This window comes from Pedobacter suwonensis, from assembly GCF_044762335.1.
Taxonomy (GTDB): domain Bacteria; phylum Bacteroidota; class Bacteroidia; order Sphingobacteriales; family Sphingobacteriaceae; genus Pedobacter.
In genome coordinates, this window is sequence record NZ_JBIWEB010000014.1 from 1 (window position 1) to 57,671 (window position 57,671).

Annotated in this window: 54 protein-coding genes (1 of these 54 running past the window's edge); 36 read left to right on the top strand and 18 right to left on the bottom strand. The window is 38.1% G+C overall.

Features of this window, described 5'->3' with window-relative positions:
* Nucleotides 1-184: 184 nt before the first annotated feature.
* The 7 genes from lpdA to ACIQXP_RS18750 all read right to left on the bottom strand — a co-directional run bounded on the left by lpdA (nucleotide 185) and on the right by ACIQXP_RS18750 (nucleotide 6,551).
* A complete protein-coding gene (gene lpdA, locus ACIQXP_RS18720) occupies nucleotides 185-1,591 on the bottom strand; it encodes a dihydrolipoyl dehydrogenase (RefSeq protein WP_387506874.1) in 1,407 nt (468 codons plus the stop codon).
* 347 nt (nucleotides 1,592-1,938) lie between these two features.
* The gene (locus ACIQXP_RS18725) at nucleotides 1,939-2,295 is read right to left on the bottom strand and encodes a bleomycin resistance protein (RefSeq protein WP_293743215.1); all 357 of its coding nucleotides are present in this window, start codon (nucleotides 2,293-2,295) and stop codon (nucleotides 1,939-1,941) included.
* A gap of 63 nt (nucleotides 2,296-2,358) precedes the next feature.
* Nucleotides 2,359-2,910: a Crp/Fnr family transcriptional regulator gene (locus ACIQXP_RS18730; protein ID WP_387506870.1), complete on the bottom strand. Its 552-nt coding sequence runs from the start codon at nucleotides 2,908-2,910 to the stop codon at nucleotides 2,359-2,361.
* Nucleotides 2,911-3,078: 168 nt separating this feature from the next.
* Nucleotides 3,079-3,555 (bottom strand): DUF2306 domain-containing protein, encoded by a 477-nt coding sequence (locus ACIQXP_RS18735; RefSeq protein WP_387506867.1) that lies wholly within the window; start codon nucleotides 3,553-3,555, stop codon nucleotides 3,079-3,081.
* A 44-nt stretch (nucleotides 3,556-3,599) separates the two neighbouring features.
* Nucleotides 3,600-4,265: an HAD family hydrolase gene (locus tag ACIQXP_RS18740; RefSeq protein WP_387506864.1), complete on the bottom strand. Its 666-nt coding sequence runs from the start codon at nucleotides 4,263-4,265 to the stop codon at nucleotides 3,600-3,602.
* A 22-nt stretch (nucleotides 4,266-4,287) separates the two neighbouring features.
* Complete coding sequence (locus ACIQXP_RS18745; protein ID WP_387506861.1) at nucleotides 4,288-5,448, bottom strand: esterase-like activity of phytase family protein; 1,161 nt, start codon at nucleotides 5,446-5,448, stop codon at nucleotides 4,288-4,290.
* A 275-nt stretch (nucleotides 5,449-5,723) separates the two neighbouring features.
* Nucleotides 5,724-6,551 (bottom strand): DUF6515 family protein, encoded by an 828-nt coding sequence (locus tag ACIQXP_RS18750; protein ID WP_387506858.1) that lies wholly within the window; start codon nucleotides 6,549-6,551, stop codon nucleotides 5,724-5,726.
* Between the two features lie 357 nt (nucleotides 6,552-6,908).
* Here ACIQXP_RS18750 and ACIQXP_RS18755 point away from each other — a divergent pair, with 357 nt between their 5' ends.
* The 7 genes from ACIQXP_RS18755 to ACIQXP_RS18785 all read left to right on the top strand — a co-directional run bounded on the left by ACIQXP_RS18755 (nucleotide 6,909) and on the right by ACIQXP_RS18785 (nucleotide 17,767).
* A complete protein-coding gene (locus ACIQXP_RS18755) occupies nucleotides 6,909-8,780 on the top strand; it encodes a CocE/NonD family hydrolase (RefSeq protein WP_387506855.1) in 1,872 nt (623 codons plus the stop codon).
* A gap of 75 nt (nucleotides 8,781-8,855) precedes the next feature.
* On the top strand, nucleotides 8,856-10,721 hold the full coding sequence (locus ACIQXP_RS18760; RefSeq protein WP_387506852.1) for a CocE/NonD family hydrolase: 1,866 nt from the start codon (nucleotides 8,856-8,858) through the stop codon (nucleotides 10,719-10,721).
* Between the two features lie 116 nt (nucleotides 10,722-10,837).
* On the top strand, nucleotides 10,838-12,493 hold the full coding sequence (locus ACIQXP_RS18765; protein WP_387506849.1) for a M1 family metallopeptidase: 1,656 nt from the start codon (nucleotides 10,838-10,840) through the stop codon (nucleotides 12,491-12,493).
* Nucleotides 12,494-12,622: 129 nt separating this feature from the next.
* A complete protein-coding gene (locus tag ACIQXP_RS18770; RefSeq protein ID WP_387506846.1) occupies nucleotides 12,623-13,354 on the top strand; it encodes a head GIN domain-containing protein in 732 nt (243 codons plus the stop codon).
* A gap of 436 nt (nucleotides 13,355-13,790) precedes the next feature.
* Nucleotides 13,791-14,564, top strand: coding sequence for a hypothetical protein (locus ACIQXP_RS18775; protein WP_387506844.1), 774 nt, complete (start codon nucleotides 13,791-13,793; stop codon nucleotides 14,562-14,564).
* A complete protein-coding gene (locus tag ACIQXP_RS18780) occupies nucleotides 14,565-15,011 on the top strand; it encodes a DinB family protein (RefSeq protein ID WP_387506841.1) in 447 nt (148 codons plus the stop codon).
* A gap of 320 nt (nucleotides 15,012-15,331) precedes the next feature.
* Entirely contained in the window at nucleotides 15,332-17,767 is a 2,436-nt protein-coding gene (locus ACIQXP_RS18785; protein WP_387506839.1) for a hypothetical protein, read from the top strand.
* Nucleotides 17,768-17,943: 176 nt separating this feature from the next.
* Here the strand turns inward: ACIQXP_RS18785 and ACIQXP_RS18790 are convergent, their stop codons facing one another.
* Together ACIQXP_RS18790 and ACIQXP_RS18795 are read right to left on the bottom strand one after the other, a co-directional pair.
* Nucleotides 17,944-18,834, bottom strand: a complete 891-nt coding sequence (locus ACIQXP_RS18790) for a hypothetical protein (protein ID WP_402758935.1) — start codon at nucleotides 18,832-18,834, stop codon at nucleotides 17,944-17,946.
* Nucleotides 18,835-18,920: 86 nt separating this feature from the next.
* Nucleotides 18,921-19,628, bottom strand: coding sequence for a DUF2490 domain-containing protein (locus tag ACIQXP_RS18795; protein ID WP_387506834.1), 708 nt, complete (start codon nucleotides 19,626-19,628; stop codon nucleotides 18,921-18,923).
* 426 nt (nucleotides 19,629-20,054) lie between these two features.
* Between ACIQXP_RS18795 and fabV the strand changes: the two genes are divergently transcribed.
* The 5 genes from fabV (at nucleotide 20,055) to ACIQXP_RS18820 (ending at nucleotide 24,218) form a co-directional block, all read left to right on the top strand.
* Entirely contained in the window at nucleotides 20,055-21,248 is a 1,194-nt protein-coding gene (fabV, locus tag ACIQXP_RS18800) for an enoyl-ACP reductase FabV (protein ID WP_387506832.1), read from the top strand.
* A 150-nt stretch (nucleotides 21,249-21,398) separates the two neighbouring features.
* Entirely contained in the window at nucleotides 21,399-21,935 is a 537-nt protein-coding gene (locus ACIQXP_RS18805) for a GNAT family N-acetyltransferase (RefSeq protein WP_293743230.1), read from the top strand.
* A 213-nt stretch (nucleotides 21,936-22,148) separates the two neighbouring features.
* Nucleotides 22,149-22,601, top strand: a complete 453-nt coding sequence (locus tag ACIQXP_RS18810) for a cold-shock protein (RefSeq protein ID WP_293743231.1) — start codon at nucleotides 22,149-22,151, stop codon at nucleotides 22,599-22,601.
* A 520-nt stretch (nucleotides 22,602-23,121) separates the two neighbouring features.
* Nucleotides 23,122-23,808, top strand: a complete 687-nt coding sequence (locus ACIQXP_RS18815; protein WP_387506827.1) for an SIMPL domain-containing protein — start codon at nucleotides 23,122-23,124, stop codon at nucleotides 23,806-23,808.
* 95 nt (nucleotides 23,809-23,903) lie between these two features.
* A complete protein-coding gene (locus ACIQXP_RS18820) occupies nucleotides 23,904-24,218 on the top strand; it encodes a hypothetical protein (protein WP_090983032.1) in 315 nt (104 codons plus the stop codon).
* A gap of 187 nt (nucleotides 24,219-24,405) precedes the next feature.
* Here ACIQXP_RS18820 and serS read toward each other — a convergent pair whose 3' ends face one another.
* The gene (gene serS, locus ACIQXP_RS18825) at nucleotides 24,406-25,677 is read right to left on the bottom strand and encodes a serine--tRNA ligase (RefSeq protein WP_387506825.1); all 1,272 of its coding nucleotides are present in this window, start codon (nucleotides 25,675-25,677) and stop codon (nucleotides 24,406-24,408) included.
* Nucleotides 25,678-25,794: 117 nt separating this feature from the next.
* Here serS and rsmI point away from each other — a divergent pair, with 117 nt between their 5' ends.
* From rsmI to ACIQXP_RS18855, 6 genes are all read left to right on the top strand, one after another.
* Nucleotides 25,795-26,508: a 16S rRNA (cytidine(1402)-2'-O)-methyltransferase gene (gene rsmI / locus ACIQXP_RS18830; protein WP_387506822.1), complete on the top strand. Its 714-nt coding sequence runs from the start codon at nucleotides 25,795-25,797 to the stop codon at nucleotides 26,506-26,508.
* A gap of 39 nt (nucleotides 26,509-26,547) precedes the next feature.
* Nucleotides 26,548-27,201, top strand: a complete 654-nt coding sequence (locus tag ACIQXP_RS18835) for a PH domain-containing protein (RefSeq protein ID WP_387506820.1) — start codon at nucleotides 26,548-26,550, stop codon at nucleotides 27,199-27,201.
* Nucleotides 27,202-27,410: 209 nt separating this feature from the next.
* Nucleotides 27,411-29,039, top strand: coding sequence for an apolipoprotein N-acyltransferase (gene lnt, locus ACIQXP_RS18840; RefSeq protein ID WP_387506818.1), 1,629 nt, complete (start codon nucleotides 27,411-27,413; stop codon nucleotides 29,037-29,039).
* Nucleotides 29,032-29,493, top strand: coding sequence for a DinB family protein (locus ACIQXP_RS18845; RefSeq protein WP_387506816.1), 462 nt, complete (start codon nucleotides 29,032-29,034; stop codon nucleotides 29,491-29,493). Before lnt ends, ACIQXP_RS18845 begins: the two co-directional genes overlap by 8 nt.
* Before the next feature lie 4 nt (nucleotides 29,494-29,497).
* On the top strand, nucleotides 29,498-30,016 hold the full coding sequence (lspA, locus tag ACIQXP_RS18850) for a signal peptidase II (protein ID WP_387506814.1): 519 nt from the start codon (nucleotides 29,498-29,500) through the stop codon (nucleotides 30,014-30,016).
* A gap of 88 nt (nucleotides 30,017-30,104) precedes the next feature.
* Complete coding sequence (locus ACIQXP_RS18855) at nucleotides 30,105-30,521, top strand: OsmC family protein (protein ID WP_387506811.1); 417 nt, start codon at nucleotides 30,105-30,107, stop codon at nucleotides 30,519-30,521.
* Between the two features lie 189 nt (nucleotides 30,522-30,710).
* Here the strand turns inward: ACIQXP_RS18855 and ACIQXP_RS18860 are convergent, their stop codons facing one another.
* Both ACIQXP_RS18860 and ACIQXP_RS18865 read right to left on the bottom strand, forming a co-directional pair.
* Nucleotides 30,711-32,351 (bottom strand): NAD+ synthase, encoded by a 1,641-nt coding sequence (locus tag ACIQXP_RS18860; protein WP_293743239.1) that lies wholly within the window; start codon nucleotides 32,349-32,351, stop codon nucleotides 30,711-30,713.
* An 84-nt stretch (nucleotides 32,352-32,435) separates the two neighbouring features.
* Nucleotides 32,436-33,110 (bottom strand): porin family protein, encoded by a 675-nt coding sequence (locus tag ACIQXP_RS18865; RefSeq protein WP_387506808.1) that lies wholly within the window; start codon nucleotides 33,108-33,110, stop codon nucleotides 32,436-32,438.
* Between the two features lie 28 nt (nucleotides 33,111-33,138).
* On the opposite strand from ACIQXP_RS18865, the gene gldB reads away from it, so the two are divergent.
* From gldB to ACIQXP_RS18885, 4 genes are all read left to right on the top strand, one after another.
* Entirely contained in the window at nucleotides 33,139-34,173 is a 1,035-nt protein-coding gene (gene gldB, locus ACIQXP_RS18870; protein ID WP_387506805.1) for a gliding motility lipoprotein GldB, read from the top strand.
* 61 nt (nucleotides 34,174-34,234) lie between these two features.
* Entirely contained in the window at nucleotides 34,235-35,005 is a 771-nt protein-coding gene (locus ACIQXP_RS18875) for a patatin-like phospholipase family protein (protein WP_293743242.1), read from the top strand.
* Nucleotides 35,006-35,019: 14 nt separating this feature from the next.
* The gene (locus tag ACIQXP_RS18880; RefSeq protein ID WP_387506803.1) at nucleotides 35,020-35,532 is read left to right on the top strand and encodes a hypothetical protein; all 513 of its coding nucleotides are present in this window, start codon (nucleotides 35,020-35,022) and stop codon (nucleotides 35,530-35,532) included.
* Between the two features lie 86 nt (nucleotides 35,533-35,618).
* A complete protein-coding gene (locus ACIQXP_RS18885) occupies nucleotides 35,619-36,317 on the top strand; it encodes a hypothetical protein (RefSeq protein ID WP_293743244.1) in 699 nt (232 codons plus the stop codon).
* On the opposite strand, the gene ACIQXP_RS18890 is transcribed toward ACIQXP_RS18885, so the two are convergent.
* The 5 genes from ACIQXP_RS18890 to ACIQXP_RS18910 form a co-directional block, all read right to left on the bottom strand.
* A complete protein-coding gene (locus ACIQXP_RS18890; RefSeq protein WP_293743245.1) occupies nucleotides 36,318-37,034 on the bottom strand; it encodes a 2-phosphosulfolactate phosphatase in 717 nt (238 codons plus the stop codon). It abuts the gene before it with no gap.
* A gap of 84 nt (nucleotides 37,035-37,118) precedes the next feature.
* A complete protein-coding gene (gene gcvT / locus ACIQXP_RS18895; RefSeq protein WP_293743246.1) occupies nucleotides 37,119-38,198 on the bottom strand; it encodes a glycine cleavage system aminomethyltransferase GcvT in 1,080 nt (359 codons plus the stop codon).
* 123 nt (nucleotides 38,199-38,321) lie between these two features.
* Nucleotides 38,322-38,603: a hypothetical protein gene (locus ACIQXP_RS18900; RefSeq protein WP_400454097.1), complete on the bottom strand. Its 282-nt coding sequence runs from the start codon at nucleotides 38,601-38,603 to the stop codon at nucleotides 38,322-38,324.
* Nucleotides 38,604-38,714: 111 nt separating this feature from the next.
* Nucleotides 38,715-39,917: a glycosyltransferase gene (locus ACIQXP_RS18905; RefSeq protein WP_387506799.1), complete on the bottom strand. Its 1,203-nt coding sequence runs from the start codon at nucleotides 39,915-39,917 to the stop codon at nucleotides 38,715-38,717.
* Nucleotides 39,918-39,939: 22 nt separating this feature from the next.
* On the bottom strand, nucleotides 39,940-40,548 hold the full coding sequence (locus ACIQXP_RS18910) for a ribonuclease HII (RefSeq protein ID WP_293743248.1): 609 nt from the start codon (nucleotides 40,546-40,548) through the stop codon (nucleotides 39,940-39,942).
* Nucleotides 40,549-40,635: 87 nt separating this feature from the next.
* Here ACIQXP_RS18910 and ACIQXP_RS18915 point away from each other — a divergent pair, with 87 nt between their 5' ends.
* From ACIQXP_RS18915 to ACIQXP_RS18935, 5 genes are all read left to right on the top strand, one after another.
* A complete protein-coding gene (locus tag ACIQXP_RS18915; protein WP_293743249.1) occupies nucleotides 40,636-41,325 on the top strand; it encodes a hypothetical protein in 690 nt (229 codons plus the stop codon).
* Nucleotides 41,326-41,333: 8 nt separating this feature from the next.
* Nucleotides 41,334-41,672: a TfoX/Sxy family protein gene (locus ACIQXP_RS18920; protein WP_293743250.1), complete on the top strand. Its 339-nt coding sequence runs from the start codon at nucleotides 41,334-41,336 to the stop codon at nucleotides 41,670-41,672.
* A gap of 87 nt (nucleotides 41,673-41,759) precedes the next feature.
* On the top strand, nucleotides 41,760-42,380 hold the full coding sequence (locus tag ACIQXP_RS18925) for a hypothetical protein (protein ID WP_387506796.1): 621 nt from the start codon (nucleotides 41,760-41,762) through the stop codon (nucleotides 42,378-42,380).
* 107 nt (nucleotides 42,381-42,487) lie between these two features.
* Nucleotides 42,488-43,018 carry a DUF4251 domain-containing protein gene (locus ACIQXP_RS18930; protein ID WP_145861793.1) on the top strand — a complete coding sequence of 177 codons (531 nt, stop codon included), beginning with the start codon at nucleotides 42,488-42,490 and terminating at the stop codon, nucleotides 43,016-43,018.
* 324 nt (nucleotides 43,019-43,342) lie between these two features.
* Nucleotides 43,343-43,552 (top strand): hypothetical protein, encoded by a 210-nt coding sequence (locus tag ACIQXP_RS18935; RefSeq protein ID WP_293743252.1) that lies wholly within the window; start codon nucleotides 43,343-43,345, stop codon nucleotides 43,550-43,552.
* Between the two features lie 84 nt (nucleotides 43,553-43,636).
* On the opposite strand, the gene ACIQXP_RS18940 is transcribed toward ACIQXP_RS18935, so the two are convergent.
* On the bottom strand, nucleotides 43,637-44,164 hold the full coding sequence (locus ACIQXP_RS18940; protein ID WP_293743253.1) for a thioredoxin family protein: 528 nt from the start codon (nucleotides 44,162-44,164) through the stop codon (nucleotides 43,637-43,639).
* Between the two features lie 205 nt (nucleotides 44,165-44,369).
* Here ACIQXP_RS18940 and ACIQXP_RS18945 point away from each other — a divergent pair, with 205 nt between their 5' ends.
* The 9 genes from ACIQXP_RS18945 to ACIQXP_RS18985 form a co-directional block, all read left to right on the top strand.
* Nucleotides 44,370-45,026 (top strand): TatD family hydrolase, encoded by a 657-nt coding sequence (locus tag ACIQXP_RS18945; protein ID WP_293743254.1) that lies wholly within the window; start codon nucleotides 44,370-44,372, stop codon nucleotides 45,024-45,026.
* A 46-nt stretch (nucleotides 45,027-45,072) separates the two neighbouring features.
* Nucleotides 45,073-45,864: a tRNA threonylcarbamoyladenosine dehydratase gene (locus tag ACIQXP_RS18950; RefSeq protein WP_293743255.1), complete on the top strand. Its 792-nt coding sequence runs from the start codon at nucleotides 45,073-45,075 to the stop codon at nucleotides 45,862-45,864.
* 78 nt (nucleotides 45,865-45,942) lie between these two features.
* Nucleotides 45,943-49,161, top strand: a complete 3,219-nt coding sequence (locus ACIQXP_RS18955; RefSeq protein ID WP_387506791.1) for a UvrD-helicase domain-containing protein — start codon at nucleotides 45,943-45,945, stop codon at nucleotides 49,159-49,161.
* Nucleotide 49,162: 1 nt separating this feature from the next.
* Complete coding sequence (locus ACIQXP_RS18960) at nucleotides 49,163-52,024, top strand: PD-(D/E)XK nuclease family protein (RefSeq protein ID WP_402759955.1); 2,862 nt, start codon at nucleotides 49,163-49,165, stop codon at nucleotides 52,022-52,024.
* A 220-nt stretch (nucleotides 52,025-52,244) separates the two neighbouring features.
* Nucleotides 52,245-52,802: a GNAT family N-acetyltransferase gene (locus ACIQXP_RS18965; RefSeq protein ID WP_293743258.1), complete on the top strand. Its 558-nt coding sequence runs from the start codon at nucleotides 52,245-52,247 to the stop codon at nucleotides 52,800-52,802.
* Nucleotides 52,803-53,145: 343 nt separating this feature from the next.
* Nucleotides 53,146-54,132, top strand: a complete 987-nt coding sequence (locus ACIQXP_RS18970; RefSeq protein WP_090982977.1) for a pyruvate dehydrogenase complex E1 component subunit beta — start codon at nucleotides 53,146-53,148, stop codon at nucleotides 54,130-54,132.
* A 194-nt stretch (nucleotides 54,133-54,326) separates the two neighbouring features.
* Nucleotides 54,327-56,561 carry an alpha-N-acetylglucosaminidase gene (locus ACIQXP_RS18975; protein WP_387506784.1) on the top strand — a complete coding sequence of 745 codons (2,235 nt, stop codon included), beginning with the start codon at nucleotides 54,327-54,329 and terminating at the stop codon, nucleotides 56,559-56,561.
* 33 nt (nucleotides 56,562-56,594) lie between these two features.
* On the top strand, nucleotides 56,595-56,963 hold the full coding sequence (locus ACIQXP_RS18980) for an iron chaperone (RefSeq protein ID WP_387506782.1): 369 nt from the start codon (nucleotides 56,595-56,597) through the stop codon (nucleotides 56,961-56,963).
* A gap of 629 nt (nucleotides 56,964-57,592) precedes the next feature.
* On the top strand, nucleotides 57,593-57,671 hold the 5' end (the start) of the coding sequence (locus ACIQXP_RS18985; RefSeq protein WP_387506780.1) for a Tex family protein. 2,216 nt of this gene lie beyond the right edge of the window; only the first 79 of its 2,295 coding nucleotides appear in the window; its start codon is at nucleotides 57,593-57,595; its stop codon lies off the right edge, out of view.

Genomic DNA, 57,671 nt, shown 5'->3' on the forward strand with positions numbered 1-57,671 from the left:
CACCCGCGACACCCTTGTCTCTGGCTAGCACTTCCTACTGCAGAGCGTGTTCGGGACTCTAACCCTATAGTCGATTGCCATGCCCGGCGCACCAAACAAAAAAATCCCGGCAAAAATACCCGGGATTACTAATCATTTTAAAAACAGATACTGAAACAAGTTCAGTATGACGACCGATAAATAATTAAATATGTATCGCTCTGTTATCAGTTGCAGCAAGTGCCGCCTCTTTTAACGCCTCTGTAAAAGTTGGATGCGCGTGGCAGGTACGGGCAATATCCTCAGCAGATGCGCGGAATTCCATCGCGATAACCGCTTCAGCAATCATATCTGCAGCACGTGGGCCAATCATGTGTACGCCTAAAACCTCATCAGTTGCCGCATCGGCTAAAACTTTGATGAAACCGTCGGTATCCATGCTGGCTTTTGCACGTCCGCTGGCTTTGAAAGGGAACGAACCTGCTTTATATTTTATACCTTTTTCCTTTAACTGCTCTTCGGTTAAACCTACAGAAGCAACTTCCGGCCAGGTATAAACTACTCCAGGAATTAAGTTATAATTAATATGTGGTTTCTGACCGGCAATAGTTTCGGCAACATAAATCCCTTCATCCTCCGCTTTGTGTGCCAACATCGCACCTGTAATTACATCTCCAATGGCATAAACACCGGGAACCGAAGTTTCTAAATGCTCATTAACCGGAATTTTTTTACCTCTTTCTTCAACGGTAATCCCAATTTTATCCAAACCTAAACCTTCGCTGTAAGCAGTACGGCCAACAGCCACGATGCAATAATCAGCATCAAAATTTACGGCTTCGCCCTTTGCATTTTCTGCAGTAACCGTTACTGTTTTACCATTATTTGTAGCACCGGTAACTTTATGATTCATAAAGAATTCCATGCCCAGGTTTTTCTTTAATACGCGTTGAAGTTCTTTACCTAAACTTGCATCCATTGTTGCAATGATGGATGGCAAAAACTCAATTACTGAAACTTTTGTACCTAAACGGGCGTAAACAGAACCTAACTCCAAACCGATCACTCCGCCACCAATTACAACCATCGACTTTGGAACTTCTTTAATATTTAAAGCCTCTGTTGAAGTGATGATCCGTTTTTTATCGATCGGTAAAAATGGTAAAGCTGTAGGTTTAGAACCCGTAGCAATGATTACATTTTTAGCAGTCAGGGTTTCCGTAGTACCATCAGCTTTTGTTACCAGGATGGTATTTTTATCTATAAAAGAGCCTACACCTTCGAAAGAATCAATTTTGTTTTTTTTGAACAGATACGTGATACCGGCCGTATTTTGCGCAACAACATCGTCTTTACGTGCGATCATTTGCGGCATATTTACTTTTAGGCTTTTCAAATCGATACCGTGAGTAGTAAATGTATGAGCAGCGTTGTGATAATGCTCCGATGAGTCTAACAAAGCCTTAGATGGAATACAACCAACGTTTAAGCAAGTTCCTCCAAAAGTTTTATATTTTTCTACTACTGCAGTTTTTAAACCTAACTGAGCACAACGGATTGCGCCTACATAACCGCCCGGCCCTGAACCGATAACAACGACATCGTATTGCATAATTTCTTGAGTATTTTAATTAGCCAAATGTATGGAAAAAAGGCGGAAAGCTGAAAGTTGAATGGGCAATAGTATTGTAATTATAACGTGCAATATCGTTCATGAGCCCTCACCAGACCCAATGCTGCGCTACCCAAGACTAAATAGCATATTCCCACAAAGTTCAATGCCTACAAGTTGCTGAGCATAAAAAGCATTTACTTTAAGACTATCAAATATTTGAAGTGCCCGACAAAAGAGCAGATCAACCGGGATAAAATCTATTCTGTTTTGCGTTATTAACAATAAAATTGACCACAAACCAATACTACTAACTATTGACCGATAAACTATTGACCAATAACCCCTTAAGCCTCCTGACCGAATGTAAGTAAATTGTTATCCGGATCGAGCATAGAAAACTCTTTCTGCCCCCATGGTTTTGTTTGCAAATGTCCATTAGGGTGAATGCTTTGGTTAGTATTCAGCATCCATTGGTACAAAGCTTCGATATCATCTGTGCGCAGATAAACCTGACCATAGTTTTCTTTGGGATCAAGTGCTTCGAATAAAAAAAAGTGAATCTGAATATGGTCTTTTTTAACCATAAGGTAATCCCTGAAATTGTCTGCGCCAATGTCTTCAAAGCCTAATTTATTCAAATAAAAATCTTTGGTGACTTCTTTATCACGCATTGGGAGTTTTGGGTTGATTTCTGTCAGCATATTTTTTTTATTTCAAAAATGAGCAATTTTCTCAAAACCGGAACTTGATCGAAATCAGGAAATTCAATAGTTCGCTCTGACCCTGCTTAATGTTTCTGGAGTTATTTTTAGATAGGAAGCAATCATTTTAACCGGAAACACCTGTACAATAAGTGGCTTGGACTTTTTAATGTATTGGTACTTTTCTGCTGGACTTAACGCATTATCGAATAGATAAGTCCTGTGGTTAGCCTGGTCAAAAATTCTGCCCAGGTTTAAAAAAGATTGCGACATGCCAATCAACTCGTGCAGGCTAATTAATTTCAATTCCATTACCTCAGCATCCTCAAATGCTTTAATCGTTGTAACCGACGGCGTTTGATCAATCAAACTCGGGTGATTAAACATCCATTCTTTGGGTAGATGAAGATCAATGATTGTTTCGGTTTCATTGTCAGATTGAAACTGAACAAAAGATCCGGACAGGATGAAATAAACAGATTGGCAAATCTCACCCTGGCGCAATACCATTTCGTTTTTCCTGAATATCTTTCGCGTGGCTTTTTCTTCAAAAAGAAGCAGATCATAGGATGAAAATGAGCCGACACCAGATAAAATTTCCTGAGCTGATATCATATAAAATTTATTTGAACGGATGGAGCGACCAGACAATTTATTGATTAGTGGCTTTACTGGTGATTAGATAAGCAACGATTAAATTCGGAATCCAGCATAACCAGGCAACAACCAGGTAGGCTTTAAAAAAATCACCAAACATAATGGTCAAAATTGGCAGCCAGATCCTTAAGTTACCGCAGCAAAACACGCCGCATAACTGAAAACCATCATTTTTTGATGTTTCACGATTTCGGCGTTTTTAATATATAAATAAGCCTTTAACGTAGTATAAAACCAAACGACGCCTAAACAGATAAATCCTGCGGAAGAAACCCACCCGCCTGTTGCAAAAAAGCCGATATAAATGCCTCCCAAGGCGCTAAGCAGCACCGAAACCACGTAAGCTTTACCCAGTTTCCGGTGTAACGCCATTCGCTTATTTCTCATTTTTGGACTAAATTGTATCCAGCCGATCAATAAAGCTACTCCTCCTAAAATAATATGCGTATAAAAACCAATGTTCCAGAAAGTATTACTTAATAACTCGGCAGACTTTGAATTCAAAAGGCCAAACTTCCTATCAATCAAGAAGTAAATCGTTGGATAGAATCCTATCAGTAATGCGAAAGTTGCAAATAAAATCCATAACCCTTTTTTAACCATATTAAATCCCGTTGCTTATTACTAAGCTAGTTAATTTTAGAGAACTAGATTAATTCCTTATGTAACATAAATGCTTTGGCATTCGCAAAACTGAGAAAAAGCTCATCGGCTATTTTTAGTTTTTGATGTGCACGCACATTATTTTGTATAGCATAACAGGTAATACCGGCAGCCATGGCCGATTTAACCCCATTTAAGGTATCTTCAAAGACGATGCATTCTTCTTTAGCTAAGCCCAGGCGTTCCACACAAAGATTATAACTTTCGGGATCGGGTTTAGATTTGCTTACATCTGTTCGGGTGATAAACAGACTAAAATATTTGGCCAAACCATTGCGCTCGAAAACAGCTTCCACATCAATCTTCGGACTGGCCGTAACCACTGCAAGCGTAAGTCCTTTCTCGTAAGCAAATTGCACAAACTCTAAGGCATAAGGCATTAAGGCTATATCGGTTGTTCTAAAACCATCAAAGGTTATCTTTTCTCTTCTTTCAATAAAGCTGGCTAAATCTTCATCAATTTTATAGCGATCTACAATCGTTTTTGCATTTTTCGGCAGCGGAATCCCAGCATAATTACTTAGCCAATCTTTAAATTCGATATGTACATTATAGGGTTCTAAAAAGGTATTCCAGCAATCAAAATGAAACTTTTCGGAATCAATCAATGTACCATCTAAATCGAAAAGCAGCGCTTTTATTTTACTCATTATAAATTTTAACTGAATTGGTTTATGGGATAATCTCGAAAAGGAAAAACTGTTGTAACTGTGTTTTACTGAAATTATTATCTACACAAAATATCAAAGAACGGTGTCCGTTTGCGAGTTTCGGCCCAAAAGTTACCCCTTCAACATTATCAATGTGCATATTTAAGCTATCAAAATCGAAAAGTAGTTTTTTGCTGAGCGACTTAGGTGGATTTTTTGCAAAAGATGGATTATTAATTTCATTTTCTGCACCATTCAGATCAACCAGGTAAAGTTTTAAAAAAGTGTGATCGTCATGGCCTTTTGCCCAGGCCCTCTCCAATACCAGAAGCGTATGATGGTTAACGGCCAGTATTTCGGAAATCCCGTTCACATTCCAATCGTTATCTACAGTAGGCTTAACAGGTAAAGCGCCAAGGTTGTAGGCATATTGCGCAACATTCTTTTTAGTCGCCATATCAAACTTTAAAATCCTTGTTAAAGCCTTATCATATTCAAAAGCGGCCTGAGGACCATCCTGGTAAAGTGGTTCTTCTAAACTGGCATATAAAGTTCTGTAATCATCCGCATAAGTCAGGCCTTCAAACAAAGCATTTTTCCGTGGGCCACTCTGCATTTTTGTAAAATGAAAACCTTCCGGCAACGGAAGGGTATCCAAAAATTTACCGGCTGTAGAAATAAAAGTTAAACCGGGCTGAACAATGGTCGTATCACCATTTTTAAACAATCTTTCGCCTTCACTGCTCCAGATCAGTTGTTTCGCAACCGGATTATAACGAACAGCTTCTCCATCTGGCTTCACGCTTTTATCTAGGCCGTATTTAGGGTATTGGCTCCCATTTTCCTGTAAAAGAAAATTAACTCCCGTAATCCGGATGGTATCTATTTTATTTTCTTTGAGATCGATCTTTGCGGTGTAAATCCTCGCTGGACTAAATTGCGACGGATCATCACTGATCATGTAATATTGGTTCTGTTTTACATCATAATCAATACCCGATAAACCACCAACAACCGTATTTTGAAAAATAGGGTTTAAGGGCATGACATATTCATCCAAAAACTTTACAGCTGAAATATTAGCCTCATCCTGTTTAATTTTAACATGCTTGGTTACCGAACAGGAAGAGAGAATAATAGCAACAAGAGCATAGATGATGAAGTATGGCTGTATGAATTTCAAATCGAAATGTTTAGGTTGCAAAAATATGGTTTTTTAGGTGCAACAATTTATAATTTTTGCCACGGAGGCCAAGATGGGTACCGAATAATCTATCTTGTGGTGTTAGCTTATCAGCTGACACACATCAATATAATGATAAAAACTTGCAATTAAGCCATCTTTTTAAAACAAAAACAATCGGATGGTAACATCCGAGTGCACATTAAATACTTGCAAAACCAAAGAGTTGTCAACTTTAATAGCCGGCCAGACGGAAAGTTGACAACTCTGAACTGCTAAAATAACTTTCCGATTACGCGGTAAGTAATGTTATTTCCATCAACTACCTCTTCATAATACACATCATCAGGCGAGACAAAATATTTTTCATTTTTAATGGTCACCTCTCTGTAACCTTCGGGCAATTGGTCAATAATATCACCAATGTTATGCACATTTGCCGAACCATCTGCGGTATTTAAAACGCCATCTTTGCCAGCCACAACATATACGGTTTTACCTTCAGCATTTTCTTTTTGGGTGTAATAAACTCCTTTGTATTCGTAATAATCAACCCCGTTAATAGTTACCCTGTTTGCATCCGACGGCAAATTTGGAACTTCGGCACCAACTGGCGGTGTGACCACTTCGTATTGATCATTATTTTGCTGATAAAACAATCCACCGGAATAATAGAATTGGGTTGGCCCATACCAGAAAGGATAATAACCATAGGGTAATATATTAATCCTCACACCTAAAAACGGTCTGTAAAAACTGTAATAATTATAGTATGGTCTGTAATAAGATCTCCCAAAACCTACTCTATAACCATAATATGGCCTTCCATATCCCATCCGATAACCAGGTCGGTAATAACTATAACTTGATCTGCCAGAACGGGCACTGGTAGAAAAACCACCTCTGCCTGGTCCGCGCAAAGTAGGCTGATGGGAAAATCCACCACCTCTTGATGAGCCAACTGAGCCGGATCTGCCACCGCCGAAAGAAGCACCGCTTCCACTCCTGCTTGGCCGTTGAGCAGAAACACTTTCAATACTCAAGGTTGCTATCATCGCTGCTGCAGCGAAAACAACCAGTCCTTTATTGAATAACCTATTCATTACTTTGTGTTTATATCAATTATCTATCAGACGGTAAAAAAGCTTAAAAGATTATGCCTTAACAAAATTTAACTAAATTTTGATAAAGCAATGACGAATAGCGGATTAAGCCGGATAAAAACATTCAAATAGTAAATCAATATCCCATCAATTTCTCATTGCTATTACTTACAGGTAATACATCAACTTCCTTTTGCACACCGGAATTCTGACCATGGTTTTCAGAATTTTCCATCACACATCATCCATCCCACGTCTTCCATCATCCTTCATACTAACAAACCTTTTACGCGCTATATTTTTCTTATCAATCACTAATCACCTATATTTAAATTTTATTCCTAAAAACCAGCTTCAATGAACCTTAACAGAATTTTCAGTCTGCTATTTTGTCTGTTTATTTCTAATGCATTAATGGCTCAACAAACCGATTCGGCTTATGTGAGAGAAAACTATACCAAAATAGAACGCCAGATCCCCATGCGAGATGGGGTAAAGCTATTCACCTCGATATACATACCGAAAAACCAATCCAAAAAATACCCATTTCTGATCAACCGTACACCTTATACTGTTGCCCCATATGGCGAAGATAAATATAAGCTTAGCCTGGGGAATTTCCCGGCCATGATGCGCGAAGGATTTATTTTTGTTTACCAGGATGTGCGAGGCCGATGGATGAGTGAGGGTACTTTTGCCGACATCCGTCCACAACTAACAGGTAAAAAATCTAAATCCGCAATTGATGAGAGTACGGACACTTACGATACTATAGATTGGCTGATTAAAAATGTAAAAGGAAATAATGGAAAAGCTGGCATCTACGGCATTTCGTATCCTGGCTTTTATTCTACCACCTCATTGCCAAATGCTCATCCGGCATTAAAGGCCGTTTCTCCGCAGGCACCGGTTACAGATTGGTTTATGGGTGATGATTTCCACCACCGCGGCACGTTGTTTTTGATGGATGCCTTCAGTTTTATGAGCAGTTTTGGCGTGCCGAGGCCTAAACCCATTACACCAGATAAAGGCCCCAAAGGTTTTCAGTTTCCCATTCAGGATAACTATCGCTTTTATTTAGAAGCCGGATCTGTCAAAAATTTAAAAGAACGTTATTTTGCAGACAGTATCAGATTCTGGAACGATTTATTTAAACATCCAAATTTAGATACCTTCTGGAAAGCACGTTTAATTACACCTCACTTAACTCAGGTTAAACCTGCAGTAATGGTAGTGGGGGGCTTTTTCGATGCCGAAGATGCTTATGGCACTTTTGACACTTACAAAGCTATTGAAAAACAAAACCCGGGCGCCAACAATATCCTTGTCGCGGGGCCCTGGTTCCATGGCGGCTGGGTACGTAGTGACGGCTCTTTTTTGGGCGATATCAACTTTGGCAAAACCACCAGTATTGATTATCAACAACAGTATGAATTACCTTTTTTTAAACGTTATTTAAAAGGAGAGGGAGATTTTAATGCGGCAGAAGCCAATATTTTTGTAACCGGCAGTAACGAATGGAAAAAATTCAGCAAGTGGCCGCCACAGGAAGTAGAAAGCAGGAATCTGTATTTACAGCCCAACGGAAAGCTCAGTTTCGATAAAGTAGGCAGAACCGATAGCTGGGATGAATATGTGAGCGATCCAAATCATCCTGTTCCTTACCAGGATGGTATTCAGGCCAGACGTACCCGGGAGTACATGATAGACGATCAGCGTTTTGCAGCCCGCCGCCCAGATGTTAAAACTTACCAGACTGATGCCTTAGCAGCAGATATTACCCTAACCGGCCCCGTGCTGGCCAATCTGGTGGTTTCTACTACCGGTACCGATGCGGATTATGTTGTTAAATTGATTGATGTTTATCCTGAAGATGCACCAAACCCGGTACCGAATCCCAAAAACTTAATTATGGGCGGTTACGAAATGCTGGTGCGCGGAGAAATTATGCGCGGAAAATACCGAAACAGTTTTGAACAACCTGAAGCATTTGTTCCCGGCCAGATTACAAAAGTAAATTATCCACTGCCAGATATCGCGCATACCTTTAAAAAAGGACATAAAATTATGATCCAGATCCAAAATTCATGGTTTCCTCTGGCCGATCGGAATCCGCAGAAATTTATGGATATTTATCAGGCCGAACCACAGGACTTTCAAAAAGCAACACATAGAATTTATCACGATGTACATAACAGTTCTTTCCTTACCGTTTCTGTATTAAAATAAAGCCGTTACGTATCACCATTGCCTTGGTTCGTGCGCCATAAAACGAAATACAAAACAACTTACTTATCCTAAAAAATGAAATACTTAAAACTAATCCTTATCCTGCTTTCGGCATCCACAGCTTTCGCACAAAGCGATACAGGATACCCAAAAACAAACTATACAAAAAAAGAGGTGTATATCCCTATGCGCGATGGCACTAAACTTTTTACAGCCGTTTATACGCCAAAAGATGCATCAAAGGATAAAAAGTATCCGATGATTATGCAGCGTACCTGCTACAGTGTTGCCCCTTATGGCGAAGATAAATTCCCGGCACGTTTAGGACCATCCGATCTGATGATGAAAGAAGGTTATATTGTAGTGATGCAGGATGTACGCGGCCGCTGGAAAAGTGAAGGCACCTGGACCAATATGACGCCGGTTATAGACAATAAAAAATCGAAAAAAGATGTGGATGAAGGTTCTGATACTTATGATACCATTGATTGGTTGGTTAAAAATGTGGCTAATAATAATGGTAAAGTGGGCCAATGGGGTATTTCTTATCCTGGCTTTTATACCGCAGCGGGGATTTTAAGTAATCACCCTGCGTTAAAGGCATCATCACCGCAGGCGCCCATTTCCGATTTCTTTTTTGATGATTTTCACCATAATGGATCATTTTTACAAAGCTACTTCTTTACTTTCCCGGTATTTGGTGTACAGAAAACAGATACAACCTCAAAACCCTGGTACAATAACCAGATGATTTTACCAAAAACCAAAGATGGCTATCAATTTGCGCTGGATCTCGGACCATTAACTAATGCAGATAAGTATTATAAAAACAATTTCTTCTGGCAGGAAACCGTTAACCATCCAAACTATGATGAATTTTGGCAAAAACGTGGTCTGCTAAAACATTATGGTGCCATTAAACCGGCGGTGATGGTAGTGGGCGGCTGGTACGATGCGGAAGATTTATCAGGGCCTTTGAACATATATAAAACCATCGAAAAGAAAAGTCCAAATGCTTATAATACCATCGTGATGGGGCCATTCGGACATGGCAGATGGAGCCGCGAAACTGGCCACACCATGCATAGCAACGTATATTTTGGCGATAGCATTGCTACTTTTTACCAGAAAGAAATTGAAGCCAAATTTTTTAATCACTTCTTAAAAGGCAATGGTGATAAAAACAGCGGTTTGCCTGAAGCTTATATGTTCGATACCGGTAAAAAACAATGGGAAACCTTTGATCAATGGCCAACGGAAAAAGCAAGCAAACAAAAATTATACTTAGGTGCAGATGGAAAATTAAGTATGACCGCTCCCCAAGCGCCCGGCTCAGTAAATTACATCAGCGATCCTTTAAAACCAGTTCCTTACACGGAAGACTTGACCACTACACTAGGTTTTACGCCGCATAATTACATGAGTGAAGACCAGCGTTTTGCAGGCAGGAGACCAGATGTACTGGTTTACCAAACCGATATATTAGATAACGACATTACTTTGGGTGGCGAAATCATGTCGCACCTTAAAATAGCCACTACTGGTACCGATGCAGATTTTATCGTAAAACTGATCGATGTATATCCGGCCGATGAGCCAAACAATCCTTATATGCCAAATAAAAATATCACCCTGAGCAATTATTGGCAAATGGTACGTTCGGAAGTGATGCCCGCCCGTTTCCGCAACAGCTTTGAAAAACCAGAAGCCCTGGTAGCCAATCAAAAAACAGCTGTAAACTTTCAATTGCAGGATGTGTTGCATACCTTTAAGAAAGGCCATCGGATTATGATCCAGGTGCAAAGTACCGCTTTTCCATTATTTGCCCGTAATCCGCAAAAATTTGTAGAAAATCCTTACAAGGCAACCGAAGCAGACTATATTAAAGCCACGCAAACTGTTTTTAATGATAGTTTTATCGAAGTTGATGTCATTAAATAAGCTCACGCTCGTATCTGACGGGCGTGTGATAGCCTTTCGTTTTTAACAATTAATAAAAATTTTTACTGCTTCCGTTCGTATCGCTACGTGCCTAAAGCATTAGTCAAACAACAATAATGAAAAAACTATTTATCTTTTTTGCAGTGGCATTCAGCATTCCGGTTGTGCAGGCACAAATGCTGGGCAAAAATCAAGTCAATTCAAGGGCCGATAGTCTGCGTGGAACACTTACTCCTTTACGCACTTGTTACGATATCAACTATTACCACCTGGACGTAAAAATCGATATCGATCAGAAATCAATTGTCGGAAGCAACGAATTTGCATTTACTGCTACACAGGATTTCACTAAACTGCAGTTTGATCTTTTTGATAACCTCAAAGTAGACAAAGTTGTGTATAAGGGTGCTGATTTACCTTTTACCCGAGAATACAATGCTGTTTTTGTAACCTTTCCTAAACCGGTAAAGAAAGGAAGCAAAGATAAATTTACCGTTTTCTATTCCGGTAATCCATTAGTAGCAAAAACGCCGCCCTGGGATGGTGGTTTTATCTTTAAAAAAGATGCTGCTGGCAATCCTTTCGTTTCTGTAGCCTGCCAGGGTTTAGGCGCAAGCGTATGGTGGCCCAATAAAGACCACCAGAGTGATGAGGTAGACAGTATGCTCATCAGCATTACTGTTCCTAAAACTTTACAGGAAATATCCAACGGAAGATTAAGAAATACGGTAAATCTACCCGATGGTTACAAACAATACAATTGGTTTGTTTCTAACCCCATCAACAACTACGATGTTACGTTTTACATTGGTAAATATGCCCACTGGCAAGATAGTTATGATGGCGAAAATGGAAAACTCAGCATTGACTATTGGGCACTACAAACAGACAGCGCCAAAGCACGCCCTCATTGGAACGCCGATGTTAAACCGATGCTTAAATGTTTCGAATATTGGTTTGGTCCCTATCCATGGTATAAAGATGGCTACAAACTGGTTCAGGCACCGCATTTAGGCATGGAACATCAAAGTGCGGTTGCTTACGGCAATCAGTTTAAACCAGGTTATTTAGGTAAAGATTTAAGCGGCACCGGACATGGCCTGAAATGGGATTTTATCACCATTCATGAGAGCGGCCACGAGTGGTTCGGGAATAATATTACTGCAAAAGATATCGCCGATATGTGGATCCACGAAGGTTTTACCAATTATTCGGAAGTATTGTTTACAGAATGTACCGAAAGTAAAGCTGCTGCTGAAGAATATGTAATCGGGCTCCAGAAAATTATTCAGAATGATATACCTTTAATCGGTCCTTATAATGTAAACAAAGAAGGTTCAGGCGATATGTATCCGAAAGGTGCAAATCTGGTAAGTATCATCCGCCAGCTTATTAATAATGATGAAAAATTCAGACAGATTCTCCGCGGGTTGAACAAAACCTTTTATCATCAGACGGTAACTACTGCGCAGGTTGAAAATTACATTGCCAAACAGAGCGGCTTAAAATTAGATAAAATTTTTGACCAGTATCTTCGCCATACCAAGCCACCTGTTTTGGAATATAAAATCAGTAATGGTGTCCTGTCCTATCGTTGGTTAACTGATGTTAAGGGCTTCGATATGCCCGTACGTGTAACCTTAAAAGCAGGTGCGTATACTTTAATTAAACCAACCAATGATTGGCAAACCATTAACGCAGATGCCGGCATAAATGCAGATAATTTTAAACACGATCCATTGTTTTATATCAACACAAAAAAATCGGGTTAAACCTTAAAAGCAGGCAAAATAGAACTTCCTGATAGAAAGAATTAAATTTCGTGTTACGCAACTTTTTGAAAAAACCAACGTCTTATATAAAAAGCTCATTATTTATCTAAGAAAACAAAATCTATAACCATGAAAAAAGTATTCGCCATATTATTAGCCTCTTTAACATTAAGCTTTAGCCTTAATGCCATTGCAAAAGATCAGATCAGCATCAACGCTTCTAAAAATAATAGCGACGAAAGAGTTGTGAAAAATTTTAATGGTGTTGCTGTGGCAGGCCCTATCAATGTAATTGTAACTTTCGGGAACAACGAAAGCTGCCGTTTAGAAGGCGATGCGGAAGCACTGGCCACAATTGTTACCGAAGTTAAAAGCAATATTTTGGTTATCCGTCCGCAAACCAGCATCACCAGTTGGTCTAGAAAATACGAAGGCAAAAAAATAACGGCTTATGTATCAGCAAAAGAATTAGCAAGTTTAACGGTTAGCGGTGATGGAAGTTTAGTCGTAAATGGGAAAATCAGCACAGGAAGCCTAACAACAACCGTTAGTGGTTCTGGAAATATTAAGGCAACAGCAGATGTAGGTAACTATAGTGGTGTAATCAGCGGCTCAGGATCAATCAATATTACAGGTGGTGCAGACCACTCAAAAGTAGTCATCAGCAGCTCCGGCACTTTTGCCGGTAAATCTTTTTCTACAAAAACATTAACCAGTACCATTAGCGGTTCAGGAACGGTGAACATTGCAGTTAGCGAAAGCATCAGGGCTGTAATTAGCGGATCAGGAAGCGTTAACTATACTGGTAATCCCACTGTAGACAAAACAGTTATTGGCTCGGGTAGCGTAAGAAAAGTATAAGATCAGATTCATGATAGAAGGAACGCCCCGGAGAAATTTGGGGCGTTTTTTATTCTTTACAGATTTTTTTTCTTCTGGAAAGCAAATACAGAAGCCCTTGGGTTACAGCAGTCCCGCCATTTGCTTTAGCCCTGATGCTACTTTAGTGCCGATTCATCGGTAAAGAATCAGGGGCTGCCGCTGCTGTCGGGTTTAGGATAAAAAGGTCTGCCCAAGTAAGTTAAACCTGACAGGAGCGGGCACGAACGCAGAGAAGTAAAGCGGATGGCAGGACTTTCGGAACCGATGGACACAGGAACATGCTTTCCAAAATTGTATTTTCAACAAAATCAAATGTCGCTACGGCATACCAAAAACATTTATCATGATGCAAAAACACATGATACAAAGTGGTACTCAATTCAAAAAAATTATATTTGCTTATCACTTCCTTACTATGAAAAAAATATCATTAGCGCTTTTATTTGTCAGCATCACCTACCTTGCCTGTTCGCAGGAAGAAACACTCAATAAAAAATACCGCTCTATAGTTATTTCTTTCATCAATGCTGTTAAAAGTGGGGATGTAGAGAAACTGAGCAGCAAAATTAAGTATCCCTTAAATAGAGCTTACCCTATTCCGCCGATTAAAAACAAACAGGAATTTGTAAAACGTTACAAAGAAATATTTGATGATAATCTGGCTAAAAAGATCGTTAATAGTAAACCCGAAACCGATTGGAGTGACGTGGGTTGGCGTGGCATTATGTTGCTACGCGGCGAATTATGGCTTGATACCGATGGAAAATTAATTGCTGTTAACCATCAATCGAAGCTGGAAGCAGAAGAACAAGCCAGATTAATCAATGTAGAAAAAAGCAGCGTTCATCCGTCAATTGGCAATTTTGAACAACCTGTACTTGTTTTCGAAACTGCTCAGTACCGGATCAGGATTGATGATCTGGGCAACGACAACTACCGATATGCCTCATGGTCAATAAAAAGTAAAATGAGCGATAAGCCTAAATTAATTTTGACCAATGGCAAATTTAAGCCTGACGGCAGTGCCGGCAACCACAATTACCAATTTAAAAGCGGCGACTATATATACACCTGCTTGATCATTGTAATGGGCGAAAAAGGTGCTCCTCCCGCACAACTCGTTATTACAAGGGTGGGAAAAGAAATATTATCTCAACCAGCAAAAAAAATCAACCCTTTATTGCAATAAATGCTTACCGAAACACTAAAAAAACTTTTTAACCGGGATCTTAGCAAGCTGAAATTCGAAATTGAAGCTTACCAAAGCGAGGAAAATCTTTGGCGGATAGGCCATGGAATTGCAAATTCCGCGGGGAACCTCTGCCTCCACCTCGTGGGCAACCTGAATACTTACATCGGCGCTACTTTAGGTGGCACCGATTATGTCAGGAACCGCGAACTGGAATTTTCCCTAAAAGATTTGCCAAAGCAGGAATTAATCAGCATGATCGAAGCAACCATCTCCATGGTTAGCGAAACTTTAGATCGGGTAAAACAGGAGCAGATGGATAAAGAATATCCGATACTGGTATTAGAGGAAAAAACCTCTACCAAATTTTTTCTCGTTCACCTCAGCACACATTTAACTTATCACCTGGGGCAGATTAATTACCACCGGAGGTTGCTGGATGTGTAATAAAGGCAAGGGTGAGACATGAAGGGATCTATCCGGATCAACCCGCTCGAAGATGGGAATCGGGATTTTTCAAAGAATACCGACAGAGACAGCATTAACAGCGTCATTTTGATCATAAATAAAAGATTAAATCATTTTAATACATTAACAATATCTTAAAATTTAATTCCTAAAATTGCAGTTAAAAAGTTAGGATTTTCACTATTATGAATTGAATTTCAATCATATAGCATCTTCACACTTTTTGAGATTCTTTATTTATTTTTTTTATTAAATATCAAATAAATATTCCTACGCCGCTAACCAAACATCTTTAAATCATGATAGAACTATCACCATATCAAACAAAATTTTTAAATTACTATGATAGATTTACAGGAATTCCATTTAATGCTATCAAGATAACTACATGGCATGATGGTACTGCTATGGATGATTCAAAAGTAGATAATGTTATTTACTTTAAAGTATCGACCGATCTAGGTGGCGGATACGCTAAGAGGTACTATGAAGGATATATTGACCCTAGGTGGTTTGGTTTGAAACTTGACGGCATAACTGATGACACGGATGCCTTTAATTATATGTTTCAAATAATTGAAGACAACTCTTCAATACTTTTTGATACAGGTACATGTAAGTTTGACAGAGTATTTTTAAAGGAAAAAAAATTCATTAGCCTGATAGGAATTGGTACTATTTTCACTGGCACTATTGTTGTCGGAAATTCGAATTTATCGGCACCAGTTTTCCCATATAATTTTAGTGCTGAAGGTTTAATTTTTGATCATACACTTGACAAAAAAAATTGCTTTGAATTTGTGAACTGTCAAAATTTCTCTCTAGAAAAAATAAAAGCTATAGGTTCATGGAATACGGGCTCAGAAGCCATAGCGTACATACAACCATTAGATAAAATTCAACATGTTAATAGATGCTGTATAAAAGCGTCGAGTGGTTTTGCCGATTATCTTTTATTTGCCGATAATCCGATAAATGTTGCTCCATACACAGGTATAAAAATGACTTTAGGAGATATCGAAATAACAGGGAATTTTGCACTAGAATGTAAAATTTGCAATATTTTAGGCTTTGGCATAGATGGCATTTTATCTTCTGGAAACACTCACTTTATGACATCTAATTTCTATAGAAGTCAGATAAAAAATCAAAACATACGATTAGTAGGATCTAATTTTATAAGAATTATTGGAGAAAGTTTATTTGAGTCAGGTTTGGAAAGCATTTTATTTGAAAGATGTAGAAATATCATAGCTACAGGTTTACAAATAGCATGGCCTGGACAAAGAGATGTTAATTATGCCTACGGAATAAGACTAACGGGGAAGGGTTATACTGATGTCAATTATACTACTAGCGTAATTTCTGATATAATATGTGATAGATGTCCAGGTACTGTAATTAAATTAGATGAAGGTTGTCAAAGAGTTATTGTTCATGGAATTAAAGGAACTGCAACAGGAAATGGAAGTTTTTACTACGGAACAAGTATATATCCAAGCGGATTACCTGCAGGCGATCCAAACAATACCCCATTAGTAAGCTCAGTTGCACATAATTGTGTTGAAACCCATCCTGATGTAAGATGGTGCTCAGTACACGATAATACTGATGACAACGCGGGGTTTTTATTTGGATTTGACGAATCTTTAGCTATTCCTAATAGAGAATTACTAATACACTATAATAATGCTGGAAATGGAGGACAATTTGAAAGTCAATCAAATACGATAACATCATTAGATTCGGGGAGAGTTAATACTAATGGTAAAAATAATATTATACTTGATATAGCTACAGGAACACCCCTTATAACTGATATAATAAATGCAAAAGTTGGTGACGTCGTGATGCTTTATAATAGAAATGAATTGTCTATTACCATTGAAAATAATGCCAATATTCAATTGGCATTTAACACAAATACTGTAATAAATAGATATACTACTATGACTTTACAGAAAAGATCAGATAAGTGGTACGAAGTGAGCAAAACTGTTGGAGCAACAACTACCCCAAATAGTTTATCGATTAGTGGTCCATCAGGCAGTAGCAGAGATTTTAATTTTCGAACATCTGGAATTCCTAGATGGATTGAAAGAGTTAATTCTACAGCCGAATCCGGAAATAATTCAGGCAGTGATTATGAACTAATAGCTAGAAATGATGCGGGAGGACTATTGGGTATAGTTAGTAGAATTTATAGAGCAACGATGAATTGGCATATAGGAGATATTGCTAATGATATATTGACATCTATTTTTTCTGTTAATTCTGTTACCAAAGGATCATTACCTTTCCCAAGGATGAATACTACTCAAAGGGATGCGATCGCTAATCCATCACAGGGGCTGATGATTGAAAATCTATCATTGAATAGAATTCAAAGATATGATTCGGTATTGGGATCTTGGCAGGACATTAAAGAGGTTAAAGGAGCCATAGTTAACAAGGTCAGCAATTACACAATGCAACTATCTGATTATGGAGCGAATGGAATGGCTACAGTATATTTGGATGCTACGGGGGCTCCATTTACTTTAACGCTACTACCAGCAGCAATTGATATAGGTTATACGACTAAATTAATTAAAACTGATGCCAGCTCTAATGTAATAACTGTTAAGGGCAATGCTTCAGAATTGATAAATAACTCGAACACAGATACGACATTAAGTACTCAATTCGCCTCATTTATTTTAGATTCTAACGGCATAAAACACTTTAAATTTTAGCGCAAATCGAGTAGAAAATTCAGTATCAAAAGTCATTTTTGAGATTAATATGGCAAATTAAATTTAAGACAATCCCTAATTTGCCGATAAAAAGCTATAATTTTTAGTTTGAAATCGTCGCTTTTTTATCCTTTAGAAGTCTTAGAAATTAAATTCTGTTTATGATTTGTACATCTTTAAAACTGGACCCCGAACAGCCAAATATTTTCGATATAATTAATCTTCTGACTTGCATGATCATATTCATCCCAACCTGTGGTATGTACGTTCGTTAAATTCGTGGCACCAAATTTTGTCGTATTCTGCAGGTAAACATTTCTCCAGATATAAAATTTAAGCCCAAGTTTTGCCGAAACGCCATAACCTGAAATGCTGAAATGATTATTTCTACCCTGGCCAAAAAGGCGTACATCTGATCGTGGTACCATTAGTCCGCCGCCCAAACCTGTCTCTAAAGTCAAGGAAGTATTGCCTCCGGGTGCAACCCAGATATCATCATAACGCTCAATTTCAATATTGGCATAGTTAAAGCCATCAGTATGCTCATAAGTGAGCATATTCTCTTTCACATTAATACTTTGCCCGTTATAATCGCCAGCCAGGCTTCCGGTGGGTGTGTTTGTAGGCGAAATATTGGAACCAATATGACCATCAATCGTAACGGTTTGCGGAATATCCATCACATATTTCATGTGATCCCAACCTATTGAAATGCTGTAATTATCTTTTAGAAAATATCCAACGCGTATATCATACTGTGGCACAGTAATTAAACCCGGATTTAAATAACTCCAGCTCAATTTCGATTGTCGATCGTGTGCAACAACATCTTTTAAAGTAAAATCATAATTAGGCCCCTGAAACCTGATATCGCTCTTGCCGTACCAGGAGCTATTATAACCCCAGTTGAAAAAGAAATCGCCTTTACGCGAAAAATTTCTTCTATGCATAGGGTTAAATAAGCTTTTAGAAGTTGATATACGGTCTGTTGTAACGCTTTGAATTTCTTGTGCCTGCATCCGCTTGCCAAACAAGAATGCCAAAAAAAGAATGGTTATTTTTTTCACTTGGCAAATTGAGCAAAAAGACGAATCATTTACAACAGGTTTAACACTTCGCAGGGGCTTGTCAGGTAAAAAATGACTTTAAAACATTAAAACCTGGTGTATATGGCCAACTGAATAATGTTATTGACCGTATTGTTTGAAAGGCCATGTGTAGCCTGGTTCATATAACCAGCTTCCAGATCGAGTTGCTTCGAAAAACGATAACCTGCGGCAAGGTACAACCTGTTCTGATCAAACACACTGTTATTGATTTTGCTTTTGTTCTGAAGATTTAAAAAAACTTCGTTTTGCAAAGCCACAAAAGCGCCCTTTGTAAAAGCAGGCTGCGTTTTCTTTAAGGGCTGGATCAACCTCACAAAATAACGGAACCGCTGCGAAAATACATCCTCTCCGGTTCTGCCGATAAAACGTTGCTCCACCCTAAACCTATGACTTGCAAATACCGAACTGAGTTTATGATTGTAAATGTATTGTTCAAAAATACGGTGTTCGTGAAGGGTAAGATCGGCACTTCCCGTCATTTCTGTTGTGGTGGTCTGCCACAGATACCCTAATGCAACATTACTTTTGTTACTGATGAAATACTGCAACGCAGGCCTTACCAAAGTATTCCGCACATAGCCCCAATCATCGGCTGAACGGGCCTGAAAATCAAATTGCAATCCCCATTTATCATTAAATCTGGTGTTATTTAAAAACATAAACCAACCCGAATTTTGATGTTGGGTTTGCGCATATAGCTTTCCTGAAGCCATGATGAGTACCATCACGGCAGATAATAGCATTTTTTTCATAATAGATAAACCGGTTTTACCTGTGTGCCGCTAAATTAGTAGAAATATATGAGAGTCCGAAGTCAGGGGTCCGTATCAGAAGTCTGATCGCCTGAATTACACCTCCAGCTCTGCGCTCTCTGTGAAACCTCTGCTCACTTTGCGGTTAAAAAAAATTCGGGAGTCAGGGGACCAGCATCAGAAGTCCAATTGCCTGAATTATACCTTCAGCTTGGCGTTCTTCGCGAAGACCTCTGCTCACTTTGCGGTTAAAAAAAGTCGGAAGTCGGGGGTCCGGGGTCAGAAGTCTGATCGCCTAAATTTAAAATTCATTTAATGTTAAACAATTAAAAATATATCTTCGTTAAAGATTTGGGCATTAAGGCATTTTATATGACCTTAAAACTGCGCTTATTTTAACATTACAAAACGTAAAAAAGAACAAAAATGATTATTGAACCTAGAATGAGGGGCTTTATCTGTTTAACCGCACATCCTGATGGCTGCGCGCAAAACGTAAAGAATCAAATTGAATATGTAAAATCTAAAGGCGCGATCAACGGCCCGAAAAAAGTATTGGTTATTGGCGCATCAACAGGTTTCGGTTTAGCATCGCGTATTACTGCTGCTTATGGCTCTGGCGCTTCTACCATTGGCGTATTTTTTGAAAAAGCACCTTCAGAAGGTAAAACAGCATCACCAGGCTGGTATAACACTGCAGCCTTCGAAAAAGAAGCTCATGCTGCAGGTTTGTATGCCAAAAGTATCAATGGCGATGCTTTCTCTAAAGAAATTAAAGACAAAACCATCGAGCTCATCAAAGCTGACCTTGGTCAGGTGGATCTTATTATTTATAGCCTGGCTTCGCCTGTAAGAAAACACCCTGATACCGAAGTATTACACCGCTCTACCTTAAAACCTATCGGTGGTACCTATACCAATAAGACTGTCGACTTCCACACCGGTAAGGTGAGCGAGATATCCATTGAGCCAGCTACGGAAGAAGATATTGCCAATACCGTTGCCGTAATGGGCGGCGAGGATTGGGCCATGTGGATTGATGCCTTAAAAGCTGAAAATCTGCTTGCCGAAGGTGCAACCACCGTAGCTTATTCGTATATAGGTCCTGCTTTAACCGAACCGGTATACCGAAAAGGGACAATTGGAAGAGCCAAAGATGATTTAGAAGCAACTGCATTTAAAATAGCTGATAAATTAAAAGATATTGAGGGCAAAGCCTATGTATCGGTTAATAAAGCATTGGTAACGCAGGCAAGTTCTGCAATTCCGGTTATTCCGTTATATATTTCATTGTTGTATAAAGTGATGAAAGCAGAAGGCGTTCACGAAGGTACAATTGAGCAAATCCAACGATTATATGCTGACCGGTTATACACAGGCAACGCCGTTCCTGTTGATGAAAAAGGAAGAATCAGAATTGACGATTGGGAAATGCGTGAGGATATTCAGGCTGAAGTGGCTAAACTTTGGGAAGAAGCTACTACTGAAACCTTGCCTGCAATAGGCGATTTACCTGGTTACAGATCTGATTTCTTAAGTTTATTTGGTTTCGAAATTGATCAGGTTGATTATCAAAAAGATGCCCAGGAAGTAGTAGAAATTGAAGGTTTAGTAAATTAAATAACTGATTCATAGAGATGCGTCATTCCCAACCTAATTGGGAATCATAATGCCAGGATTTAAGATTTCCAGGTGCATGGAAATGACTAATTTTAAAAACACAATCACAAACGGCTGGCCGAAAAGCCGGCCGTTTTCAGTACAAATAAAATGAGTTTCGATTTACAGCCTACGCTGGAACAAGATTTAATCAAGGTAGTTCCATTAAAGGAATCTGATTTTGAAGCGCTTTTTGCTGTAGCTTCGGATCCTTTAATTTGGGAGCAGCACCCCAATAAAGACCGGTACAAAAGAGCGGTATTCGCAAATTTCTTTAAAGGGGCTATAGCATCAAAAGGTGCCTTTATCATTTATGAAAACGAAACCGATAAAATTGTGGGCAGTTCCAGGTACTACGATTTAGATGAAAATGACCATTCAGTTGCCGTTGGCTACACTTTTATTGCGCGTGAGTTTTGGGGCAAGGGACATAATAAGGCTTTAAAAACGTTAATGTTCAATCATGCTTTTCAATTTATAGATAAAGTAGTATTACATATCGGTGCGACTAACTTTCGTTCGCAAAAATCAATTGAAAAGTTAGGAGGTGTGAAAATCGCTGAAATAGAGGTAGCCTATTACGGAGAGCCAATAAAATGGAATTACGTATACCAGATCGACAAGCTATACTGGGAGACGTTGCAATAATATTTTAGCCATAGCGTTTAATATATAAAAGAAACTGCAGTTAACAATACTTACCCTCACGCCAACTCGGCAAAACATCTTGCTCTAATCATGTGTTGTTAACTCTAAATAGAGCGCAACACCGAATAAAATCGTGTTTCTACTTTAGTATTGTTATCTTTGTATAATTCTCCTTTCCACTCACCCTTCAAAAACAAAACAATTAAATAAAATATGGCTAAATCTCAGGCAACATACAGTAAAAAAGAGAACGAAAAAAAACGATTAAAAAAACAAAAAGACAAACAAGAAAAAAAAGAAGAACGTCAGGCTAATGCTAAAAAAGGCTTAACACTTGAAGATATGATGGCGTACGTTGATGAAAACGGGAACATCTCTTCTACCCCGCCAGATCCGAAGAAAAAGAAAATTATTAATACAGAAGATATTCAGATCGGCATTTCTAGACAAGAAGACATCGTTGATGAAAACCCGGTAAAAAAAGGAACAGTCACTTTCTTTAACGACAGCAAAGGCTACGGTTTTATTAAAAACACTGAAACACAAGACAGTATTTTCGTTCATGCAAACGGTTTAATCACCCAGATTAAAGAAGGTGATAAAGTTACGTTTGAAGTAGAAATGGGCCAAAAAGGACCAACGGCAGTTAAAGTATCGAAAGTTTAACCGCTAACACGCTATTCCCTTTGCAACTCTAATTGCAAAAACATGATTAAAATTTTGCAGAAAACTCTGCTGCGCCAGGTTTTATAACCACTTTATAATTCCGTCTATTTGAGCATAAAACCTTGCGCATAATTTTATTCATCAACTTATTTTCTGAAATCCTTTTTATAAGATCATCCCGATATATTTCTATCAAAACATTTTAGCTTGTGCATTAGCCTGAATATTTAAGTGGGCAACTTGTATTATATAATTCTATTTTTTATCCGGGCTATTAATACTTAATTTATCTTACTGTATGTAAACTACATAGGATTATTATTTAGCGAATTGTAGCTTTTATAAAGCGCCTATCGTTTATAAAAATAAAAAAAAACATAATCTCGGTGTGGAATTTGCACATCGTTTACATCATTACAGTACACACAAAGAAAAATAGATATGAAACCTGCATAAGCACAAAAGCTAAATATAAAAAAGCTTATGCAAGCTTCATAACAGTTAAAAAACACTACAAATTATGAAAAAGTTAATAGCACTAGCCCTGATTGCATTTTTAGGTTTATCCTCAGCAATGGCCCAACAAGTAGATTTACGTAGAAAAATAAGCGTAAGCGGTACCTCAGAAACAGAAGTTACCCCCGATATCATCTACATCGGTATTTCACTTAAAGAATATTTAAACGGAAAGAAAAAAGTTGATATCACAGAGTTGGAAAAACAATTGTATGCCGCAGTACAAAAAGCAGGTATTGCCAAAGAAAATCTAACCATTAGCAACTTAAGTAGCTGGAATTATACTACGGAAAAGAAAAAAAATCCTGATTTCCTGGCCAGTAAACAGTACCGTTTAAAAGTCAGCGATCTAAACAAATTCAACCTTATATTAGAATCTTTAGATGCTAAAGGAATTGACAATACGAATATTGAAAGTTACGATTATTCTAAAATCGAAACCTTAAAAAAAGAGCTTAAAGTTAAAGCCTTATTGGCCGCAAAAGAGAAAGCAGCATATATGGTAGAGGCACTAGGCGACAAATTAGGTAGTGTAATCGAGATACAAGATGGCGGGGACAATGTAATGCAACCTGTTTACAGAAATTATGCAATGAAAGCTGAAATGGCCGACGCTTCCAGCGCACCTGAAATTGATTTCAAGAAAATTAAACTGAATTTTACAGTAAATGCGGTTTTCGAGATCAAATAAGAATTTCAATAATAAATTAATGCTTTTAAAACCTACCAGAACATTTTGGTAGGTTTTTTGTTACCTAGAGATTGAACACTAAAAAATTAGATATTATGAAAAAATTCATCTACACACTTGCGCTGGTATTTGCTTTAGGTATTAGCTTTAATTCAGCTCAGGCAGCTGACAAACCTGCGAAAAACCCAACAGAATTATCTGCAGAACAAGCAGTGAAACTGGAAAAAATTAAAACCCGTGTTGAAGAAATCAGAGACATGGACAAATCGAACTTAACCAGAGCAGAGCGTAAGGCTTTACGTAGCGAGTTAAAAGAATTAAAAGGTCAGGCCCGGGCCATTTCTGGTGGTGTTTACCTTTCAGTTGGCGCAATCATCATCATTATTTTGTTATTGATCCTGATTTTATAATCTCAAGAAACACATCTATCTATAAAAACAAAAAGCTTTGCAACGTTGCAAAGCTTTTTTTATGCCCGTCTTGTGAAGTTTGCTCAGCTCTGTGCAAAAGAGAACTTCACAAGTCTCCGCGAGGCCTAAGCAAAACTAACGAAGTTCACTGCGCACAAGCCCACTAAAACTCCATTAGTTTCCGCGATTAATCAATTATGTTAAACCCGGTGTACTTCACCAAAGCTTCTGGAATTTTAATTCCGTTTTCAGTTTGATAATTTTCTAAAATAGACGCCACGATGCGAGGCAAGGCCAGTGCACTTCCGTTTAATGAGTGTGCCAACTGCGCTTTTCCCTCTTTGCCTTTAAAACGTAGTTTCAAACGGTTACTCTGGTAGGTTTCAAAGTTTGACACAGAAGAAACCTCCAGCCAGCGTTCCTGGGCAGCACTCCATACCTCCATGTCGTAGGTCATGGCAGAAGTAAAGCCCATATCACCACCACATAAACGCAAAACGCGGTAGTGTAATCCCAGTTCTTTCAATAAAGATTGCACATATTGGCTCATCTCTTCTAAAGTTTCATAAGATTTATCCGGATGGGTAACCTGAACCACCTCAACCTTATCAAACTGGTGTAAACGGTTTAAACCACGTACATGAGCACCGTATGAGCCTGCTTCCCTACGGAAGCAAGGCGTATAAGCTGTATTTTTAATTGGTAAATCTTCTTCTTTAAGAATGACATCACGGTACAAATTGGTTACCGGAACTTCTGCTGTCGGGATTAAATATAAATCATCAACAGTTGAATGGTACATTTGCCCTTCCTTATCTGGTAACTGGCCAGTACCAAAGCCTGAAGCTGCATTAACCAAATGCGGCACCTGCATTTCTTTATAACCCGCAGCTGTTGCATGATCTAGAAAGAAATTGACCAGTGCCCGCTGTAACCTCGCTCCTTTTCCTTTATAAACAGGAAAACCAGCACCAGTGATTTTTACGCCTAATTCGAAATCGATGATATCATATTTCGCAGCAAGCTCCCAATGTGGTAACGCTTTGCTTGGTAACTGAGCAGGCTCGCCATGTGTTAAAATAACCTCGTTTTCTTCTGCAGTAGATCCCTTTTTTACCAGGTGATAGGGTAAATTAGGCAATTGAACAATCAAATTGTGCTGAGCAGTTTCCAACTCATTCAATTGATCACTCAGGTTTTTAATATTTTCCTTGTGAGAAGCCGTTTGTGCCTTAATGGCCTCCGCTTCTTCTTTTTTACCCGTACGCATTAAATCGCCAATCTGCTTGGCAGCTGCGTTAGCTTCAGCAGAAATGCTATCCAACGAGGTTTGAGTGGAACGACGTTCTTCATCAATCTTAATGATTTCGTCTACCAGTTCTGGCTGTTTAAAATTACGGATACTTAAACGTTCTAAAACTTTCTCTCTATTTTCGCGGATATAGTTAACTTGCAGCATTATTTAATTTTTTAAGCAAAGATAATAATTAAGTCGTCATTGCGAACGTAGTGCGGCAATCTCTACACAAAAAGATTGCTTCGTCGTTCCTTTTCGCAATGACGGACACAGAAAAATATGGATGGCAAACTCTTTCTCGTACCAACGCCCATAGGCAATCTGGAGGATATGACCTTTAGGGCAATCCGTATATTAAAAGAATGCGACCTGATCCTCGCTGAAGATACCCGCACCAGTGCTCCGATGCTCAAACATTTTGGGATTGATAAAAGAGTTTTCTCGCACCACCAGCACAATGAGCATAAGGCCACTTCAGAAATCATTAAGTTTTTAAACGAAGGACAAAAAATTGCCCTGATATCTGATGCCGGAACCCCCGCCATTTCCGATCCTGGTTTTTTCCTGGTACGCGAGGCCATTAAAAATGATATTGCTGTAGAGTGTTTACCTGGCGCAACGGCTTTTGTACCTGCTTTGGTTAACTCGGGTTTACCTGCTGATGCATTTTGTTTCGAAGGTTTTTTGCCGGTGAAAAAAGGCAGGCAAACCAAATTTAAAAAACTGGCCGAAGAAGAACGCACCATTATACTTTACGAAAGTCCACATCGTTTATTAAAAACTTTAGAAGAGTTTGCCCAGTATTTGGGTACCGATAGACAGGCGTCGGTTAGTAGAGAACTCACCAAAATGTTCGAAGAAACTGTTCGCGGAACCTTGACTGAAATAAAATCACACTTTGAAAACAATACTTTAAAAGGAGAATTTGTAATTTGCATAGCGGGGAAACCCAATATTAAAAACAAAAACAAATATGAAGGTGCTGAAGATTAGCATCAAAAATCTAAACCACAGTACAATTTTAAAAATATCATGATGAGTATAGATAGATTTCTGAGTGACGAACAAGACCCAAAAGCGGTTGAAAAAGTTATTGGAAAATTAAACGACCTGCTAACCACAGGCGAAGAACTTTTATATTTAGCCGTACAGAAAAAACCAGCGGTAAATTTACTACCCGATAGCATTGCCATTTCAAATAAGCGCATTTTCTATTGCGAGCCTGGTAATCTGGGCTTAACGATGAATTTCAAAGATATTTCGTGGAAAAGCATTAAAGAGGTTTCCTTTAAAGAAGAATTTTTTGGTTCTAAATTTATCTGTGTACCACAACATGGCGAAAACATCGTAACCGAATTTATCCCAAAAGTACAGGCACGTAAATTACATCAGGCCGCCAATCAGCAACTAGAAGAGTATAAAGAAATGCTGCGCCAGCAAAAACTGGAAGAAAACCGCGCAACAGCCTCTCCCATTAATTTAACTGCCCAGCCTATTGCCGAAATACCTACTTATGAACCCGCGCCAGAGCCTGCACAACCAGTAATCCAAATTGCCGAGGTGGTAGAAGAGCCGGAAGACGAAACTACGTTAAAGTTGCGGAAGCTAAAAACTTTATACGATAAACACCTGATTACCCAGGAAGAATATGAGGCTAAAAAAGCAAATATTTTAGATAGTTTGTAGAAATCCGTCACCCTGAATAAATTCAGGGTCTTAATTGATTGTAAAAGATGGAAAGAGCCGGATGTGTTTATATATTAACTGCTTCACACCCTTAAATCCTTACAATAAAACAGCATTTAAGATGCTGACCACGGAGTAGCTACAAGGCAACTGAAAGCACTGTTGCTACTTGTAAAATAAATTCAGCATGACGATTTTACCGCTAAGTAATGAAATCTAAACAAACCTATCTCCTCGCTCTCTTAAGTGCATTCTTACTTTGGCTGGCCTGGCCACCAATGCCTTTTACCACACCGCTGTTATTAATTGGCCTGGTGCCTTTGTTCATTGCACTAAATGCCATTTCAAACGATTCCGGAAAGAAACAGGGTAAAAGAATTTTCCTGACGGCAGGTTTAACTTTTTTGGTCTGGAATACAACATCAATTTATTGGGTTTATAATGCGATCAGTGCTTATAATGGACCGCTTGTAGCCCTACCGGTCTCATTAATTCCATTTGGATTAGGTGCATTGTTAATGACTTTTGCTTTTTGGTTATACTATAGATTAGGCAAGTATGTAAATAAAAAGATGGCTTATTTCGGCTTGATTTCCTTTTACATCGCTCTAGAATACCTGCAGCAAACCTGGGATTTGGCTTTCCCCTGGATGACCTTGGGTAATGGCCTGGCAGGTATGCACCAATTAGCCCAATGGTATGATTATACCGGTGTTTATGGTGGTTCGCTATGGATTTTATTGAGCAATATCCTGGCTTTTGAAGCTTATCAGAAATTCAGATCACAAACCGGCTATTTAGGGTTTAGAACAGCGGGTATCTGGGCTTTGGTAGTGATTATTCCTATCAGCATTTCATTAACCAAATACTTTACGGCAGTACAAAAGGGTACACCAAGTAATGTGGTGGTGGTTCAGCCTAATATAGATCCCTACCAAAAACTGGAAAATATCCAACCAGCTGAACAGATCAGGATATTGACACACCTATCAGACTCTATTGGGCAAACCAATACCGAGTACTTTATCTGGCCGGAAACTGCCATTCCAAATTACGCAGATGAAGATAAAATCAGAGGCAATAGTGATTTCATCACCCTGCAAAGCTTTTTATCAAAGTACAAAAACGGAACATTAATTACAGGTATAGAAAGTATTAAAATTTATCAGGATAAAAAAACTATAACCTCAAAGTTTGATAACCAACGGGGTATTTATTTTGATAATTTTAACACCGCCATGCAGGTAGAAAATTCTGCTAATGTTCAGTTTTACCACAAATCCAAACTGGTTCCCGGGGTAGAAAAAATGCCCTTTCCAAAAGTATTTTCGTTTTTAGACGGCGTTTTTGCTCAGTTGGGTGGAACTGTTGGAGGATGGGGCTGGCAAGATAAGCCGAGTGTGCTTTACGCCCAGAGCGGCATTGGGGTTGCGCCTGTGGTTTGTTATGAAAGTTTATGGGGCGACTGGATCGGTGAGCAGGTTAAAGACGGGGCACAGTTTATTGCGATTATTACCAACGATGGATGGTGGGGAAATACCTCAGGAAAAGACCAGCATATGATGTATGCCAAACTGAGAGCCATTGAAACCCATCGCGATGTAGCCCGCTCGGCCAATACGGGAATTTCGTGCTTCATCAATCAACGTGGCGATATAACACAAAGCACCAAATGGTGGACCAGAACTGCCCTGAAGGCCAACATCAACCTGAATGACGAGATTACCTTTTATGTAAAAAGCGGAGATCTAATCGCAAAATTATTGTGCATTACCACCATTCTATTGGCTTTGATTATTCCGTTTAGAAAATGGATCAGGAAAACGGGCCATGCTTAAACAACAATACGATTTCGTTTTATCATCCAGGAATACCCTTTTAAATTATATCGGGAGTGTTTCTGAACAGCACTTCTTAACTGATAACAGTTCGTTCGGCAGAGGTTCCATCAGAAATTTGTTGGTTCATATTTGCCAAACCTATTGCGCATGGATTGGCGAAAGGGCTTTAGGCATTGAACAGGAGTTTCTAGCTTTCGAAAATTACCAGACGTTACAAGACTGCCGAACTTACTTCAACCGCGTGGATGGATACATTTCATTATTTGCAGAAAAAATTAAGGGGAATGAGTTAAAGGAAATGGAATTACAAAGAAACGGAGCGATTTTAATCGTAAATCCTTTACAGTTGTTTACCCATGTCATTACACATGAGTTTCATCACAAAGGGCAAATTATGTCATTAAGCCGGCATTTAGGCTACACACCTGTGGATGCCGATATTATCAGATAAAATTATGCAAAAAATAGAAAACCTCCGCTGGTCGGTATTACTCTTATTGTTAACCTTAAATTTTGGCTGCGACCAGATTTCTAAAAGAATTGTTCGTAACGAGATCAGCGATTACGAAAACATAAGCATAATTAAAGACCGTTTCACCTTAACAAAGGTAGAAAACACGGGTGCATTTTTGAGCCTGGGCGATAACATGCCCTACATTTTCAGGCTCATTATTTTAACAGGTTTACCCCTATTATTTTTGCTCTACGGTTTATATTTTCTATTTACCAAACGCAACTTGCCAATGACCATGCAAATTGCTTTGTGTTTTCTGATCGGCGGTGGTGTAGGCAATTTATATGATCGGATTTTGCATGGATCGGTTACCGATTTTATGCACATGGATTTTTACCTCTTCCAAACAGGTGTTTTTAATTTTGCCGATATTTCGATTATGACAGGTATAAGTATATTGCTTTTTCAATCGTTAAGAGGTAAGATGGTTCAGGAAGAACCAATGGATGAGGCCGGATAATCACATGATTTCTTAACAAAGAATTGCCAGCTTTACACAAACATATTTTTATCTTTAGGTGTTAAACAATCTAAAATAAAATCCGATCATGAAAAGAAATGCAACAGCCGTATGGCAAGGTTCTATTAAAGAAGGTAGTGGTAACATCACTACACAAAGTACTACTTTAAATAATACACAATATTCTTTCAATACCCGCTTTGCAGATGGTGTGGGTACAAATCCAGAAGAATTGATTGCTGCTGCACACGCAGGATGTTTTACCATGAAACTATCTGCTAACTTAACTGAAGCAGGATTTACCGCCGATAAACTGGAAACAAAATGTGAAATCAACCTTGATCCGTCAAAAGGTGAAATTGTTGAATCGCATTTAACTTTAACAGCTTCTGTTCCTGATTTAACAAAAGAAAAATTCGACGAATTGGTAGCAGATGCAGAGAAAAACTGTCCAATCTCTAAATTATTGAATACAACCATTACATTTGATGCTACTTTAGCTTAAAACGTAACGGTGAAACGGTAATCGTCATTTCGAGCGGAATGGAGAAATCTATTTAAAAGATCTCTCCATTCCGCTACGCTTCAGTCGAGACGACCTTTCTACAATTCACGGTTTCAACAACTACCAGTTAACAGTTTTCAGTTTGTAATCCACATTTTAACAATCTCAGCAATTGATCAGTTAAACAACCTAAACCATATATTTCCCTACAATTGGCATTCTTCTGCCCATGCCGAAGGCTTTGGGCGATACCCTTAAAATAGGCGGCGTTTGGTAACGTTTAAATTCGGCAACATTAACCATCTTTAAGATACGTAACACCAACGCTTCATCAAAACCCTGAGCAATAATGGCTTTTGAGCCTTGTTTCTTTTCGATGTGCTGGTATAATATTTTATCGAGAATTTCATATTCAGGCAAAGAATCAGAATCTTTCTGATCGGGCCTTAATTCTGCTGATGGTGGTTTAACAATGGTATTAACCGGTATAATTTCCCTTTCCTTATTGATGTACTTCGCCAGCTCAAAAACCTGCATCTTATACACATCACCAATCACGCCAATTGCACCACACATATCGCCATACAGGGTACCATAACCTACTGCACATTCGCTTTTATTAGATGTATTTAATAAAATATAACCAAATTTATTGCTCATTGCCATGTTGATAATGCCGCGGATCCGCGCCTGGATATTCTCTTCAGTAAGGTTAAAAGGCAAACCTTTGAACGTTGGCGCCAATATGTTGTCAAAAGCTTCGGCAACGTCTTTAATAGGCACAATTTCGTGCATACAACCAATATTGTTCACCAAATCCAAAGCGTCCTGAACAGAATGGTCGGATGAATATTTAGAAGGCATTAAAACGGCCATTACATTCCCGGGGCCTAATGCGCGACAAGCCAGGGCGCAAACCACCGCCGAATCAATTCCGCCAGACAAACCTAAAACGGCTTTACTAAATCCAGACTTCCCAAAATAATCTTTTATGCCTAAAACCAGTGCATCATGAATCTGTTCAATATCTGTTAATCTTTCCGATTGCGGATACTTATTGCGTACATTTTCAATCTCTTCAAGATCAAATACCTGAAGATCCTCTTCAAAATATTTCATCTCTGCTTTCATGGCTCCATCAGCATCAAAAACCAAAGAACCGCCATCAAAAATAATCTCCGTCTGCGCCCCAACCTGGTTTACATAGAAAACTGGCAGGCTGTACTTTTTTGCATTATCGGCCAGTACTTTAATACGTTCATCATCATGGGTATAAGAGAAAGGTGATGCTGCGATATTAATCATTACATCTGGCTGCTCCTTAATCAACTCATCCATTGGATTTGATATATACAATGGATTATCGTTAATATTCCAAAGGTCTTCACAAATGGTCAAGGCAATTTTTTTACCTTTAAAATCGATACAGTTAAATTGTGTGGCCGGTTCAAAATAGCGATATTCATCAAACACATCATAAGTTGGCAACAATGCTTTTCTCACCACTGCCTTAACTTTTCCATCATCAATGAAATAAGCTGCGTTATAAAGGTCTTTCCCCTGCAATAGCTCATTTTTAACAGGGAGCCCAACAATACAGGCAATATCGGTACAGGACTTTGCTATTTCATGGGCCGCGGTTTCACACAACCCAATAAATTCATCAAACTCCAGAAAATCCCTTGGAGGATAACCGCAAATAGCCAATTCGGCAAAAACCACCAGATCTGCCCCTTTGTCTTTTGCCAATTGAATATTTTCAGTTATTTTTCTGGTGTTGGCCTCAAAGTTCCCGATGTGGTAATTAAGTTGTGCCAGTGCTATTTTCATGTTAAATTTATCAGGTTGTGAGTATCAAGTAGTAAGTATCTGGTATCAAGTAGTGCGTATTGAGTATCAAGACAGCTATCTGGATTAAAAGAATACGCCGAAATTAAGTGCTAAATAGTGATTTCTAACATCTCTGGTTTTATCGGTTACAATATTAGTGAAACCGTTATTAAAAGTTAACCCGGCCACTATACTGGTATTGCCCGAAATATCAAATTCCCCACCGCCACCAATAATTAATCCGGCGCGATAAAATTTGATGTGATCAGACACATTTAAATTATCGCCAACAACCATACCATCAGTAACCGCATTTTGTTTTGCACTAATATTAATTGAATTAGACAGTCCAAACTGACCATACCAGCGTTTTCCATCAGTTTTCACAGTCTTAAGCTTAACAGTTAAAGGCAGCTCTACGTATTGTAGCTTATATTTTAAATCGTAAGCTTTTGGTGCTGTATTGCCACTTGCTGCATAATAAGGTGAAACATTGGCCTCTGTGCTTTTACCATTAACAGAAGTAATAGTTAAGGCCGTAGAAAAACTATAATTTGGAGCAAAATTAAAGTCACCAATCAATCCATATGAAAAGCCCAGGGCTACTCCCTCAGTTTTTCCCTGCTCAGGTTTAATCCAGCCAAAAGTTGGACTCGCGGTTAATCCTAACCTAAAACCGTAACTGGTTAAGGGCGAATTTTGTGCCCATGCGCCGAAACTTAAAACAGATAAAATTAAAATGGTTGATATTTTTTTCATGCTACAGGTGTTTATATATTTGTGTTACATGATGTATAACGTAAAACACTGGCAAATTTATCTAATTTTTCTTTTTGCCATCATATTTATTTCCTGCAAACATAGCAACCGGCCCGATGTTAGTAATATAGAGGTAAACATCAAAATTGAAAGATTTGATCAGGAACTTTTTAAAGGAAAAAACAAAAATGTACTTGAAGTAAATAACCAACTTGCTTCAAAGTATGGTGTGTTTTACGACGATTTTATCCATCGGATTTTAGACAGTAAATTTTCCAACACCGAATCGTTGACCAATTTATACCATGATCAGGCCTATACCGATTTAAGCAAGGAAGTGGATAGTGTTTTTCCAGATTTAAAAGTACAGGAAGATGGATTAAACCAGACTTTTAAATACATTAAATATTATTATCCAAAAGCGAAGATTCCAAAATTCATTTCTTTTGCCTCAGGTTTTGCTTACCAGATGCCTGTTGGAGATAATTATCTGGGCATCGGTTTAGACATGTTTCTGGGTAAAGACAGCAAATTCTACAGGGCTATTGTGCAAAGTGTACCTCTTTACCTTTCGAGGAGGTTCACGCCTGAATATATTGTGCCCCGTGTTGCCGAAACTTATGTCCATGAAGAACTTTTTGCGGAGCCTGATGATAACAGGACTTTATTATCTAAAATGATTTTTCAGGGAAAGATTTTATACTTTCTTGATCAGGTTTTACCCGAAAATGTAGGTGATTCGACCAAAATCGGATATACCCAACAGCAATTAGACTGGGCGCAAAACTTTGAAGGGGACATTTGGGCATATTTTCTGGAGAATAATTATCTTTTCGAAACCGACTATCAAAAAATCCAGGTATTTTTATCAGAAGGACCTTTTACCCCAGGTTTAGGCGAAAATAGAGAATCGGCACCAAAATTGGGCGTATGGATAGGCTGGCAGATTGTGAGGAAATATATGAGTACGCATCCAGATGTTACTTTGCAACAGTTAATGGGTGATAACGATGTACAGAAAATTTTAAATCAGTCGAAGTATAAACCAAAGCAACAGAGGTAGTTTACCGTTAGCAGAAACCAGTTATATCAAAATCAGTTCAAATATTAACCTAAAGGAAAAAATGAAAGTCGGCATTGTATTATCGGGCGGGGGTATTAGGGGAATCGCGCATTTAGGTGTTTTGAAGGCCTTCAGTAATTTAGGGATTACTTTTAGCCACATTAGCGGAACAAGTGCAGGCGCCATAGCGGGATCTTTTTTTGCTGCCGGCATAGATCCCGAAGAAGGGTTAAATATTTTCCTTAAAACAAAGCTTTGGCGCTTTGTACGTCCGGCGGTAGGTTCGCTAGGACTGATTAATATTGAAAATACCGCTTTGATTCTGAAGGAATATTTTCCTGAAGATTCTATAGAAAAGCTAAAGATACCTTTAACCATTGCTGCCGTAAACTTTAGTGAAGGCCGGTTGGTTTACTTTACAAAAGGGCCACTCATCAGGGCTGTCCATGCCTCAAGCTGTATACCCGGTATTTTTAAACCCATCATGATTGATGGCCAAATGTATGTAGATGGTGGCATTTTAAACAATTTTCCGGTTGAACCTTTAATGGAAAACTGCGATTTTATTATAGGCTCATCCTGTAACCACCTCAAACCAGTTGATAAAATTACAGGTATCACCAATTTAATGGGGCGCGCAGGTATTATGTCTATTAACCATGATATGGAAAGAAAAGCTAAATTCTGTAATGTATTAATCGAGCCAAAAGGTTTAGGGGCAATCAGTACTTTCGACATGAAACGCGCAGAAGATATTTACTGGCTGGCGCATGAAGAGGCGTTGATTACGATCAGGAATACGCCAATAATAAGGGATTTGATTAAAAAATAATTGCTAAAAAATTAATGCCTCGACAAAGCTTAAAAACATTTCTAAACGATTACCATCTGGTTTTTTTTATATTAATTGCTTCAATTTTATTCATAATCGGTTTTTGTTTATTTCCTAAACCTAATCCGTACTCAGCGGTTTTATTAACTACCTTATGCTTTGGCAGTTATTATCTGGCCATTTGGATTTCTGGTGCAGAGGCTAACTTTACACATGACGAACAATCATTAGAGGTTACTTTATTCGCCAGAAACCTGAACATTTACCGTATGCTTTATATTCCATTAGCAGATGTAAGAGGTTTCGGACTGGAACAAATCACCAGGGGTAGCTATGGTATAATTATTTATTTGACTAATTCAGATTATCATAAATTCTCTGTGCGGAAGTATGAGGAAGCCATTGAACTAGAAGCATATCTTTCTACATTTTTGAATAAGCTGACAAAGGATACTCACCCAAAATATCCTAATTTTTTATCAGCATTTGCCTTTGCGATCAAAAAAGTTGCTTTTTTTTATTCATAACAATAGCTTTTGCGTTTAGCATAGTTGAGTATGTTAAGTTTTCAAACTTATTCACCTTTATCTTTTGCGTCTGATTTAATGTAACCGTGTGGTTATTTATAATTCGAAAGCCAATTAAAAAAGCGCTTTTCAGGTTTGGGTCATTTTACCATTTCCCTAATCTATTTATTTATCTGGCACCTTTATTAGCTATTATAATCTGCTGGAAAACTGAAGAGATAAGAAGCAAACCAATTTCATTCAAAAAACCTCATGAGCTCATTGCAAAAAGACCGTATTCATTTTACCAATTTGATCAAACCGTAATTAATCCTAAAATAATTGACATTTCTACATACATAATTTCTGGAAATAGTAACCAAAGGGAAAGGACATTTAGCGTTACACACTATTTTGCCACGCCTTTGGCGAGCTTGGATTCCATCCGTGTCAACGGAAGATATAATATATGGTTGGTAAAAACTTTCAAGCAGAAAATCAGAAAAGATTTGGGTGCAGAATTGAAGACTAATCTCATTCAGCACTTTCATAATAAAACAAAAACTGAATTTGAATACCTCTTTAATACTGCACCAGTTTTTTATAAAAACAACTTTAATGATAGAATAGCAAACCAACTATTGTACGGAAGCCCAAATGCATCTAAACAAAACTACATTCTAGTCCCTCATTGGGAAAAAATTCAGGTTTATAAAAATGAGCAGCTTAGCGAAATATATTTACTTGTAATTGCAATAATAATTTCAAGCTTAGTTGGATGTATTTTTATTGCTGTGAACAGATAGTTAAGAAACTAATTTTATCAATCGCTCTCCTTTTAAAACGGGAATGGCTTCACAAACGTTTAGCTGCAAACAAAAAACAACATCTTCTTCTATATTCAACTGAGCCAGTCGATGGCTATGTGATGATTTATGAAGGTATTTCCTTAAATCTCCTTTAGCTATAGCATACAGATCTTCGGCTGCCACACTCGAATCATCGAAATGCTCGAAATTTTGACGAAGATTAGTGACCACTGCGCCTGCAAAAAGGGTATCCTCTAAATTGAACTGATCTTTCCAGCCTGCACAAAGCAAAAGCACATTTTTATCCTGACTTTTCAAATAACTACAAAGAGAATCTAAATTTAAGAAAGATCCTATTACAACCTGAAAGGCCCTTTTCTGTGCCAAATGTAAGGCCTTAGTTCCATTGGTAGTGGTTAAAACAACTGTTTTCCCGTTTACTTTCTCGTGAGTATAAGAGAATGGCGAATTCCCGAAATCATAGCCTGCAACTACCTCTCCGTTTCGTTCGGCTGCCAATAAAAATCCACTATCACGATAATTTAAACAATCCTCTACCTGAGCTACGGGAATAATTGCTTCAGCTCCGTTATCTATTCCATAGGTAATGGAAGAGGTAGCCCTCAAAATATCGATCACCACTACAATGCTCTGCTCAATATCGTATAAATCGATCAAGGCTGGCGTTAAACAAACTTCTATTTTTTTTGACATTTGAGGAGATATGAGTCTTGAGATATGAGATATGAGATTTGAGACGGTGTGTCGTCTCAAATCTCATATCTATTGTCTCAAATCCTATTTATAAAAAGGAAACTTAACCACTTTAGCTTTAATTGGCGTATTGCGGATCAAAATAAAAACTTCAGTTCCTTCTTTAGCGAAATCTTTTGCAACGTAACCCATGCCGATTGCTTTTTGCAAAGAAGGTGCCTGGGTACCGGAAGTTACTTTACCAATGACATTTCCTTCAGCATCAGCAATTTGATAATCATGGCGTGGAATACCTCGATCAATCATTTCAAAACCAACTAATTTCTTTTCAATACCGGCCTCTTTTTGTGCCAATAAAGCTTCAGAATTAGTAAACTGTTTAGAAAATTTGGTAATCCAACCTAATCCTGCTTCAATTGGCGAAGTTGTATCATCAATATCATTTCCGTATAAACAAAAACCCATTTCTAAACGTAAAGTATCACGGGCACCTAAACCAATTGGCTTAATATTGTATGCCGCACCCGCTTCAAAAATGGCATCCCAAATCTGATCGGCATATTGGTTTTCGAAATAAATCTCAAAGCCACCAGCGCCAGTGTAACCTGTTGCAGAAATCACCACATTATCAACTCCGGCAAAAGTGCCTTTTACGAAAGTATAATATTCCATTGATGCCAAATCAACTTCAGTTAAACTTTGTAACGCATCAGCTGCCTTTGGTCCTTGAATGGCTAACAGAGAAGTTTGATCAGAAATGTTGTGCATTTCTACGCCTTCTGTATTAAACTGTTGTATCCAGTTCCAATCTTTTTCAATGTTCGATGCATTTACCACCAACATATAGGTTTTATTATCTATCTTGTAAACCAAAAGGTCGTCAACAATACCACCATCTTTATTGGGCAAGCAAGAGTACTGCACTTTTCCGTCATATAACTTAGCGGCATTGTTACTGGTTACTCTTTGAATAAGGTCTAGTGCATTTTCACCTTTAAGAATAAATTCACCCATGTGGCTCACATCAAAAACACCTACTCCATTACGAACTGTTGCATGTTCGGCATTAATACCTTCATAAGTAACAGGCATATTATAACCTGCAAATGGAACCATTTTAGCGCCTAAAGCGATGTGTTTTTCTGTTAATGCGGTATTTTTCATCCGTAAATTTTATTTTTTATGAATAATGAAGCGATTACAATTTCAACCCCAATTATGGCGATTTTATGCTTATTCTTCGCGGGGCAAAACTACTAAGAAAAAGACAAAATTTTGAGGTTAATTTTATAGGCGTTTTTCAGGCTGAAAACTGATTTGATGAAAAACTTCAGCCTTACAAAATGATATTACTTCACCGAAGAACAATTGACAATAATAACAAAGAAAATGTAGTACAAGCAAACGAAGTGCCGCTATGCTTAGGGCGGAGAAATACAAAATTTGATTTGGAGCGCAAAGTCCGTGTAAAGCCATAAATTTCATCCCGTTTTTCGCTTCGCTTCCTCGTGCCTCGTTGCTGCAGGGTAACGCTTCAACCGGGGCTGGAAACCCAATACAGCGTTTCATTTTTAAGGTTGCAGGACTTAGAAGCAGACACCACTTAATCCGATCAAAGCTATTCGATAGAATGATTTCGGTTGCTCAGTATAAACAACAACCCAAGGGATACAAATCTTGTTATGCACTAACCAATTCCTCATAAATTTTTAACATTTTACCGGAAATTAATTGAACGCCATGATCATTTTCAACTGTTTTCCGTGCATTCTCTCCTATTTCTACCCACCGTTTAGGATTGATAACACATTGTAAGATGGAACGGTAAAATTCATCCGCAGAATCAGCAATTAAGATATCATGTCCGTGCCTGCAGTTAATCCCCTCGGCTGCCGTGGTTGTGGCAATGATGCATTTTTTCATTGCCATACCTTCAATAATCTTAACCCGCATGCCGGTACCAGAAATTAGTGGCACGATCATAATGGCCTTGGAGTTCATAAACTCTACGGCATCAAACACCTCTCCCTCTACTATCAGGTTCTCAGAATCGTATTCAAAAAAATGTTTCTGCATGTTTTTCCCGGCGATATAAAACCGGAGATCCTTATTCAACTTCTCAATATCTGGCCAGATATCATCTAAAAACCACTCTAATCCTTCCTGATTGGGCCGCCAATCCATTGCCCCTAAATGAAACAGCGTAGGAAAACTGGTTTTGGTCTTGTCTACCTTATATTTTTCCAAATCGATGGCTACCGGAAAAACCGACATCGGAACTTCGCAACCAAACCTCAATATGCTTTGGCGATCGGGTTCGGAAATAGCAAAAATGTGGTGAAAGCGATTAATCTGATCAGTTTCATAAGCTTTAAGCCGTTGTGCTAAAAAAGCCAGGTATTTGCGCCGAATAAGAAACTTTTCTGAATGCGAAAGGCGTTCCCATAACGTAAACTCGATATTATGCGCCCGGTAAATCAGCTTAGCATTACTATTTGCCTTAACCACGTCCAGATAGGGTACCACAAACAGGCCTTCAAACTGAATGATATCGAATGCATTTTCCCTTAAAAGATTTTCCAGCTGCCGGGCAGCATCTTCACTGTAGTACCGGGAAACATTATAAGATTCGTTAGTGAAAATATTAAAAAAAGCAGACCATACATTTACATCTGTATCTAAATCGCAGGTATGGTATTTAATCTCTTCAAAAACAGGGTCATAAATATCTTCAATATCAATACGCCCTTTTGTTGGGTTAAGGCTAAACAATGTAATATCTGCGCCAAGTTGCAGCAAACCTTTTATGGTATTGTATACCACAATCGGATAACCACTGTTTGGCGGAAAGGGAATCCGCTTAGTAATTAACAAAATTTTCACAACGTGGTGAAAATACGAAATTTTAGGCGTTTTTTGAAAACAGTTCCAACTGAGGGGCGCTCACATTAAAAGTTTTGCGGTGAAAAGGCGATAAGCCTATTTCGAGTACAGCTTTACGGTGTGCAATGGTTGGATAACCTTTATTTTGCTGCCAATTATAATGAGGGTAACCTACATGCAGGTTGGTCATATATTCATCCCGATGTGTTTTGGCCAATATGGAGGCCGCTGCAATATTGAGGTATTTACCATCGCCTTTAACAATACAGCTATGAGGAATCTGAGGATAGGTCTTAAAACGGTTTCCATCAATAACCAGGTATTGTGGTGGCGTTTGCAATTTTTCAATGGCCCTGTGCATGGCCAGAAATGATGCATTTAAAATATTGATGCGGTCTATTTCTTCATGATCGCAAGAGGCTACTGCCCATGCCAGCGCTTCCTGTTCGATAATTGGCCTTAACAGCGCCCTTTGTTCATGAGAGAGCTGTTTGGAGTCGTTTAAACCCTCCAGAACAAAACCCTTAGGCAATATCACCGCAGCTGCAAAAACAGGGCCTGCAAGGCAACCTCTTCCCGCTTCGTCACACCCGGCCTCTAGTAATTCTTCCTGATAGCAGTTTAACAACATGTTGCAAATTTACTGAAATAGCGATAGTAAGAAAATTATTTTGTTCAACATCTTTTAAACATTAATTTTAAAGATAAAGGATTTACAATGCGTATCATTAAATTAACTCTTATTTTTTGCCTGTTATGTTTTACGTGTTTTGCGCAAAAGAAAAAACATGCAACTCCCGCTCCACCACCGATTGAACCTCCATCAGAAGCAGATTATACTGTTTTAGAAAAACGCATGGCTTGTTTGTACCGTAATAAATATTCTTCCATCGAGCGATTAAAGTTCTTTCCTTTTAACCAAAATAAAACGGTTATGCTAATCTCTTTTGAACCGCCCGATATCAGCGCCGAGATTATTTATAAAGATACCTTTAAAGATACAATCAATACCGAGGTTAAGAACGAAGTTCATGATGCATTGCTACAAAAAAAACAAAAACTAGATCTAAAAAGATTGAAAGAAAAAAAGGTGTTGTCAGCTTTGGAATTAAATAAACTTACTGATATCCTCTATAACTTTAGTTATACCTCTACCAAAAGCTATAAAGGATTACTGATAGCAGAGTCAGATGGATATAGCTGTTATGAGCCACGAAATGGAATCGTATTTTTAGATGAAAATGGATTGATTGCAGAATACATAGAAATCTGTTTTGAATGCCATCGCAGAAGAGAAAGCTCTGAAAAAATGAATATTGGAAAATTTTGCACAGAGAAATATGATCTGATCAGGAAATATTTCCGAAATAATGGCATTAAATATGGCACAACTAAACTGACTGAATAAATTAAACCGTGAGATACAACGAAAACCTTGCCCTCCGTGTGGCTGAAAGACTGATGCATATACCTGATATAGAAGAAAAACTGATGTTTTCAGGATTGGTGTTTATGGTAAATGGCAAAATGTGCATCGGTGTTTCCAAAGCCGGTATGATGGTTCGGATCGATCCAAATGCTTTAGAAAACTTATCACATAAAGATGGCTGGGAACAAATGGTAATGGGTGGCAGACCGATGAAGGGTTATATTTCGGTATCAGAAAATGTTTTAGTCAGAAATGATGAACTTGATTTCTGGGTTAAACTTGCCCTCGATTTTAACCCCTTTGCAAAAGCGTCAAAAAAGAAATAATGAGTGTAAAGCCTAAAGATTTACCAAAACAACTAATTTATATTAAACCGTATTTTTTGATTAATTTTACTTTTCTAATCAAATTTTATGAAAAAAGGAGCTGCTCTAGCGGTATTTCTGCTATTTATCTCATTAATTGCTCTGGCTCAAATTAAAAAAACCATCGTATCACCTGCAATCAAAGCAACAAATACACAACAATTAAAGGCGCAGGAACCTGAGGGGCATTATTGTGATTATTGCAAACTGAGTTATCCTGAATCGCATTTCCCATGCATCATGAAATCCATTAAAGGCAAACTAGATGTAACAAGCGGAGAAATCAGTTTTGTAGCCGGGCAACCTATTGGTGGCATAGTGGTAAAAGCAGTTAACATCCCGGCAGGTGAGGCAACTAACCTTGTAACTAATCAAAATGGAGAAATAGAATTTAACAACGCCATCGCGGGGAATTATAAATTTATTATTATGGTTCCTTCAAATAATCCCAGATCGCGGGTAGCCGGATCACCAATTGGCGGTATTATTGTTAAAGGCGGTAAAAATCCTGGAGGAAATTTAATCACCCTAATTACAAACGAAAATGGCGAAATAGAACTGAATAACATGCCTCCCGGCACCTATAAATTCACTGCCACGGGGGCTTCCGAAACCGAAAAAAATAATTCCTTATATAAATCAAATCATTCGGAAAAGATGAATCCTTAGTAAAAAACTAAAAGCATTTGATTTAAGTTTCGTTCTATTTTTGGCACTATTATGGAATCTTTCAAATCTCTGCATCTTTAAATTGTGACACATTTAAAAAACACACGATGAAACGTTTAAATTTAATATTGAGCTTTGCATTTCTTTCGATCGGATTTCAATCTTTCGCCCAAACCGACAAAGAAACCACAATTAAAATTGTAGCAGATAAAAATTACAACTTTATAGCTAACACAGCCACGCCAATGGCCAACAATGACATTAACAGAATATTGGCAGCAATGCCAGGCAGTCAGGCAGGTTCTTCAATAAACCTAACCGGGTCTCAATACGATGTTAAGGTTACCAAAGACAGTATTGTGGCTTATCTACCTTATTTTGGCAGGTCTTTTTCTGCTCCGATGGATCCTACACAAGGCGGAATCAAATTTACTTCAAAAAATTTCACCTATAAAGAATCCAAAAATAAAAAAGGCATGTACACCATTCAAATTGAAACAAAAGATGTAATAAGAGAGAATTATCGGTTTACAATCAATATTTCTACCAACGGATATGCTTCATTAACGGCCAGCAGTATAAATAAACAGCCCATCTATTTTAATGGATATTTGGAAGAGCCTAAGAAAAAGGATTAAAACTTTGTTATTCTTAAAAAGAATATATTTTATAAAAATCAAATAAGTGACAGATAGATTTTATTTTGTAGTATACTTCGATCAATCGTCATTCCCAACTTGATTGGGAACCACATAGAGCTCATGAATGCCCCTGAATAAAAAACCACTCATCAATAATCTTAATGTAAGCGCTTTAAGATTTCCACAGCAAAGAATCTAAAAAGGATCGCTAGGCTAATCAGGGAAAGGCAAACTTACCGAATACGTTTTTGTTGTTCTTTAAGGCTTTCTCCAAAACAATTTCACTATCAAAACGATTATCTTATATAAAATCTTAAAGTTATGATAGACCCAGAAAACGATAATTATTCAAACGATCCTAACGATGCTTTACGCAGAGAGGATGATGTAGAAAATATCAATGAAATTAGCGGTGATGATACCAGCATTGAACACGATAAAGATTTGCTGGAACAAGCCGATGAAGCTTCAAGAGCCTCTTATGAGTTGAACCTAGATGATGAGGTGGATGAAGATGAACTAGAAGATTAACAAAAAGCCTTTCAGATGCGAAAATCCGAAAGGCTTTTTAAATATTCAGGCTCGATGTTATAGTTCAGCCTTTACCTGAAACCACTACTTAGCTTTATAAGTTTCAGGATCAACTGCTGCTCTTGTCCACCCTTTCAAAAATGAGGTAATTTTCTTTACATCATGTCCTACTTTCTTTTTACCGTTAGCGTCAACTTCTTCCGTTTCTAAATAAGATGAATTTTCGATGTGCAATACTTTGCCTTTTCCATCAAGAATTACGAATACCGGAAAACCAAAACGTTGAGGATAACCTAAACCAGCCAGAACACTTTCATTTTTATTTTCAGGACTATAGTTAACCAGTACCGTCTCGAAATTATCGTTGATGTATTTTTTTAGCGTTGCTGTGGTATCAATCAGGTTATGAAATGCGATACACCAGCTGCACCAGTTACCACCAACCTGTAACAAAACATGCTTATTTGCTTTGGATGCTTTTGCAACCGCAGCAGCAATATCCACTTTAGCATCTGCCTGCGGGTTATAGATGTGAACATTTTCCTTTGTTGCCTGGCTAAAAGCCACAGTCGAAATCAATATTGTCGTTAATAAAATAACTAATTTTTTCATGATTTTTAGAATAATAAGCAAAGATAATAAAGTCTATAATTTTAATAGATTATTCGCAAATTCTTTACAGAGAAGCAACATTATTGGTCATTGGTCATTGGTCATTAACAGAACCTGGTGTTGCGGAAAGGTTAAAAACCATTCGCATTTTTCCATTAATCCTTTTACATCGTCCAATTTACATTTAACTATCTTTGCATTAGAAATGGATTTCCTAGATATACATACCCATAAAGTTGCCACTCAAAATGGGGTAGTCAGCATTCAAAGCCTGTCACTAACCCAGGATATCTTTTTAGCCATGCCTAAAACGAAACCTATTTCGGTTGGTTTACATCCATGGTTTGCTAAAATTGAACATCTTGACCCGCAGATGAAATATCTAATTGTCGTAGCCAATCAAGCAAATGTAAAACAGATTGGTGAGTGTGGCTTGGATCGGTTAAGAGGCGAAAACCTGGAGAATCAGATTATAATTCTGGAAAAACAGATCGAATTGGCAGAAAAGATCAGAAAACCTTTGATTTTGCATTGTGTTAAATGTTTCGCTGAATTAATAGCGATTAAAGACCGCTTAAGGGTTAAAGTACCTATGATTATCCATGGCTTTAATAAAAACGAGGAACTTGGCAAGCAACTGCTGGATAAAGGATTTATACTTTCTTTTGGTTTGACTATCCTGAAAGAAAACTCCGGTGCAGCGAAACTGATTCAAACCACCAATAATTTTTTCCTGGAAACGGATGATGCTGATATTTCGATTGAGGAAATTTACCGGACAGCAGCCATTTTAAAAAAATGTACTGTAGATGAACTCAAAGCTCGTATTTTTACAGACTGGAATAAACTAAATTTAATATAGCGCTGTCATTCTGAGCCTGTCGAAGAATACAGCTAAATACACAAATATGTCTGACGTTAGCTGGCTTTCGCGCTCTGCCCTGCTTGTAGGTAATGATGGGATAGATAAACTTCAATCAAAACATGTTCTGGTAATCGGCTTAGGTGGCGTGGGTTCTTTTGCCGCCGAATTCATCTGCCGTTCCGGAATTGGAGAAATGACGATTGTTGATGGTGATGTGGTTGACCCCACCAACCGAAACAGGCAATTACCTGCTCTGGCTACCAATCATGGAATAAGCAAGGCTGCCATTATGCATGAACGTTTATTGTCCATAAATCCTGAATTAAAACTGCATGTGGTTAATACTTTTCTTACGCCAGAGAAATGCAGGGAAATTTTAGAAGCCGATTTCGATTACATTATGGATTGTATTGATAGTGTGATGCCTAAAATTACATTATTAGGAACCGCTTTGGAAAAAAATATTCCCATTGTAAGTTCAATGGGCGCTGGTGGTAAAATGGATCCTACCCGTTTAAGAATTACACTGCTTCCTGATACTTACCAATGTGTTTTTGCCAGTTATGTGCGTAAGCGGCTGAATAAACTTGCCAACGCGGCAAAAATAAAAGCTGTTTTCTCTACCGAAGAAATGGATAAAAATTCTATGATTATGACTGATGGGAGCAATTTTAAACGCTCTGCTTATGGAACAGTTTCTTACCTGCCTGCAGCATTTGGTGGTGCATGTGCTTCGGTAGTAATCCGCGATTTGCTTGGCCTCCCAATTGAAATGGCCGAACGACCTGCGAGGATCAGCCATAAAACATTAGCCAAAAAGAAGAAAAAACCGTAAATGGGCGCATTGTTGATATCATGATTTCGGAAAAATTTTAAATTGTTGTAAGTTTAAATTTCCGAGAAATATCACATTATGCCCCAGCCCCTCAAAATTCTTCAAGCCTCTGCAGGTTCCGGTAAAACGTTCAGTTTAACCGCGCATTATCTTACCCTGCTTTTTAGCAGTGAGAATAAATATCGAGAAATTTTGGCCGTAACCTTCACCAATAAGGCTACAGAAGAAATGAAAACCAGGATACTGGAAGTGCTGCTTGGACTGGCAAAAGGCGACTCATCAAAAAAAACTGATGACTATCGGAAACTTATTTTACAAGCCTATCCGATATTAAGTCCACAAGAGTTACAGATCAAGGCAGATAAAATATACCGTAAAATCCTGCATGACTATAGCCGTTTCTCGGTAAGTACCATTGATGGTTTTGTTCAAAAAGTAATCAGGGGTTTTGCATTTGAGCTGGGCTTAAATGCCGATTATAATTTAGAAATGAATTATGACAAGGTAAAAGATGATCTGGTAAACAAACTGGATGAAGCTTTAGATCATAACAAACAGCTGTTACAATGGATTATCGACCTCGCCATTGAGCGCATTAGCGATAACAAGAGCTGGAACTATAAATTCGAACTTTACAATCTGATTGGTGAAATTTTCTCCGAACGTTTCCAGATTTTTGAAGATGCGGTAAACACGCTTGGTCTGGAAAACATTGACGAATTATTTAAAAAATACATCAGCATTACCAAGGCAGAGATAAAGAACTTTGAAGAAGAATTGGTTTCGCTGGCAACAGAGGCAAACGAAGCTCTGAACGTAATCGGGGTGGAAACCGAGCACCTAAAGGGAAAATCGAGAAGTCCGCTGGCTAAAATTATTCTTGTTGTCAGGGGCGATTTTTCGAAGATCGAGCCACTTTTTAACCTCATTGATGAGCCTGATGAATGGTTTCAGAAAAATGCAAATTTCCCTGAAGCCTATGATACGGTAAATCCAATATTAAAAAAGTTAAAAACGCATTATTTAACCCATTTACCAAACTACAGTCTGGCGATTGCCTTTAATAAAAACCTTTATTATTTAAGGTTAATGCAGGAAATTGCCATGCTTTTAAAAGAATACAGGGCCGAAAACGATAACCTGCTGATCAGCGATGCACAAAAACTGATTTCTGGAATTACAGAAGATGCCGGAGATAATCCATCCTTTATCTGGGAAAAAGTAGGTAACCGTTACCGTAATTTTCTGTTCGATGAATTTCAGGATACTTCTACCAGTCAGTGGGGAAGCTTTAAATCCCTGCTGACAAATGCTATGGCTACACCGAGCCAGGATCTGATCGATCACCTGATAGTTGGCGACACCAAACAATCTATTTACCGCTGGCGCAACGGCGATTGGAACATCTTGCACAAACATGCTAGATTAGATGTTGGTGCAGAAAATGTACTGGAAGAAAGCTTAGCTGAAAATTACCGGAGTGCCGAAAATATCATTACATTTAATAATTTCCTTTACAAGGCCATTCCCATAACCCTGCAGAATGAACTGAATGAAAATCTGGCCACCAAACCTGAAAGCATTGCCAACTGGTGGCAAGAACAAAATTACCAGCAGATTATAACCGATATTTATAGCGGCTCTACCCAGAACTTTGCTACGAACACCTTAAAAGGTGGAACAATTAAGATTAAAAAGTTTGGCAAAGACCATGCACCCAATGAACCGCGTTTTACAGAAACTGTTTTTAGGGATATTGCATTAAATGATATTGTTGAAGAAATAAATGATCTCAAAAACCAACAGCAATATGCATTAAAAGATATTGCCATTTTAGTTCGATCGAACAGCGAAGCACTACTTACTGTTAAAAAATTAATGGAGCATAACTTACCTGTTTTGTCAGGAGATGCCTTATTGATTTCCAACAATTCGGCCATACAGCTCATTATCAATACACTAAAAGTATTAATTGGTTTAGAAGCACAAACAGCATTATACAAAGCCAACTGTATAGCACTTTACCATGCCCTACATGAAAAGGAGATTGATGCCACTTACTACCTCAACCTTACCAATAAACCTTTAAGCACGCTTACCACGGTTTTACCGGTTGCTTTATGCGAAAACTGGCAAAGCTGGTTACAGCTACCCCTGCCTGAACTGGTAGAGATTTTAATTGAAAGTTATGGCTTAAAAAATCTCACCACCAACCTACCTTACTTACTTGCGTTTAGAGATTTAACCGCCTCAGCCGCAAAACTTGGTGAAAAAGGTATTCTTTCATTTTTAACCTGGTGGGAAGAAGATGGCATTAAAAAATCATTGCCTTCTCCGGATGGGGCTGATGCCATACAGATCATTACCATCCACAAATCGAAAGGCCTGGCTTTTAGGGCAGTTTTTGTACCTTTTTGCAATTGGGAAATCAAGGGCAAAGCCAATGGCAATTTCTGGGTATCTTCAGAAGAGACGGTTTACAAGGACCTAAAAGGCATTCCACTAAAATACAATGAAGCGCTGGCTGATTCGGCAATTGCGAAAGCCTATTACGAAGAGCTGCTTTACAACAACATGGATGCGTTGAATATGCTTTATGTAGCCACTACACGATCCAAAGATTATCTTTACATTGCTACGATGGCTAAAAAGGAATTGAAATTATCCAATATGGGCGATGCCATCAATTTCACTTTTGATGAGCAGTTTGATGAAAACGGCGTGTACGAAATTGTAGAGCCTGTAACTGTTGAAAGTAAGGTGGAAGCCTCTAATTTCATCAACCTGAATAGTTATCCAACCACGACGCGCCTATCAGAACTTTACATCCCATCTGAAGACAAACACTTAAAACATTTGGTAAATATTGAAAAATCAGGAAGAAAAGGTTCTTTGCTGCACGATATCCTGGCCAGCGCCAACACACAGAAAGAAGTTGATGATTATACGGCCAACCTTGTTTTGCAGGGAATTATCAAAGAAGAAGAAAAACAGAAATTAATCTCATCCGCACTTGAAGTATTGGAACACCCTGAGCTCAAAGAGATCTTGGGTAATGCAAGCGAAAGCATTGTAGAAAAAAACATTATCGATACCAATGGGAAACTGCACCGCCCTGACCGGGTTTTGATCAACAACGACGAGGTGATTATCCTTGATTATAAATTTACCCTGGAAGAAAGCGATAAACATATTGAACAAGTCAATAATTATAAGGTTTTACTTACTGAAATGGGTTACCAGAATATCAAAACCTATCTTTTCTATGCAGTTAAAGGCAAATTGAAATTAGTATAGTATGCAGATGAAACCATTTTTACAGGAAGTTGCCGAAGATTTAGTTGCCCGGTTTGGAAATCAGCTGGAAAACTGCGCCATCGTTTTCAATAATAAACGACCATCGGCTTATTTACAAAAACACTTTGCAGATATTATCGGCAAACCATTTTTTAGTCCGTCTTTTTTTAACATACAGGAGTTTTTTGCCAGTTCTACGAGTTATAAAATAGCCGATTTTTACCTGCAGTTTTTTACGCTACACCGCATCTATAATCAACTGCTTGCAGAAGAAAAACTGGAAACTATTTCCAGTCATAAGTTTTTTCCTTTAGCAAAAATCATTTTAAGCGATTTTAACCAGATTGATGCCGATTTGGTTGATGCAGAAAAATTATACCGCGATCTGGAAGATATATCAGTTATCAATAAAGATTTCGATTATTTAAGCCCGGAGCAATATGAGTTTCTTGCCCAATTCTGGACGTCTTATTCCGAAGGAAAACATAAAAAGCAGCAGGAACTGTTTATCAAGATGTGGCGCAGGATGCCGAAACTTTACCATAAATACCACGCAACACTTAAAGAGCAAGGTTATTTAACCAATGGTTCTGTTTACAGGTATCTGGCTGATGATATTACCCGTCATCAGGAATTCATCTCTAATTTCGATAAAGGCAAGATCATTTTCATTGGATTTAACGCTTTGAGCAGTGCCGAAGCCAAAATATTTACCCAGTTACAGGAAGCAGGTAAAGCGCTATTTTATTTCGATGCTGATACGTATTATTTAGATGATATTTCGCAGGAAGCAGGCTTGTTTCTTCGTAAAAACATCAATCAACTTGGCCTGAAGGATGAGTTTGCCAATCAGGAAAGTTTAATGAAATCTGCTCCGCACCAGGTAAATGTTTTTAAGGTTCAGGGGCAATCTGCGCAGGCTAAAATACTAAATAATATTTTAGAAGAAGATTATACCAGCGCGGAAACGGTTGGAAAAACAGTAGTGGTTTTAGCAGATGAAGGCCTGTTGATCCCCACACTGCAAACGATCCCCACTAACCTGAATGGAAAAGCGATTGACCTCAACGTAACTATGGGTTTTGCGTTATCAACTTCAAGTATTTTTGGTTTGGTTGATTTGTGGTTGATGAGTCAGCTGGAGATTTTACAGCGGGATAAAGTAAGTTACAAAAATGTAGAAGCTTTTTTAACACATCCACTAACGGGCCTTAGCCAAAAAATGCGCGATAAAATTTTAACCGCATTATTGGAAGAAAATCAGGTAGAGATCGATCATAAACGCCTTTTACGTCAAAGTGGGCTGTTCGAAGCTTTTTATAAGAAAATCGATGATCCAAAACATGTGGTTATCAACCTATTGGATGTATTGGATTATGTGCTCACCCGATTATCAAATGCAAAAACGCTCAAAAAAATCGATGCAGAACTGTTTGTAAAAACCATTCAGGAATTGAACAGGCTTCACGATACTTTTAGCAACCACATCGGTAAAGAAGAAATTCCTTTTGTAATTTACCTTGTACAAAAATCACTACAGGCTATCGCAGTACCACTTTCAGGCGATCCTTTAAATGGCATACAGGTAATGGGACTGCTTGAAACCAGGAACCTGAATTTCGATAAAGTGGTAATTTTGGGTTTTAATGAAGGAATCATTCCTAAATCATCCATTGGCAATAGCTTTATTCCAGATTCGATACGTCGTGTTTATGGCCTGCCTGTTCTTGAAAATCTTGATGCCATTTCAGCCTATATGGTCTACCGTCTATTACAACGTGCAAAGAATATCAATTTTGTCTATAATAGTTTAACTGACGAATCTACTTCAGGTGAAGCCAGCAGAATTTTAAAGCAACTGGAGTACGAAAGTGGCTTCGATTTTACCTATAATGAACTTAATCTGGAAGTAAAAACCGAGCCTTTTAAGGAAGTAAAAATCGAGAAAACCAATAACGCCTTTATTCAGGAAACACTTCAAAAATACCTGGATAAAAAGAAGGTGCTATCCCCTTCTGCACTTACCCAATACATTTCTAATCCCATAGATTTCTTTTTCAATTACATTGCGGGTATTAAAGAACCTAAAGAAATCAGTGCAGTGGTAGAAGCCAACGAAATCGGTTCCATTCTGCACAAAGTGATGGAGTATTTTTACGAGGATCTAAGGTCTGCTGAAATTACTGCAGCGCATATTGAAGAGAAACGTAAACAAGTGCCAGCATTGATCCAAAAAGGATTCAATGCTGTCATGTTCAAAAACCCTGACATGATCATGGAATACAAAGGCATGCAAAAGGTTATTTTATCTATTGTAGAGGCTTATGTAAATATCATTTTAAATCAGGACGAAGCCCAAACCCCATTCACGATCATTAGTCTGGAACAAAAGGTGGAGGCCGAGATCAGTTTCCCGTTGCGAGGAAAAGAAGCCAGTATCAAAATCTTTGGCTTTATCGATCGTGTGGATGTTAAAAATGGCGTGACGAAAATTATAGACTATAAAACTGGCAGCGACAAGCTGACGTTTAAAGATATTCCCGAGTTGTTCAACTCTGATGGCAAAAATATCAATAAAGCACTGATCCAGACCTTATTATACACCTATGCTTACGAACAGTTCTCGGGCAAAAGTTTTGTAGAACCAAATCTGTATGTGGTAAAAACCATGAGTGTAGACGGTGTATGGTTTAAATCGGGCAGGCAAACGCTATCAGGAGCTTATTTGGAAAAGATTAAACCGGAATTTCTTGACGAATTAAGAAAAAAGCTGACCGAACTCTTCGAAGCTCCCTATTTTGTGGCCAGCAAAGTTGAGGAAAACTACAAATATTCTATTTATAAAACTTTATTTGGAAAGTAGTTATAATCGCAAAGAAGCAAGTAAACTGCAAAAGGCACCAATCCCTTGCTAAAATAACCACAGGACAAATCGGGTAAAAGACACAGAACACACAGAGCCTGATTGAAAAACATCAGCTTTGTGCCCTCTGGGTAGATCTTTCTGTTCCCGTGGAAGAACAAAACTTTGCATGCTTTGCAAAAAACTTTGCGTGCTTTGCAGTAATCTCTTAAATTTAAAAATGCTAACCTTAAATTTCACCAATTTTCCTATACTCGAAACCGAGCGCCTAATTCTTCGCGAACATGACCTTAACGATGCAGAGACTCTGTTTAACATGCGTACCAATGAGACCGTAATGAAGTATATTGATAGGGAAAGACCAAACGATATTTTTGAAATAAAAGATTTTATTTCCCGTTTTAGAAATGGCTACGAAAATGGGGATAATCTGGCCTGGGTGATAGCCTTAAAAGATGAGCCGGGGCAAATGATTGGTTCTATAGGATATTGGCGTACCGACTTCGCCAACCATAGGGCAGAGATTGGTTATATGCTACATCCTGATTATTGGCGGCAAGGAATTATCTCTGAAGCCTTGAAACGAACCATCGATTTTGGATTTAATGAAGTTAACCTGCATACCATCAGTGCAAATATTAATGTAGAAAACGATGCTTCCAGACAGATGCTGATCAAACATGGCTTTAAAAAGGAAGCACATTTTAAACAAGATTATTATTTCAGAGGCCGGTTTCTTGATAGTGAAATTTATGGATTATTGAATCCAAACCACTAATGCTAAATAATGTAGTCGTCATCATGGCTGAAATGAAGGCCTCTAAATAACTTTAGCTTCGCTGCCCACTTCATGGTTCGCTACCTCATTGCAATCCGCTCCAAATAACTGCAGTGCGAGAGGTAGTTATTTCGTAAAAAGCACCAATATTAATACAAAAAAGCCCAACAAAAACGGAATTGCCCAATAATATTTCCTCATTACTGGAATTATTAAAAAAATCGGTTAAAAAAACATTAACTAATTAGACAAAACACTTATAATTATTACAAAACATAGGCATTTTAGCCTTTGGTTTCAAAGCGATTAATAATTATATTTGCCACCGTTATTAAAATTTACAATGAGAGAAATCCAATTTAGAGAAGCACTTCGCGAAGCCATGAGCGAAGAAATGCGTAAAGATGACCGCGTTTTTTTATTAGGTGAAGAAGTAGCAGAATATAACGGTGCATACAAAGTAAGTCAGGGTATGCTTGATGAATTTGGCGCAAAACGAATTATCGATACCCCGATTGCCGAATTAGGTTTCGCAGGTATTGCAACTGGTGCAGCTACAGCTGGCCTTATTCCAATTGTAGAGTTCATGACATTTAACTTCTCTTTAGTTGCAATCGATCAGATCATCAACGGAGCGGCTAAAATCTTATCAATGAGCGGTGGTCAGTTTTCATGCCCTATGGTTTTCCGTGGTCCAACCGGTAACGCAGGTCAGTTAGGTGCACAACACTCTCAAAATTTCGAGAACTGGTATGCTAACACACCAGGTTTAAAAGTGGTGGTTCCGGCTACTCCTTATGATGCAAAAGGTTTATTAAAACAATCCATCCTTGATCCGGATCCGGTTATTTTTATGGAATCAGAAGTGATGTATGGCGATAAAGGCGATGTTCCTGCAGAAGAATACTATATCGAACTTGGTAAAGCTAAAGTAACCAAAGAAGGCACGGATGTAACCATTGTAACTTTTGGTAAAATGTTAACACGTGTGGTAAATCCTGCTGTAGAAGAGTTAGCCAAAGAAGGAATTAACGTTGAAGTGATTGATTTACGTACAGTACGTCCTATTGATTATGCAACCATTATCGAATCGGTTAAAAAAACAAACCGTTTGGTTGTGGTGGAAGAGGCTTGGCCGTTAGCGTCGCTTTCCGGTGAGATTGCCTTCATGGTACAAAAACATGCATTCGATTATTTAGATGCACCAGTTCTACGTATTACCTGTGCAGATGTTCCACTTCCATATTCACCAACTTTAATTGCAGCGAGTCTACCAAATGCTGAACGTGTTGTTAAAGCGGTAAAAGAAGTAATGTACGTTAAAAAGTAGAATATCATCCGATAGTTTATTGGTTCTGAGCATAACGAAGAACCTATTTAGATATAAATCCTCCAAGCAACTTGGGGGATTTTTTTTTACAGTAACATTAAAATATCAAATCATCCCAACTTATTAACCAGTTTAAGGAATAATTCTTTGCGTTTAAAAAAAAATGATTTATTTGTGTAACCAAAAAAGCTCTAATGAAAACTATTAAAATTTGTGTTGCACTTTGTTTATTCATCCTAACTATCAATGAAAATCTATTTGCTGTTAACCAATTAGTAAATCGTTTTTCCAATACGCAAGCTTCTGAAGTCTATTCCCTTATAGAACGTATTTTGCCTGGTCATTCAAACTCCTTCCTAATCGAAACTATTGCTGATAAGAAAGGGGTTGATAGTTTCTATTTAGCTAGTCAGAATGATAAAATTTTAATTAAAGGAACTAATACTCTATCGATAGCTAAGGGCTTAAACCATTATCTTAAAACATATTGTCATACATCAATAACATGGTATGCGAATGATAAAATCGAGATTCCAAAACAATTCCCAAAAGTTTCAAGTCCGGTTGCCGAAGTTTGTAGATTCGAAAATCGGTTTTTCTTAAATTATTGCACATTCGGCTATACCACTTTATGGTGGAAATGGAGAGATTGGGAGAGACTAATTGACTGGATGGCACTGAACGGTATAAACATGCCCCTTGCGATAACCGGACAAGAATATGTCTGGCAGAAGGTATGGAAGAAATTTGGCATGACGGAGGCCCAAAGCAGGGCATTTTTTACTGGTCCATCTCACTTGGCATGGCAAAGAATGGGCAACCTGGACAGATGGTTAGGCCCATTGCCACAAAGTTTTATCGATAATCAATTTGAGCTTCAGAAACAGATCTTGAAAAGAGAGCGCAGCTTCGGAATGAAACCAGTTCTTCCTGCTTTCGCGGGCCATGTTCCATTTGACTTAAAACAAAAGTTCCCTAATATCAAGTTAACAAACCTGGGTTCGTACGATACAGGGAAACAAAATGATGCTTATTTTCTAGATCCGATGGATCCGTTGTTTATTAAGATACAGAAAGCATACCTGACAGAACAACAGAAGTTATTCGGAACTGACCACTTTTACGGTGCTGATCCGTTTAATGAGATGGATCCGCCTAGCTGGAAACCAGGCTATTTAGCAAATGTTGCAAGAACCATCTATAGTGGAATGAAAGCGGTTGATAAAGATGCGGTTTGGATCCAAATGGGTTGGACTTTTTATTATGACCGAAAGCATTGGAACAATCCTACTTTAGAAGCTATGATAAAGGCGGTACCGAAGAACAAAATGATAATTTTAGAATATTTTGGAGAGAAAGCAGAGTTATGGAGAACAACAGATGCCTTTTTTGATGCTCCTTATATTTGGTGTTATCTGGGAAATTTCGGCGGAAATACTCAGTTAGCAGCTCCATTATTGAAAGTATCAAAGCTTCTTCCAGCTGCCGAAAAAGATCCAAACAAAAGACAGATGACAGGTATTGGAACAACACTTGAAGGTTTCGGAGTGAACGATTTTATGTTTGAATGGTTATTTGACTATGCATGGAATGCTAATGCAGAAAATACTACAAAGTGGATTAAAGATTACGCAAACAGCCGCACTGGAAATAAAGATGAAATTATTGAAGCAGGTTGGGCTAAATTACTTCCATTGATTTACAACAGCCAGGTATCTGGAGTTGGTCTGGGCAATATCATCCAATCGAAACCGATGTTAAAAAGAAATGGTTCATACTCTTCTTTAAGCAGTTATGATTATTTAGCACTAGCCTCAATTTTACCTGTTTTCCTAAAAGCGAATGAAGAGTCGAATAGGAACGCTCGCTTTGAACGTGATTTAGTTATGCTAGAAAAACAGGTACTGGTAAATTTAGCATTATCATTTAGAGATACCATTGCAAAGGCATACTACGCAAAAGACGAAAAATTATTTAACCAATACACACAACATTTTTTATCCCTATGTGATGATGTGAATAGCTTAACGGCAACGCAAAGTGAATTAATGCTTGGAAAATGGATAGACGATGCCAGGAGCTTTGGAAAAACTGATGAAGAGAAAAATTACTACGAAAAAAGTGCAAGGGTACTCATTACAACCTGGGGTGGCGAAGGAAATGGAATTACAGATTATGCTGCAAAAGATTGGTCAGGTTTAATAGCCACTTACTATAAACCAAGGTGGGAACTATTTTTCGATGAATTAAGAACGACTATTAAATCAGGAAATGAACCCGACATGGCCAGTTTCGACAAAAAGCGTGCAAAATTTGATTGGGAATGGACCGATAAAAATCACAGCACGCAATCTTTTTCTCCAACCCCCACGCCAAACGCTATTAAAGTTTGTGAAGATTTATATAAAAAATGGATACTATATCTTTAAATTGAACAGGGTTTAAATAAAATCACCTACAGGATGATGGAGAAAACAGAACCAAAAACCATCGACGAATATATTGCACTATTTCCAATAAAAACGCAGGAAATGTTACAGCAGATTCGAAAAAGCATACAAAATGCAGCACCGGATGCAGTGGAAACAATCAGCTACAAAATGCCGGCCTTTAAGCAAAACAAGGTTTTGGTATATTTCGCTGCTTATGAAAAACATATTGGCTTTTATCCCACCGGCGATGGAATCGAGGCCTTTAAAGCTGAATTTTCCGAATTTAAATGGAGTAAAGGTGCTGTTCAGTTTCCTTTGAACGAGCCTTTACCTCTAGACTTAATTACCAGAATCACAAAATTTAAAGCGGAAAAAGATTTGGAAAAAGTAAAAAAATAAAATCATCAAATGATAGGCTACCTTATTAGCGAATTGGCTAGCGACCTGTTAGCACGATGGTACTATGTTTAAGGCGCTGAAATATATACAGGATGACGATCATGATAGAATATTAATCACATTAAAATTATTATTCTTAACATCTTCCCTTTCGACGATAACATCATATTGAAATATTGATTCCCCGAAAAATATCTTTTATTTTTTTCGCCTATTTTTCTTATCGTTAGTCTTCATAGGATTTTCACCATCTAAATAATCTTTTCCTGTTTCCGACTTTATCCAGGCATATCTGGCAGTCACGCAATGAGGGCAAAAGTATTTTTTTATAGGGAGGAAAAAAAGTAGATTTTTTATCAACCAAGGCCTAGGTATTTGATAGTGATATGGTGTGTTGCATTTCCAACATCGGGGATATAAATTAGACATCAATTTTTAAAGTTATGTATTCGGTTAGCCCGATTTAGAAAGACAAATACTGTGCCAATAGTAGAATCACGTTAAAGGATCTTAATCATATCTATCTCAACTGTTTTTTATACAACTGAACTTTTCCACTACTATTCGTGGAAAAATTGGTCTCAAAAATCCCGCAAATCCTGATTAGCTTTGCTACCTTAATTTAGGATATGTTAACTCACCATAAAATAATTGCAGCCGAATTAAAAGTTGCAGAAAAACAAATAACTGCAACCGTAAATCTATTAG

Bases quoted from the DNA above. Each gene is read 5' to 3' on its own strand.
- lpdA (WP_387506874.1), bottom strand. From the start codon at position 1,591: ATGCAATACGATGTCGTTGTTATCGGTTCAGGGCCGGGCGGTTATGTA.
- ACIQXP_RS18725 (WP_293743215.1), bottom strand. From the start codon at position 2,295: ATGCTGACAGAAATCAACCCAAAACTCCCAATGCGTGATAAAGAAGTC.
- ACIQXP_RS18730 (WP_387506870.1), bottom strand. From the start codon at position 2,910: ATGATATCAGCTCAGGAAATTTTATCTGGTGTCGGCTCATTTTCATCC.
- ACIQXP_RS18735 (WP_387506867.1), bottom strand. From the start codon at position 3,555: ATGGTTAAAAAAGGGTTATGGATTTTATTTGCAACTTTCGCATTACTG.
- ACIQXP_RS18740 (WP_387506864.1), bottom strand. From the start codon at position 4,265: ATGAGTAAAATAAAAGCGCTGCTTTTCGATTTAGATGGTACATTGATT.
- ACIQXP_RS18750 (WP_387506858.1), bottom strand. From the start codon at position 6,551: ATGAATAGGTTATTCAATAAAGGACTGGTTGTTTTCGCTGCAGCAGCG.
- ACIQXP_RS18755 (WP_387506855.1), top strand. From the start codon at position 6,909: ATGAACCTTAACAGAATTTTCAGTCTGCTATTTTGTCTGTTTATTTCT.
- ACIQXP_RS18760 (WP_387506852.1), top strand. From the start codon at position 8,856: ATGAAATACTTAAAACTAATCCTTATCCTGCTTTCGGCATCCACAGCT.
- ACIQXP_RS18765 (WP_387506849.1), top strand. From the start codon at position 10,838: ATGAAAAAACTATTTATCTTTTTTGCAGTGGCATTCAGCATTCCGGTT.
- ACIQXP_RS18770 (WP_387506846.1), top strand. From the start codon at position 12,623: ATGAAAAAAGTATTCGCCATATTATTAGCCTCTTTAACATTAAGCTTT.
- ACIQXP_RS18775 (WP_387506844.1), top strand. From the start codon at position 13,791: ATGAAAAAAATATCATTAGCGCTTTTATTTGTCAGCATCACCTACCTT.
- ACIQXP_RS18780 (WP_387506841.1), top strand. From the start codon at position 14,565: ATGCTTACCGAAACACTAAAAAAACTTTTTAACCGGGATCTTAGCAAG.
- ACIQXP_RS18785 (WP_387506839.1), top strand. From the start codon at position 15,332: ATGATAGAACTATCACCATATCAAACAAAATTTTTAAATTACTATGAT.
- ACIQXP_RS18795 (WP_387506834.1), bottom strand. From the start codon at position 19,628: ATGAAAAAAATGCTATTATCTGCCGTGATGGTACTCATCATGGCTTCA.
- fabV (WP_387506832.1), top strand. From the start codon at position 20,055: ATGATTATTGAACCTAGAATGAGGGGCTTTATCTGTTTAACCGCACAT.
- ACIQXP_RS18805 (WP_293743230.1), top strand. From the start codon at position 21,399: ATGAGTTTCGATTTACAGCCTACGCTGGAACAAGATTTAATCAAGGTA.
- ACIQXP_RS18810 (WP_293743231.1), top strand. From the start codon at position 22,149: ATGGCTAAATCTCAGGCAACATACAGTAAAAAAGAGAACGAAAAAAAA.
- ACIQXP_RS18815 (WP_387506827.1), top strand. From the start codon at position 23,122: ATGAAAAAGTTAATAGCACTAGCCCTGATTGCATTTTTAGGTTTATCC.
- ACIQXP_RS18820 (WP_090983032.1), top strand. From the start codon at position 23,904: ATGAAAAAATTCATCTACACACTTGCGCTGGTATTTGCTTTAGGTATT.
- serS (WP_387506825.1), bottom strand. From the start codon at position 25,677: ATGCTGCAAGTTAACTATATCCGCGAAAATAGAGAGAAAGTTTTAGAA.
- rsmI (WP_387506822.1), top strand. From the start codon at position 25,795: ATGGATGGCAAACTCTTTCTCGTACCAACGCCCATAGGCAATCTGGAG.
- ACIQXP_RS18835 (WP_387506820.1), top strand. From the start codon at position 26,548: ATGATGAGTATAGATAGATTTCTGAGTGACGAACAAGACCCAAAAGCG.
- lnt (WP_387506818.1), top strand. From the start codon at position 27,411: ATGAAATCTAAACAAACCTATCTCCTCGCTCTCTTAAGTGCATTCTTA.
- ACIQXP_RS18845 (WP_387506816.1), top strand. From the start codon at position 29,032: ATGCTTAAACAACAATACGATTTCGTTTTATCATCCAGGAATACCCTT.
- lspA (WP_387506814.1), top strand. From the start codon at position 29,498: ATGCAAAAAATAGAAAACCTCCGCTGGTCGGTATTACTCTTATTGTTA.
- ACIQXP_RS18855 (WP_387506811.1), top strand. From the start codon at position 30,105: ATGAAAAGAAATGCAACAGCCGTATGGCAAGGTTCTATTAAAGAAGGT.
- ACIQXP_RS18860 (WP_293743239.1), bottom strand. From the start codon at position 32,351: ATGAAAATAGCACTGGCACAACTTAATTACCACATCGGGAACTTTGAG.
- ACIQXP_RS18865 (WP_387506808.1), bottom strand. From the start codon at position 33,110: ATGAAAAAAATATCAACCATTTTAATTTTATCTGTTTTAAGTTTCGGC.
- gldB (WP_387506805.1), top strand. From the start codon at position 33,139: ATGATGTATAACGTAAAACACTGGCAAATTTATCTAATTTTTCTTTTT.
- ACIQXP_RS18875 (WP_293743242.1), top strand. From the start codon at position 34,235: ATGAAAGTCGGCATTGTATTATCGGGCGGGGGTATTAGGGGAATCGCG.
- ACIQXP_RS18880 (WP_387506803.1), top strand. From the start codon at position 35,020: ATGCCTCGACAAAGCTTAAAAACATTTCTAAACGATTACCATCTGGTT.
- ACIQXP_RS18890 (WP_293743245.1), bottom strand. From the start codon at position 37,034: ATGTCAAAAAAAATAGAAGTTTGTTTAACGCCAGCCTTGATCGATTTA.
- gcvT (WP_293743246.1), bottom strand. From the start codon at position 38,198: ATGAAAAATACCGCATTAACAGAAAAACACATCGCTTTAGGCGCTAAA.
- ACIQXP_RS18900 (WP_400454097.1), bottom strand. From the start codon at position 38,603: ATGAAACGCTGTATTGGGTTTCCAGCCCCGGTTGAAGCGTTACCCTGC.
- ACIQXP_RS18910 (WP_293743248.1), bottom strand. From the start codon at position 40,548: ATGTTGTTAAACTGCTATCAGGAAGAATTACTAGAGGCCGGGTGTGAC.
- ACIQXP_RS18915 (WP_293743249.1), top strand. From the start codon at position 40,636: ATGCGTATCATTAAATTAACTCTTATTTTTTGCCTGTTATGTTTTACG.
- ACIQXP_RS18925 (WP_387506796.1), top strand. From the start codon at position 41,760: ATGAAAAAAGGAGCTGCTCTAGCGGTATTTCTGCTATTTATCTCATTA.
- ACIQXP_RS18930 (WP_145861793.1), top strand. From the start codon at position 42,488: ATGAAACGTTTAAATTTAATATTGAGCTTTGCATTTCTTTCGATCGGA.
- ACIQXP_RS18935 (WP_293743252.1), top strand. From the start codon at position 43,343: ATGATAGACCCAGAAAACGATAATTATTCAAACGATCCTAACGATGCT.
- ACIQXP_RS18940 (WP_293743253.1), bottom strand. From the start codon at position 44,164: ATGAAAAAATTAGTTATTTTATTAACGACAATATTGATTTCGACTGTG.
- ACIQXP_RS18945 (WP_293743254.1), top strand. From the start codon at position 44,370: ATGGATTTCCTAGATATACATACCCATAAAGTTGCCACTCAAAATGGG.
- ACIQXP_RS18950 (WP_293743255.1), top strand. From the start codon at position 45,073: ATGTCTGACGTTAGCTGGCTTTCGCGCTCTGCCCTGCTTGTAGGTAAT.
- ACIQXP_RS18955 (WP_387506791.1), top strand. From the start codon at position 45,943: ATGCCCCAGCCCCTCAAAATTCTTCAAGCCTCTGCAGGTTCCGGTAAA.
- ACIQXP_RS18960 (WP_402759955.1), top strand. From the start codon at position 49,163: ATGCAGATGAAACCATTTTTACAGGAAGTTGCCGAAGATTTAGTTGCC.
- ACIQXP_RS18965 (WP_293743258.1), top strand. From the start codon at position 52,245: ATGCTAACCTTAAATTTCACCAATTTTCCTATACTCGAAACCGAGCGC.
- ACIQXP_RS18970 (WP_090982977.1), top strand. From the start codon at position 53,146: ATGAGAGAAATCCAATTTAGAGAAGCACTTCGCGAAGCCATGAGCGAA.
- ACIQXP_RS18975 (WP_387506784.1), top strand. From the start codon at position 54,327: ATGAAAACTATTAAAATTTGTGTTGCACTTTGTTTATTCATCCTAACT.
- ACIQXP_RS18980 (WP_387506782.1), top strand. From the start codon at position 56,595: ATGATGGAGAAAACAGAACCAAAAACCATCGACGAATATATTGCACTA.